The organism is Pseudomonas sp. B21_DOA, from assembly GCA_030544685.1.
Lineage (GTDB): Bacteria > Pseudomonadota > Gammaproteobacteria > Pseudomonadales > Pseudomonadaceae > Aquipseudomonas > Aquipseudomonas fluorescens_AO.
Window position 1 is genome coordinate 1 of sequence record CP086683.1, and the last position, 57671, is coordinate 57671.

The window sequence follows — 57671 nt, forward strand, 5'->3', positions numbered from 1 at the left end:
AAACAAAACCCCAACTGCTTTCGCAATTGGGGTTTCGGAATTTAATCTTGACGATGACCTACTCTCACATGGGGAAACCCCACACTACCATCGGCGATGCATCGTTTCACTGCTGAGTTCGGGATGGGATCAGGTGGTTCCAACGCTCTATGGTCGTCAAGAAATTCGGGTACTGACTCGTGACCAGATGGCCTCGTTTCAGCAAATTGGGTATGTGACAGCTAGGTGTTTGTGCGCTTCGAACTTTCGGTTCGTTTCGTCTTCACACACCGCAATCTGGTGCCTTCTCAGGTCAGCAAATTGCTTGGGTGTTATATGGTCAAGCCTCACGGGCAATTAGTATTGGTTAGCTCAACGCCTCACAGCGCTTACACACCCAACCTATCAACGTCGTAGTCTTCGACGGCCCTTCAGGGAACTCAAGGTTCCAGTGAGATCTCATCTTGAGGCAAGTTTCCCGCTTAGATGCTTTCAGCGGTTATCTTTCCCGAACATAGCTACCCGGCAATGCCACTGGCGTGACAACCGGAACACCAGAGGTTCGTCCACTCCGGTCCTCTCGTACTAGGAGCAGCCCCTCTCAAATCTCAAACGTCCACGGCAGATAGGGACCGAACTGTCTCACGACGTTCTAAACCCAGCTCGCGTACCACTTTAAATGGCGAACAGCCATACCCTTGGGACCGGCTTCAGCCCCAGGATGTGATGAGCCGACATCGAGGTGCCAAACACCGCCGTCGATATGAACTCTTGGGCGGTATCAGCCTGTTATCCCCGGAGTACCTTTTATCCGTTGAGCGATGGCCCTTCCATACAGAACCACCGGATCACTAAGACCTACTTTCGTACCTGCTCGACGTGTCTGTCTCGCAGTCAAGCGCGCTTTTGCCTTTATACTCTACGACCGATTTCCGACCGGTCTGAGCGCACCTTCGTACTCCTCCGTTACTCTTTAGGAGGAGACCGCCCCAGTCAAACTACCCACCATACACTGTCCTCGATCCGGATAACGGACCTGAGTTAGAACCTCAAAGTTGCCAGGGTGGTATTTCAAGGATGGCTCCACGCGAACTGGCGTCCACGCTTCAAAGCCTCCCACCTATCCTACACAAGCAAATTCAAAGTCCAGTGCAAAGCTATAGTAAAGGTTCACGGGGTCTTTCCGTCTAGCCGCGGATACACTGCATCTTCACAGCGATTTCAATTTCACTGAGTCTCGGGTGGAGACAGCGCCGCCATCGTTACGCCATTCGTGCAGGTCGGAACTTACCCGACAAGGAATTTCGCTACCTTAGGACCGTTATAGTTACGGCCGCCGTTTACCGGGGCTTCGATCAAGAGCTTCGCGTTAGCTAACCCCATCAATTAACCTTCCGGCACCGGGCAGGCGTCACACCCTATACGTCCACTTTCGTGTTTGCAGAGTGCTGTGTTTTTAATAAACAGTCGCAGCGGCCTGGTATCTTCGACCGGCATGAGCTTACGGAGCAAGTCCTTCACCCTCACCGGCGCACCTTCTCCCGAAGTTACGGTGCCATTTTGCCTAGTTCCTTCACCCGAGTTCTCTCAAGCGCCTTGGTATTCTCTACCCAACCACCTGTGTCGGTTTGGGGTACGGTTCCTGGTTACCTGAAGCTTAGAAGCTTTTCTTGGAAGCATGGCATCAACCACTTCGTCACCCAAAGGGTAACTCGTCATCAGCTCTCGGCCTTAAGATCCCGGATTTACCTAAGATCTCAGCCTACCACCTTAAACTTGGACAACCAACGCCAAGCTGGCCTAGCCTTCTCCGTCCCTCCATCGCAATAACCAGAAGTACAGGAATATTAACCTGTTTTCCATCGACTACGCTTTTCAGCCTCGCCTTAGGGACCGACTAACCCTGCGTCGATTAACGTTGCGCAGGAAACCTTGGTCTTTCGGCGTGGGTGTTTTTCACACCCATTGTCGTTACTCATGTCAGCATTCGCACTTCTGATACCTCCAGCAAGCTTCTCAACTCACCTTCACAGGCTTACAGAACGCTCCTCTACCGCATCATCCGAAGATGATACCCGTAGCTTCGGTGTATGGTTTGAGCCCCGTTACATCTTCCGCGCAGGCCGACTCGACTAGTGAGCTATTACGCTTTCTTTAAAGGGTGGCTGCTTCTAAGCCAACCTCCTAGCTGTCTAAGCCTTCCCACATCGTTTCCCACTTAACCATAACTTTGGGACCTTAGCTGACGGTCTGGGTTGTTTCCCTTTTCACGACGGACGTTAGCACCCGCCGTGTGTCTCCCATGCTCGGCACTTGTAGGTATTCGGAGTTTGCATCGGTTTGGTAAGTCGGGATGACCCCTAGCCGAAACAGTGCTCTACCCCTACAGTGATACATGAGGCGCTACCTAAATAGCTTTCGAGGAGAACCAGCTATCTCCGAGCTTGATTAGCCTTTCACTCCGATCCACAGGTCATCCGCTAACTTTTCAACGGTAGTCGGTTCGGTCCTCCAGTCAGTGTTACCTAACCTTCAACCTGCCCATGGATAGATCGCCCGGTTTCGGGTCTATTCCCAGCGACTAGACGCCCTATTAAGACTCGCTTTCGCTACGCCTCCCCTATTCGGTTAAGCTCGCCACTGAAAATAAGTCGCTGACCCATTATACAAAAGGTACGCAGTCACAGAACAAAGTCTGCTCCCACTGCTTGTACGCATACGGTTTCAGGATCTATTTCACTCCCCTCTCCGGGGTTCTTTTCGCCTTTCCCTCACGGTACTAGTTCACTATCGGTCAGTCAGTAGTATTTAGCCTTGGAGGATGGTCCCCCCATATTCAGACAAAGTTTCTCGTGCTCCGTCCTACTCGATTTCATGACTAAGAGATTTTCGCGTACAGGGCTATCACCCACTATGGCCGCACTTTCCAGAGCGTTCCGCTAATCTCAAAGCCACTTAAGGGCTAGTCCCCGTTCGCTCGCCACTACTAAGGGAATCTCGGTTGATTTCTTTTCCTCAGGGTACTTAGATGTTTCAGTTCCCCTGGTTCGCCTCTTGCACCTATGTATTCAGTACAAGATAACCATCTTATGATGGCTGGGTTCCCCCATTCAGACATCTCCGGATCAAAGTCTGTTTGCCGACTCCCCGAAGCTTTTCGCAGGCTACCACGTCTTTCATCGCCTCTGACTGCCAAGGCATCCACCGTATGCGCTTCTTCACTTGACCATATAACCCCAAGCAATCTGGTTATACTGTGAAGACGACATTCGCCGAAAATTCGAATTTCTCAACTAAGAGAACTCACAAATTTTACCTTAGCCTGATCCGTTACCAGTGAAAGTAACGTTCAGTCTATCTTTCTATCACATACCCAAATTTTTAAAGAACGATCTAGTCAAAGACTAGAAATCAACATTCATCACCGAACCGGTGGAATGCTCATTTCTAAGCTTTCAAACTTCAGAAGCAGTAGTGGTGGAGCCAAGCGGGATCGAACCGCTGACCTCCTGCGTGCAAGGCAGGCGCTCTCCCAGCTGAGCTATGGCCCCGTATTTCTACAGGCGTTTCCCACACAAAATTGGTGGGTCTGGGCAGATTCGAACTGCCGACCTCACCCTTATCAGGGGTGCGCTCTAACCAACTGAGCTACAGACCCAATTTCGGGCTGCTTCTATCGTCTTCTTCAATGAATCAAGCAATTCGTGTGGGAGCTCATGCAGCAGCTGATGTCGTCGATTAAGGAGGTGATCCAGCCGCAGGTTCCCCTACGGCTACCTTGTTACGACTTCACCCCAGTCATGAATCACACCGTGGTAACCGTCCTCCCGAAGGTTAGACTAGCTACTTCTGGTGCAACCCACTCCCATGGTGTGACGGGCGGTGTGTACAAGGCCCGGGAACGTATTCACCGCGACATTCTGATTCGCGATTACTAGCGATTCCGACTTCACGCAGTCGAGTTGCAGACTGCGATCCGGACTACGATCGGTTTTATGGGATTAGCTCCACCTCGCGGCTTGGCAACCCTTTGTACCGACCATTGTAGCACGTGTGTAGCCCAGGCCGTAAGGGCCATGATGACTTGACGTCATCCCCACCTTCCTCCGGTTTGTCACCGGCAGTCTCCTTAGAGTGCCCACCATTACGTGCTGGTAACTAAGGACAAGGGTTGCGCTCGTTACGGGACTTAACCCAACATCTCACGACACGAGCTGACGACAGCCATGCAGCACCTGTCTCAATGTTCCCGAAGGCACCAATCCATCTCTGGAAAGTTCATTGGATGTCAAGGCCTGGTAAGGTTCTTCGCGTTGCTTCGAATTAAACCACATGCTCCACCGCTTGTGCGGGCCCCGTCAATTCATTTGAGTTTTAACCTTGCGGCCGTACTCCCCAGGCGGTCAACTTAATGCGTTAGCTGCGCCACTAAGAGCTCAAGGCTCCCAACGGCTAGTTGACATCGTTTACGGCGTGGACTACCAGGGTATCTAATCCTGTTTGCTCCCCACGCTTTCGCACCTCAGTGTCAGTATCAGTCCAGGTGGTCGCCTTCGCCACTGGTGTTCCTTCCTATATCTACGCATTTCACCGCTACACAGGAAATTCCACCACCCTCTACCATACTCTAGCTTGCCAGTTTTGGATGCAGTTCCCAGGTTGAGCCCGGGGATTTCACATCCAACTTAACAAACCACCTACGCGCGCTTTACGCCCAGTAATTCCGATTAACGCTTGCACCCTCTGTATTACCGCGGCTGCTGGCACAGAGTTAGCCGGTGCTTATTCTGTCGGTAACGTCAAAATTGCAGAGTATTAATCTACAACCCTTCCTCCCAACTTAAAGTGCTTTACAATCCGAAGACCTTCTTCACACACGCGGCATGGCTGGATCAGGCTTTCGCCCATTGTCCAATATTCCCCACTGCTGCCTCCCGTAGGAGTCTGGACCGTGTCTCAGTTCCAGTGTGACTGATCATCCTCTCAGACCAGTTACGGATCGTCGCCTTGGTGAGCCATTACCTCACCAACTAGCTAATCCGACCTAGGCTCATCTGATAGCGCAAGGCCCGAAGGTCCCCTGCTTTCTCCCGTAGGACGTATGCGGTATTAGCGTTCCTTTCGAAACGTTGTCCCCCACTACCAGGCAGATTCCTAGGCATTACTCACCCGTCCGCCGCTGAATCCAGGAGCAAGCTCCTTTCATCCGCTCGACTTGCATGTGTTAGGCCTGCCGCCAGCGTTCAATCTGAGCCATGATCAAACTCTTCAGTTCAAACATCTTTGGGTTTTTAAGAAACCCTAAACTTGGCTCAGCAATCGTTGGTTACATCTTTGATTTCTCGCAGAGTAACTTGTGATGCTGATAATCTTGTTGACTATCAGTCTGACTGCACAAGCACCCACACGAATTGCTTGATTCAGTTGTTAAAGAGCGGTTGGTTAAGATCTTTCGTCTCAACCGAGGCGCGCATTCTACAGCAGCCTCATTTGCTGTCAAGTGATTATTTTCAGAAGCTTTCGAAGAATTCTTCAACAACTTCAACCACTTGCGCTTCCGATCTCTCGTTAGCGGGAGGCGAATTCTACAGCGTTAATCGCTGCTGTCAACACCTCTTTTTCTCCGCTTTCGACCGAGAAGATCGAACCGTTAAAAGAGCTACACATCACTGCTCTATCAACTCCTTCCAGGCTTCGATGATCTGAAGCAAGCCACTGTCGAAAACTGCGTAACTCTTTGAATCTCAAGGAGTTTTCCGTTTCGACTGCGCCGGAAGTGGGGCGAATTATAGACCTCTGGAATCTGCCGTCAACCGTTAATTTCGCTTTTCTTGCAGATTCTGCTTTTTACCCAGTAACCGCGGGATTCGCCTCGTCACTGGCGGCAGACGAAGCAGCAAAAGCACAGCGCTTATAAAGGCATAAATCGTCCACTCTTCCAAATCAGCCCGCACGATCCACAGCATATGCAGCAGACCCAGTCCGAGAATCACGTAAACCAGACGATGCAACTTCTTCCAGCGAACACCCAAACGACGCTGACTGTAACGATTGGACGTCACCGCCAATATCAGCAAGCCGAGAAAGCCCAGCGCACCGACAATGATGTAGGGCCGCTTACGCAGCTCCACGCCCAGCTGAGACCAGTCGAATCCGAGGATAAATGCCATGTAGCTGAACAGATGCAGCGTCACATAGGCAAAACACCAAAGCCCCAACTGCCGACGGACCGCAATCCACCCGGCCCAGCCGCTCAGCTTTTGCAGCGGCGTCATGCTCAGCGTGATCAACAGCAACACCAGCGTCCCCAGCCCGAGACGATCAACCAATACCTTGCCCGGATCAGGCCCAAGCAAATCAGCGAACGCCTGATAGAACCACAGCAATGGCCAGATCGCTGCCGCAATGAACACGCCCACTCGCCAGAACGGATAGCGCATCAGTAGTTCTTCCGCAGATCGAGCCCTGCATATAAAGAAGCGACTTCATCCGAGTAGCCGTTGAACATCTGCGTATCGCGCACATTCGGCTTGAACAGACTGTTCGGCAGACGTCGCTCGCGCGCCTGCGTCCAGCGCGGGTGATCAACCGTCGGGTTCACATTCGCGTAGAAGCCATACTCATCGGCAGCAATGCTTTGCCAGGTGGTCTTCGGCTGCTCGCTCACCAGACTGATGCGCACAATGGATTTCACGCTTTTGAAGCCGTACTTCCACGGCACCACCAGACGCAAAGGCGCGCCGTTCTGGTTCGGCAGTTCGCGGCCATACATGCCCACCGCCAGGATCGCCAAAGGATTCATCGCCTCATCGAGACGCAAGCCTTCGACATACGGCCAGTCGATCAAGGCAAAACCGGAACGCTGGCCGGGCATGCTCTTGGGATCCTGCAGGGTTTCGAAGCGGATGTACTTGGCTTTGGAGGTCGGCTCGACCTGTTTGAGCAAGGCCGAGATCGGGAAACCGATCCAGGGAATGACCATCGACCACGCCTCGACGCAGCGCAGACGATAGATACGTTCCTCCAGTTGATACGGCTTCATGAAGTCCTCCAGTGCATAACGCCCCGGTTTACCCACCTCCCCGTCTATCACTACGCTCCAGGGTTCGGTTTTGAGGTCGCCAGCATTCGAAGCCGGATCGCCCTTACCGGTACCGAACTCATAAAAGTTGTTGTAGTGCGTGGCGTCTTTATAAGGCGTGATCGCCTCGTCCTTGACGTTGACCGCCCCCATTGAGTAGAAGGAGCTTTTCGGCAAACCAGGCCGGCGCCTTGCCGGATTCGACATCAGAGTAGCGCGGGGCATCGGCGGCACTGGCCCAGCGTGGCAAGCTGCTCATGGCAATACCGGCAGCGGTGGCACCGAGCAATTGGCGGCGGGAGAGATAAATGGCTTCAGGCGTGACATCCGACTCATGGCAGTCGGATGCTTTGGGGATCTTGATCAACATGACAACTCCGCAGCTTTGGAGGACAGGTGCACCCATAGACTGCGGAGTATGCGCGAAATTACATCACTCGGCGTTTTTGTGACGACGAAGACGCAACAGATACTGCACCGGACCGGACGCGGCATAGGCGAGGAATACCAGCAGCAGAATGCGCGGCGGATCACTGAACACGACAGCGAATACCAACACCACCGCGAGGATCGCCACGAACGGCACGCGCCCTTTGAGATCCAGCTCCTTGAAGCTGTTGTACTTGATGTTGCTGACCATCAGCATGCCAGCCGCCGCCACCATCAAGGCCACCAGGAAGGACATCTTCGAACCCTGAATGCCGTAATCGCTGAACGCCCAGACAATACCGGCCACCACACCTGCCGCCGCCGGGCTGGCCAGACCAATGAAGTAGCGTTTGTCCGCCGTACCGACCTGGGTGTTGAAGCGCGCCAGACGCAACGCCGCACCCGCGACATAAATGAAGGCGACCATCCAGCCGACCTTGCCCATGTCGCCCAGCGCCCAGCCGAAGGCCAGCAATGCAGGCGCGACGCCGAAAGCGACCATGTCCGACAGAGAGTCGTACTCGGCGCCGAAGGCACTTTGCGTATTGGTCATGCGCGCCACGCGGCCATCGAGGCCGTCGAGGACCATCGCGACGAAGATCGCGATCGCAGCGAACGCGAAATACTTGCTCGCATTAACCGAGTCGCCGGCGCTCAAGGCGGCCTGCGCGCTCATCGAGTTGATGATGGAATAGAAGCCTGCGAACAGGTTGGCAGTGGTGAACAGGTTCGGCAGCAGATAGATACCACGATGCCGGACTTTACGACCTTCAGCGTCGTGCCCTTCTTCGATGTGCTCATCGATGGGCAGCAGGCTTTCGGCGTCGGAAGCCTTGTTCGGCTCTTCGGGACGTTCGCTCATGGACATTACCTTGCAACGGTTTGGAAAAAATTCGACAGAGGCTTGAGGACGACAGTTCGGCCACAAACGATGCAGCTTTATACCAGAAGCACCGGCCCAAACGAAAAAACGCGGCCGAGGCCGCGTTTTTCGTACAAGGGACGACGACTCAGTTCTTGGCTTTGTCGACGATCTTGTTGGCACCGATCCACGGCATCATGGAGCGCAGTTGCTCGCCGATGATTTCGATACCGTGAGCGGCGTTGTTACGACGCTTGGCGGTCATCGAAGGGTAGCCGGTTGCGCCTTCGCTGATGAACATTTTGGCGTATTCGCCGTCCTGAATACGTTTCAGGGCGTTGCGCATGGCCTGACGGGACTCGGCGTTGATGACTTCCGGGCCGGTCACGTACTCGCCGTATTCGGCGTTGTTGGAGATCGAGTAGTTCATGTTGGCGATACCGCCTTCGTACATGAGATCAACGATCAGTTTCAGTTCGTGCAGGCACTCGAAGTAGGCCATTTCCGGCGCGTAGCCAGCTTCAACCAGGGTTTCGAAACCGGCTTTCACCAGTTCAACGGTACCGCCGCACAGAACGGCTTGTTCGCCGAACAGGTCGGTTTCGGTCTCGTCCTTGAAGGTAGTTTCGATGATGCCGGTACGACCGCCACCAACGCCGGCGGCGTAGGACAGTGCAACGTTTTTGGCGTTGCCCGAGGCGTCCTGGTAGATCGCGATCAGGTCAGGGATACCGCCACCTTTGACGAATTCGGAACGTACGGTGTGGCCCGGGGCTTTCGGCGCGATCATGATCACGTCGAGGTCGGCACGCGGAACAACCTGGTTGTAGTGAATCGCGAAGCCGTGGGAGAAGGCCAGGGTGGCGCCTTTCTTGATGTTCGGCTCGATTTCGTTCTTGTACAGCGAGGACTGGAACTCGTCCGGGGTCAGGATCATGACCAGATCGGCAGCGGCAACGGCGGAGGCCACGTCGGTCACTTTCAGGCCGTGAGCTTCGGCTTTGGCAACGGTGGCCGAACCTTTACGCAGACCGACAGTTACGTCGACACCGGAATCTTTCAGGTTGCACGCTTGAGCGTGGCCCTGGGAGCCGTAACCGATGATGGCAACTTTCTTGCCCTGGATGATCGACAGGTCGCAGTCTTTATCGTAGAAAACTTTCATGAATTTCCCCTTATATCCGGCCATTCAGGCCATGCGCTAATTTGGTTTAGATGCTGAGTACTTTGTCGCCGCGAGCAATGCCGGTCACGCCGCTGCGGACGGTCTCCAGAATCGATGCGGTGCCGATGGACTGAATGAAGCTGTCGAGCTTGTCGCTGGTACCGGTCAATTGAACGGTATACACGCTGGCGCTGACATCGACGATCTGTCCACGGTAGATATCGGTGGTGCGTTTGATCTCGGCGCGCTGGGCGCCAGTGGCCTTGACCTTGACCAGCATCAGTTCACGCTCGATGTGAGCGCTTTCCGACAGGTCCACCAGCTTGACCACTTCGATCAGCTTGTTCAGGTTTTTGGTGATCTGCTCGATGACTTCATCGTGACCCACGGTGGTCAGCGTCAGACGCGACAGGGTCGGGTCTTCGGTCGGGGCCACGGTCAGGCTTTCGATGTTGTAGTTGCGCTGCGAGAACAGGCCGACTACGCGAGACAGAGCGCCGGGTTCGTTTTCCAGAAGCAGGGAAATAATGTGCCGCATGATTAAGTACGCTCCGTCTTGCTCAGCCACATATCGCGCATGGAGCCGTCTTTGATCTGCATCGGGTAGACGTGCTCGCTGGTGTCGACCGCAACGTCGATGATCACCAGGCGATCCTTCATGGCGAACGCTTCTGCCATCTTCGACTTCAAATCTTTCGATTCGGTGATGCGTACGCCAACGTGGCCGTAGGCTTCAGCCAGCTTGATGAAGTCGGGCAGCGATTCCATGTAGGAGTGCGAGTGACGGCTGCCGTAGCTCATGTCCTGCCACTGGCGAACCATGCCCAGCACACCGTTGTTGAGGATGACGATCTTCACCGGCAAGCCGTATTGCAGGCAGGTCGACAGCTCCTGGATGTTCATCTGGATACTGCCTTCGCCGGTGACGCAGGCAACGTCGTCGTCCGGGAAGCTCAGTTTGATGCCCATCGCTGCTGGCAGACCGAAGCCCATCGTGCCCAGACCACCGGAGTTGATCCAGCGGTTCGGCTTGTTGAACGTGTAGTACTGCGCGGCGAACATCTGGTGCTGACCAACGTCGGAGGTCACAAAGGCGTCGCCCTTGGTCACTTCGCAGAGGGTTTCGATCACGGTCTGCGGCTTGATCTTGCTGCCGTCGCCCTTTTCATAAGGGAACAGGCCGCGATCACCACGCCATTCATCGACCTGTTTCCACCAACTGGCCACAGACTCCTTGTTTGGGGTCTCGCCGATTTCCTTGAGAATCGCGACCATTTCGGTCAGCACGCTCTCGACCGGACCCACGATTGGCACGTCGGCCTTGATGGTCTTGGAGATCGATGCCGGGTCGATGTCGATGTGGATGATCTTGGCGTTCGGGCAGAACTTCGCCGGGCCATTGATCACCCGATCGTCGAAGCGTGCGCCCACTGCGAGGATCACGTCGGCATGGTGCATCGCCAGGTTCGCGGTGTAGCTACCGTGCATGCCGAGCATGCCGATGAACTGACGGTCAGTGCCTGGGAAAGCGCCCAGACCCATCAAGGTGTTGGTCACCGGCAGGTTGAGCATTTTCGCCAGTTCGGTCAGCTGTGCAGAACCGTTGCCGAGGATGACGCCGCCGCCGGAGTACAGCACTGGTCGCTTGGCTGCCAACAGCATTTCCGCTGCTTTGCGGATCTGCCCGGAGTGACCGCGAACGGCCGGGCTGTAGGAGCGCAGCTTGGCTTTTTCGGGAAAACGTATTCGAACTTCTCGGCCGGATTGGTCATGTCTTTCGGGATATCGACCACGACCGGGCCCGGACGACCGGATTGCGCGAGGTAGAAAGCCTTCTTCATGACTTCCGGGATTTCCGAAGCGTGCTTGATCATGAAGCTGTGCTTCACGATCGGCCGGGAGATACCGATCATGTCGGTTTCCTGGAACGCGTCGGTGCCGACCATGGTGCTTGGCACCTGACCGGAAATGATCACCATCGGAATCGAGTCCATATAGGCGGTGGCGATACCGGTGATGGCGTTTGTGGCGCCTGGACCGGAAGTCACCAATACCACGCCGGCTTTACCGGTTGCACGGGCGTAGCCGTCAGCCATATGGGTCGCCGCTTGTTCGTGACGAACCAGGATGTGGGTCACTTCCGGCTCTTTGAACAGGGCATCGTAAACATGCAGGAGAGCACCACCCGGGTACCCGTAGATATATTTGACGCCTTCGTCACGCAAAAAGCGGACGAGCATCTCACCGCCAGATAAAAGCTCCACGTTGTTCACCTCTAAAACGCCAGAATACCGTCCACAAAAAAGGGGCGGGTCTTAATAGGTTTACTTCTCGGCAGAGCATGAGCGACGGTGGTCGCCGACTACGTCAGCACTGACTGAGCAAGTATTGGGATCGTCCCAAGTGTTGCGGGCCTTTCCCACCCAGCGCGAGGTAACGCGTTGCGGGTGTAACAGGTCGGCGCGGATGTGCGCCTCATGATCTACCGAGTGGGTCTGCTTCTGGCAGTCCCTCTACAGCGGACTTTGGATTCTTCTGTTTCGCCCTCTGCAAGTCAAGTCGTCTGTGAGGTTAATTGTGGGTAAGCACATGAGAACGCAAGAAAAAACCTGAAAAGCGCTACTCTGTTAGCGTCAATTGCGCATTTTTGCCAAGGAATCAGCATGCGAACGCTCCTCCTCACTCTGCTGATCGGCCTCAGCCCATGGTGCTCGGCCGCTCAAATCTACAAATGGGTCGATGCCCAAGGCGTCACGCATTTCGATGCGCAGCCTCCGCAGGGCCAACCGTCGACGACCGTACAGACGCCCTCCTCACCCGCGCCGAAAGCTGCGCCGATGCCGGGCGGCGGCGTACTGGGCGATCAGAAAGCCATTGATGCCAAGGTGAAGAAACAGGTCGCCGAGCAGCAGGCGCAGCTCAAGGCATTTTGCGAGCAGGCTCGCACGAACCTGGCGCAACTGCAGAACAATCCGCGTTTGCGTGAGGAGGTCGAGGGGATTTGCGCAGGCTCAATGATGCGCAGCGTCAGGAACGCATCGTCGAAGCGAAGAAGCAGATTGCCGAGAATTGCTCGTAATCGCAGCGTAGGAACTCTGGGTGTAGGAGCTGACGAGTGTAACGAGGCTGCGATCTTTTGATCTTGCTTTTAAAACAAGATCAAAAGATCGCAGCCTTCGGCAGCTCCTACAGTCCCTGTATTCAGCGCGAGGCAGTGATCAGCAAGTCAAACTCTTTGAGCAGCACCTGCAACTGCCGATCCTTGCCGCCCAGATTACGCTGGGCGAAGACCATTTCCGCCATTTCCTGAATCCCCGAGGCGTTCGGCAGCGGCAGATCCTGTTCGAGGATCATCTTCATGCGCGGCAGGAAGATCCATTGCAGCCATTGTTCGAAGTCCAGCGTGTCGACGGAAAACGGCTCGACACTGCTCAGCGCTTCGGCCGACGGCTCAACCTCGTCCCACCAGCCCTGGGTGCGCAGCTCTCGCTCGATCAGCAACAGCTGATCGGCGATTTTCGGGAAGCGCGCATCCATCACAGGGAAACCTTGGCCTTCTGACGGGCCTGAGCGGCGCCGGCGGAGTCGCCTTGTTTCTCGCGGGCCTGAGCGATGATTTCCCACAAACTGGCTTGCAGATCCGGACGACCGTTGGCCATGGTCAACGCGCGACGGGCAAATTGCTCGGCTTGCGGCGCATCGCCCTGGGCCATGCGCACTTGGGCCAAACGGTAAAGCACTTGTGGCTCGCGCGGTGCGACACGTTGCGCCCGCTCCAGGCTGGAAGAAGCACCGTTGAGGTCGCCACCGGCCTGTTGCTGTTGCGCGGTGGTCAGCAAGGCGAGTACCGGACCGTCCAGTTGCTCATCCGCCGAAAGGCCACCGCCACTGCTGGCCGAAGGGATGCCACTGGGTGTCGACGGCATGCTGTAGCTGCCGGCGTTGACCGGCGCCGACTCAACCGCCGATGGGTTGTACGGCCCCGATGTGATGCCGCCGGACGCCGGACCCGGAACGATCGGAGAAGAGCTGATCGGCGTTGACACCGCAGCACCGCCGCCCGGCACCATCACCACTACGCCGGTATCGCCTTGCGGAATCGCCTGAGTCTGGCCAGCCGCCGGGCGCTTGACCGTGGTCTGGCGGAAACCGCCATTGGCGCCGATGCGTTCGCTGTTGGACACGGCCGTACCCGAATCCACTACCGGAATCGAACCACGCTGTACGGTGGAGCAGCCGCTGAGCAAAGCCACGGCGGTCACCGCTGGAATCAACCACTTGTTCACTTGAAACCCTCTTTGCTTAATTCATCCAGCCCTTGACCCAGTCCATCACCGACTCCGGCGAGGCAGGTGTTTCGCTTGCACACGCGGCGCCGGGTGGCGGTTCGCTGCCGCGAATATACGGCATCTGCACAGCGCCGGGGCAGTTGGCATCGGAACCCTGTCCGGTGCGTGAATCGACCCAGGCCTGCACGACGTTGTCCGGCTGCGGCATGTCCAGCGGCAGCGGATCGGCCTTGCGCATGAAACTGGTCCAGACCTGCAGCGCACCGGTGGCCCCGGTGAACGGCGTCTTGCCATTGTCGTCGCGGCCGAGCCAGACCACTGCCAGCAGATCCTGGCTGAAGCCGGCAAACCAACTGTCGCGCGAATCGTTACTGGTACCGGTCTTGCCCGCCAGCGTCAGGGTCTTGGGCAGCACGTTATAAACCGAACTGCCGGTACCTTCACGCATCACCCGCTGCATGGCGTTCTGGATCAGGTAAATCGAGGCCGGGTCGAAACGCTGCTCGATCTGGAACGGATAACGCTTGAGCGGCTCGCCCTCGGCGGTCAGTACGCTGCGAATACCGCGCATCGGCGTATTGAAACCACCGTTGGCCAGCGTCTGGTACATGGTCGCCACTTCGATCGGCGTCATGCCACCGGCGCCCAGCAGCATTGACGGGAACGCCGGGAATTCACGGGTAACGCCCAGGCGACCGAGAGTCTTGAGCACGTTCGGCACGCCGACTTCCAGGCCCAGACGCGAGGTCGACAGGTTGTAGGAATGCGCCAGGCCCTGATAGAGGAACACCGTACCGTGGGAGCGGCGGTCGTAGTTCTGCGGCTTCCACACCTGACCGTTGGCGCCCTTGACCGACAATGGATCGTCCGACAGCCAACTGGTCAACGTGTATTGGCTCGGTTTCTCCAGCGCGGTCAGGTACACCGCCGGTTTGATCAGTGAGCCGATCGGGCGCACCGCATCCAGTGCACGGTTGAACCCGGCGTAACTGGCCTGACGGCTGCCGATCATTGCCTGGACTTCGCCGGTTTCCGGGTTGGTCACGACCATCGCCGCTTCCACATCGTCGGAACCCTTGCGCCCGGCCAGACGCTTGAACGTGTCGTTGACCGAAGCTTCGGCTTTCATCTGCAGGATCGGATCGAAACTGGTGAAGATGCGCAGGCCTTCTTCGGTCAAGTCTTCGTCGCGATAGTCTTCGCGCAACTGGCGTTTGACCAGGTCGATAAAGCCTGGGAACGAGCTGTCGGCGAGCTTGCCGCGAGTCGTCACACCGAGCGGCATTTTCTTCGCCGCTTCGACCTGTTCGGCGGTGGCCACGCCTTGCTGCGCCAGCACGTCGAGGACCAGATTACGCCGCTCCAGCGCGCGCTCCGGGTTGCGACGCGGGTTGTAGTAGGACGGCCCCTTGACCATGCCGACCAGCAACGCGACCTGATGCAGCTTCAACTCGGACAATGGTTGGCCGAAGAAGAACTGGCTTGCCAGACCGAAACCGTGCACAGCACGCTGACCGTCCTGGCCGACGAAGACTTCGTTGAGGTAGGCCTCAAGGATTTCCTTCTTGTCGTAATGCAGTTCGAGCAGCAACGCCATCATCGCTTCGGTGAGCTTGCGGGTCAGGCTGCGTTCGCTGGTCAGGTAGAAGTTCTTCACCAACTGCTGGGTCAGCGTACTGCCGCCCTGGGTCATCTTGCCGCCGGAGGTGTTGATCCACACCGCGCGGGCGATCGATTTCGGCGACACGCCCCAGTGGCTGTAGAAGTCGCGGTCTTCAACGGCGATCAGGGTTTCGAGCAGGTATGGCGGCACCTGATCGAGTTTGATCAGGATGCGGTCTTCGAGATTTTTCGGGTAAATGCCGCCGATCATCAGCGGCTCGAGGCGCACAACCGACAGTTTCGAACCGTTGGTCGAGGACAGCTCAGCAACATAATCACCGGAGAAACGCACACGCACTGGCTGCGGTTTTTCCAGGCCTTCATAGAACTGGAAGCCGCGAGTGTTCAGGTCGACCGTGTTGCCGCTAACCGCTGCGGCGCCCGGGCCGTTGCTCACGGCTTCGCGGCGATAGCCGAGGGCATCGAGTTCGGTGAGGAAATCGTCCTTGCTGAGCTTCTGCCCGACGAACAGCTCAAGCGGGCGCGCGTAGACCTTGGCCGGGATGGTCCAACGCTTGCCGGAGAATTTCTCCTGCACCACGGCATCGAGGTAAACGGCGAAGCCAGCCAGCACTACAAGGCCGACCAGGCTGAGTTTAATGGCCCAGCTCAACCACGGACTAAGGCCCTTGGCTGGTGGTTTTTTCTTGGTACGGGGGATCGGGATCGAGTCATGGCGGCGGATTATACGCACTTTATCGATCCTCAACAGGCACGCGCAGAGGTTTGCGTCAGGCGGGCAAGCAGCCATAATGGCCGCCTCGAATTCCCCCGTCTCTGAAGGATCGCCCGTGAGCCAGTCCCTGATCGCTGCCCTGCAAAACCCGGCCCTCTACCCGCATCCCGTCGAAGGGTTTCAGGTCATCGAAACCCACATCTCGTGGGTGATTCTCACCGGGCCCTTTGCCTATAAAGTGAAGAAGCCGGTGAATTTCGGCTTTCTCGACTTCACCAGCCTCGACGCACGTGCGCATTTCTGCGCCGAAGAGCTGCGCCTCAACCAGCGTCTGACCGCTGATTTGTATCTGGACGTGTTGCCAATCACCGGCAGCGTCGAGGCACCGCAATTGGGCGGCGACGGCCCGGCTATCGAATACGTGCTGAAAATGCGCCAGTTCCCGCAGAGCGGCTTGCTCAGCACCCTGCAAGCCAATGGCGAACTGACCACGCAGCACATCGATGCGTTGGCCGAGCAGATCGCCCATTTCCACCTCAACGCCCCGAAAGTCCCGGCCGAACACGACGCCGGCACGCCGGACAGCGTGATGGCGCCGGTCGCGCAGAATTTCGAGCAGATCCTGCCGTTCCTCAGCGACAAGAACGATTGGCTGCAACTCGAGGCCCTGAAAGCCTGGGCCGAAAGCAGCTTCGAACGTCTCAAGCCGCTGTTCGCCCAGCGCAAGGCGCAAGGTTTCACCCGTGAATGCCACGGCGACATCCACTTGGGCAACGCCACTGTGATCGATGGCAACGTGGTGATCTTCGACTGCATCGAGTTCAACGAGCCATTCCGTTTCACTGACGTCTGGGCCGACACCGGTTTCCTCGCCATGGACCTGGAAGATCGTGGCCTGAAATCGCTGGCGCGTCGCCTCATCAGCCAATACCTGGAACTGACCGGCGACTATCAGGGCCTGGAAGTGCTGAACTTCTATAAAGCCTACCGCGCGCTGGTACGGGCCAAAGTGGCGCTGTTCAGCATGCCGGCGGACGCGACTGCGGTGCAGCGCGCCACCACCCTGCGTCAGTATCGCAACTACGCCAACCTGGCGGAAAGCTACAGCACCATTCCTTCGCGTTTCATGGCCATCACCCACGGCGTTTCCGCTGTCGGCAAGAGTCATGTGGCCATGCGTCTGGTCGAGGCGCTGGGCGCGATTCGCCTGCGTTCCGATGTCGAACGCAAGCGCCTGTTCGGTGAGCAGACCGTTGCCAACGATGTGCAAGCGGGCATTTACAGCGCCGACGCCAGTACCGCGACCTACGCGCGTCTGCATGAAATCGCCGAGGTGATCCTGCACGCCGGCTTCCCGGTGGTGATCGACGCGACTTACCTCAAGCGTGAGCAGCGCGACGACGCGGCGAAGATCGCCGAAGCCACCGGCACGCCGTTCCTGATCCTTGACTGCAATGCCCCGCAAGCAGTGATCGAGAGCTGGCTGGCGATCCGTCAGGCCGATCAGAAGGATCCGTCCGACGCCACCCTTGCGGTGATCGAAGCGCAACACGCCAATCGCGAAGCGCTGACGCCGGAAGAAATCCTGCGCAGCAAACGCGTGCAGACCAATGAATCCGGCACGCTGGACACCGTGGTCGCGCAGATCCGTCAGCGCCTGCCGGGTCTGTAAAAACTATTTCGGCCGTGAAGCCCTCGCTCGCTTCACGGCCGTCAAATAGTGGCACTATACTGGCGTCATAAAACCAACAGGTGATCTGACATGAGCCAGCCAAAACTGCTCGACACTCCGCTTTACGCCCTGCTGCACAAAGACGACGTTGCAGGCTTCAACAAGGAACGCCCACAGGATGGCCCGATCGACATGGTCGGCGGCGATTTCCGTGGCCTCGACCTGCGCGAACTGAACGCCGACGGCGTGGATTTCCGCGATGCGTACTTCCGCTCCGCCGACCTGCGTGGCATCGACTTCCGCAAGGCCTCGCTCGAAGGCGCCAGCCTGGCCCATGCGCAGATTTCCGGGGCGTACTTTCCGCCGGAGCTGAGTGCTGACGAGATTCTGATGTCGATGAATTTCGGCACGCGGTTGCGCTATCGCACCCGTTGAGAATCATCGTCAGCCCCTGACACCACCCTCCCTTGTAGGAGTGAGCCTGCTCGCGATAGCTGACTGACATTCAAAATGGATGTCGGCTGTTATACCGCTATCGCGAGCAGGCTCACTCCAATTGTATGCGCTACGCCCTCCTCTCTGCGTTCGCAGGTCTTTCACTCCCTCTCTTAGAAGCTTTTGCGTCGAATCCGACCAAACAACCACGCTTTTCCTACTGATGGCTACACTGCTGAGAAGCTCGCCCACGCACCATTCGGCCGTCGCAAGGAGGCTTGATGAATGATGAACTGCAACACCTGAAAAATCTTGGCAAGACGTCGGCGCAGTGGCTGCATGCCGTGGGCATCCACAGCGCCTCGGACTTGCGTCGCCTCGGTGCGGTGGATGCCTACCGGGCCGTGCGTACTCGGGGTTTCGCGCATCGAAGGTGTTGTTGTATGCGATCGAGGGCGCGTTGATGGACGTGCACTGGAACGACATCCCCGCCGAACGCAAGGACGCCTTGAACAAACAGCTCGAAGCCATTTCCACGCGCCACAAGAACTGAACAGGCGCTGACGCCATGTATTTATTGGGGGAACAATCGGCGCACGCCGACGCGTTGATCAATCGCTTGCAGAATCTTCCCGGGCAGTGGCTGGAGGATTTGTCGCCATGCGCGCCGGTCATCGAGCTGGACGCGTCCGATGATCTGTTTGCGCAAGTGCCGAGCGACCAGTTGTTCTTACTGGCCGAGGGCGTGGTGCATGGCTGCATCGCTGGCCGTGCATTGTTCTGCTGGCAGGCGGGTGATCTGCTCGGCCTGCAACGTGGCGAGCAATGGAATGACTGCCGCTTGCGCAGCGAGGGCACTGTGCGACTAGTGCCCTACGGACGCGCGGAGGTTGTGCAGCACGTGTACGCCGATCCTGATCGAGCGGAACAGTTGCTGAGCTATCTGCTTGGGCAAATGGCGCTGCTCGCCCACGCCGTGGCCGAGTTGAAACCCCGGGAGTTTCGCAGCACTAACGGCTTCAAACGCGTTGAAGCCGGCGCCGTGCTGATTCAACAGGGCGATGCGGCGGATCATGTGTTCGTGATTATCGACGGGCACGCCGAGGCATTCGTCGACGGGCACAAGGTCGGCGACGTGCCGAGGGACGAGATTTTCGGCGCCATGGCGTTGTTTACCGGCGAGCCGCGCAACGCCACGGTAGTGACGTCAGAGCCGAGCACGGTGATGTTGATTCCCGGTGATCAATTTTTGAGCATGACCCGCAGCAATCCGAAGATCGCCCACAGCCTGATTGAGGGCATGGCTCGCCGCATTGGCCAGTTGAATCGACAGATCACGCAATTGACGGCGCATCGCAGCTAGCGCAAAGCCCTTTATTCACGGGGCCTCACGACCGTTCGCAAAACTAAATTACAGATTTGCAAAATCAGCGGTTGACGCGGTAATGAGAATCGCTATGATTATCACAACTGGTCGCGAGATCAGTCGATATTCTGAAAAGCCCTTGGTTCGGACTCTCAGATTATCTCCTCATCAGGCTAATCACGGTTATTTGACCCGGTTTTTACCGGGTCTTTTTTTGCCTGTGGAAAAGTCATTTGGCGAATTGCTGGCGCATCTGTTCGCAGTAATCCGGCTTCGGCGTGGCCGGCGTGTACCAGACGTAATCGGCCATCGCCGCCGTGACCGCATCGCCCTGCTCGGCCAGCATCAAAACGGTCGGTGCCTCCGCTGCACCGAGATCCAGCAGATGCAGCGGCACGCCAACATCCTTGCGCGCATGCCAGGCACCGGCCAGCAGAATCGAAGGCACCGGCGCCGCCAGCATGCGTTCGGCCATGCGTCGATCACGCTGTTGCTGAATCGCCAGCATCGCCGGCATCTGTGATTCGGGCAGCAGGCCGCAGTGGGATTCACTGATTTGCCCAAGCAAGGTTTTTTAACCGAAAGCGCATTACTGCGCGGACCGTTCAGAGCCGGTGGATTGCGATAGAACGCGCGGATTTCGCTGTCATCAAGATTGGCCGCCAGCAGCGGATAGGGCTGCGTCAGGGCGAAGCGCACGATCGGCCCGTAAAGATTCCAGTCCCAGCCCTCTTGCCAGGCCAATGCCGCAGGCAGATCTGCCGGAGCGTATTTCGCCTGGCGCGCCGCATCGACTTTCGCTTGTTGATTCGGCGTGAGCATTTCCAGCAGCAGACTGCCTTGCGTTCGCTGCTCGCCGAGCGCCTGCAACAGCCACAATTGCGTCGCGTGATGGTCGGGATTGTCGTGCTGCTCACCCATGATCAGGCGCTCAGGATCAGCGAGACGCGCCAGCAGTTGCTGCGCGGTGAGCGTCTCGCCGCTGCGCAGATCGCGGATTTCACCGCCCACTGGCGGAACCGCCACGTGCTGACACCCCGCGAGCAACACCAGCGCCAACAACCACAATCCACGCATGCGACACCTCGATGATTGATCAGCGGGCGATGATCAGCGGATGCCCACGCTCCGGGTGCGGTTGCACCAAAACCTCCAGGCCGAACACCGCTTTGAGCGTATCCGGACGCAGCACTTGCTGCGGAGTATCCAGCGCGACAGGGCGCCCCTGCTCCAGCAACAGCACGCGATCACAATAGCGCGCCGCCAGATTCAGATCATGCAGGATCACCAGCACCGCCGCGCCACGATTGGCGAACTCGCGAACCGCCTGCAAGGTGGTGTGCTGATGCAGCGGATCGAGCATCGATGTCGGTTCGTCGAGCAACAAGGTTTGCCCGGCCTGGCCCGGCCAGAGTTGCGCCAGCACCCGCGCCAGATGCACGCGCTGACGCTCGCCACCGGACAACGCCAGATAGCTGCGCCCACTCAGGTGCCCGGCGTCGGCGGCGGCCAGCGCCGCCGCGACAATCTCGTCGTCGCGCACGCGCCCGGTCTGGTACGGCAAACGGCCCATGCCGACGACCTCTTCCACGGCGAAGGCAAAATCCAGCGTCGACACCTGCGGTAGCACCGCCAGTCGTTGTGCCCGCTGCGTTCCGCTCCAATGACTCAACGCCTGACCATCGAGCGAGACATTGCCGTCACTGGCGAGTAACTCTCCACACAAGGCGCCGAGCAAGGTGCTTTTGCCGGCGCCGTTCGGTCCCAGCACGCCAAGCACTTCACCGGGTTCGAGCCCGAGCGTGACCCCGCTGAGCACAGTCTTGCGGCCACGGCGGACATGCAGATCGCGTGCAGACAACATCAGGCACGCCCTCGCAGCAGCAGATAAAGGAAGAACGGCGCACCGATGAACGCGGTGACAATGCCGATCGGCAACTCCGCCGGCGCCAGCGCCAGGCGCGCCACCAGATCGGCGAGTAATAATAGGCTTGCACCGGCCAGCACCGAGGCTGGCAGCAGAACTTTGTGATCCGGGCCGGCCAGCAGGCGCACCAGATGCGGCACCACCAGCCCGACAAAACCGATCATGCCCGCCGCCGCCACCGCCGCGCCGACACCCAGCGCGGTGCAGAACACCAGTTCGCGCTTGAGTCGTTCGACATCGATGCCCAGATGACCGGCCTCGGATTCACCGAGCAACAAGGCATTCAATGCCTTGGCCCGACGCGGCAGCCACAGCGCCACGCCGATGGTGATGATCAGCAAGGGCCACAGTCGCGCGTAACTGGCGCCGTTGAGGCTGCCCAGGTTCCAGAATGTCAGGGTGCGCAGCGTGGCGTCATCGGCCAGATATGTGAACAGACCGACCGCCGAACTGGCCAGCGCCGTCAGCGCGATACCGGCCAACAACATGGTCGCCACATGGGTCTGACCGTTGCGCCGGCCCAGCCGATAGACCAGCGCCGTCACCCCGAGCCCGCCAAGAAACGCACACACCGACAACAGATACGGCCCAAACCACTCCGGCAGGCCGCCAAAGAACGAACCGCCGACAATCGCAATCGCCGCGCCAAGTGCCGCGCCACTGGACACGCCGACCAGTCCCGGATCGGCCAGCGGATTACGAAACAGTCCTTGCATCGCCACCCCGGACAGCGCCAGTACGCCGCCGACCGCCAAGCCGAGCAAGGTTCGCGGCAGGCGGATCTGGCCGAGAATCAGCTCAGCCTGCTCCAACCCTTGCGGCGCCAACGGCACGCCGATCAGACGCAGCGCCGCGCGCAAGGTATCGAACAGCGGCAGACTCACCGGCCCCAGCGCCAGCGACAGCCAGATCGCCAGCAGACACAGCAATGTCAGGCCGATAAACAAGCCACGGGGTTTGACCAATGCAGTCATTGGCCACCCTTGGCCGGGTAGAAGCCGTCAGTCAGGGTTTGCAAAGCAGCCGGCAGACGCGGCCCGAGACCGCCAACCAGCAGCGTTGGATCCAGCTCCATCACCCGACCGCTCTTGGCCGCGCGGCTGGAATTGAGGATGGGGTTTTCCTTGAACAATGCCGCTTTTGCCGCTTCGCCGGTCAGCGCACGGTCAGCGAACACCAGCACTTCGGGATCGAGGCTGGCGAGAGATTCCATGGAAAACGGCTTGTAGCCGGTATGCGTTGCGAGGTTATGGCCGCCGGCCTGTTGCAGCAGCCAATCGGCGGCAGTGTCCTTGCCGGCGATCAACGGCTTGCCGCCCGCATGCCCGAGCAACAGCAACACTCCGGGGGCTTTGTGCGTGGTCTGCACTTGGGCAACGCGCGCTTTCTGCGCCTGGAGTTGCTGTTGATAAATCTGCAGCAACTGCGCCGCCTGGCTTTGCGCGCCGAGCAACTGGCCCAGATGAGTGACATTTTTTTCCAGTGTCGGCAGATCAGGCTGGGCTGAAAACAACTCGACCTTGACCTTGGCCGCTTTGACTTGCGCCAGAACCGGCGGCGGGCCCATTTCTTCGGTGCCGATCAGAATGTCCGGACGCAGGCTCAAGATGCCTTCCGCCGACAGGCTGCGCTGATAGCCAATACTCGGCAGCGCCTGCAACGATTCGGGATGCTGGCTGGTGGTATCGACCCCCACCAGCTTCGACTCGCCGCCCAGTGCGCTGACCCATTCCGACAGCGCGCCGCCGGCGCTGACCCAGCGTTGCGGTAAATCCGCTGCGGCCGCCTGATGGCAGAGCAAAAGGCCGGCGCACAGCACGACAACGCGGGTTTTCAGGCGCATACACAGCTTCCTTGAACAAGGTTTCCCGGGCATCGGCGCAGCGAGCCAAGTATCCTCGGCAAACGGCCAGACTCCCTGTGGGAGAAGGTCGCCATTTGATAATTGTTTGCATTTGAACGTCAAGCTCGGACATATCCCGACACGAGCGGACATTAGAGGATAGCCATGAAGTTTCTCTGCGCCGGCGGCGATCTGTCCGAAGCCGGCAGTCGCGGTTTCGAAATCGAAGGCAAAAAGCTGTTTGCCGTACGTCGGGGTGGCCAAGTCTTTGTCTATTTCAATCGCTGCCCGCACCGGGGTGTCGGGCTGGAATGGCAGCCTGACCAGTTTCTCGACCCGAGCAACAGCCTGATCCAGTGCGCCACCCATGGCGCACTGTTTCTGATCGAGAACGGCGAATGCGTTGCCGGCCCCTGCGCCGGGCAGTCGCTGACGGCGATTGAATGCCGGGAAGACACACAAGGCGTGTGGGTCAATGTTTAACCGTTTAGCCGCACGTCGAGTCGGCGGTCGATGACCATCTCTTCATGGTCCAGGCGCACGCCGTACGCCAACACCTCGACACCGCAAGCAACCGCTTCACGCAGCGCCTCGGCGTAAGCCCAATCGATTTCCTCGGCCGGGCGCACCGCATCGATGCCGGTGAGGTTCACACAGTACAACTGCACTGCCCTGATACCGTCGCGCGCCAGATGCGCAAGCTCACGCAGGTGCTTGGCGCCGCGCTGGGTCACCGCATCGGGAAACGCCGCCACCGCCGTACCGTCGAAGCCCAACGTGACGCTTTTCACTTCGACATACGCCGGGCCACTGGGGTATTCGAGGCGGAAGTCGATGCGGCTTTCTCCTGCCCGTACGCGACTTCACGTTTTAACGCGGTAAACCCAGCCAGCTCGGTGATTACGCCGGCCTGCAGCGCTTCTTCGACCAAGCCATTGGCGCGCCCGGTGTTGACGCAAAACAGCCGGCCCTGCGGGGTTTCGCCAATTTCCCAAGTGCCGGGCAATTTGCGTTTCGGGTCATTGGAGCGACTGAACCAGACCTGCCCGCCCTCGACCTGGCAATTGAGCATAGAACCGGTGTTCGGACAGTGAATGGTCAGCAATTCGCCGCCAACGGTCTCGATATCGGCGAGAAAACGCTTGTACCGGCGAATCAGCCGCGCTTCTTCCAGAGCAGGATAAAAGCGCATCAGCCTTGCCAGCTCTTCAAACCGCGGGCAATACGCTCCACCGCTTCCTGCAAACGTGCGAGGTTTTGTGTGTAAGCGAAGCGCACGTGATGGCCGGCCTGATAACGACCGAAATCCAGTCCCGGCGTGAAGGCGACGTGCTCGGTTTCGAGGAAATGCCGGCAGAACGCGAAGGCATCCCCTCCGAATTGGCTGATATCGGCGTAGAGATAAAATGCGCCCTCCGGTTCAACGGCGATGTTGAAGCCGAGTTCACGCAGCGCTGGCAGGAGGAAGTCACGACGGCGGGCGAACTCGGCGCGGCGCCCTTCGAGAATCGCGATGGTGGCCGGCTCGAAACAGGCCAGCGCCGCGTACTGCGCCATGCTCGGCGCGCTGATGTAGAGGTTCTGCGCGAGTTTTTCCAGTTCGCTGACCGCTGCGTCTGGCGCCACCAGCCAACCCAGGCGCCAACCGGTCATGCCGAAATACTTGGAGAAACTGTTGAGGACAAAAGCGCTGTCATCGACTTCCAGCACACTGGCGGCATCAGTGCCGTAGGTCAGGCCGTGGTAGATCTCATCCACCACCAAGTGTCCGTGCCTGGCCTTGATCGCTGTGGATAACCCGGCCAGTTCATCGCGCGTCAGCAAAGTGCCTGTCGGGTTGGCCGGCGAAGCGACAAGGGCGCCGACACTGTCGTGATCCCAATGCCGCTCGACCAGATCCGGGGTCAGTTGATAACGCACCTCCGGCCCGACCGGCACCAATTGCGCCGCGCCTTCGACCAGGCGCAGAAAGTGCCGATTGCACGGGTAGCCCGGGTCGGCGAGCAGCCAGTGTTTACCCGGATCGACCAACAGGGCACTGGCCAGCAACAGCGCGCCGGAGCCCCCGGCGTGATCAGAATCCGCCGTGGGTCGATATTCAGGCCGTAACGCGAATGGTAGAAACCGGCGATCGCCTCGCGCAGCTCGGGAATGCCACGGGCGGCGGTGTAACGGGTCTTGCCGGCAGTCAACGCAGCTTGTCCGGCGCGAATGATCGGCTCGGCGGTGGTGAAGTCCGGCTCGCCGATTTCCAGATGGATCACGTCGTGGCCTTCGGCCTGCAATTCATTGGCCCGCGCCAGCAGCGCCATCACATGGAACGGTTCGATCGCACGACTGCGCGCACTGTAGGGGCCCATTGGAATGCCTTCGACGGAAAAAGAGACGATTCTACCTGTCTGCCGGAACGAGCGAGAACCCGTGGAGGTCACAGCCTCAAGAACGCTGGACTGTAACGATCTGAACGTACGCTCCAGGATTGACTAAAATCAGTGATTGAACAGGTCTCCTTCCCACAGACACGGCTTGTCAGACATCTGCAAGCGCCATCCGCCGGGGGCTCGACATCCGGGAGTAGCGCAGGCTGATTTGATCTGGTAAGTTCGCCCGCTTGCAGCCGCAGGGCCGGCAGGTGTCGGTGATGGAGCAATCCTGCGCAATGGATTACAAGAGTAGAGGCGGTCTATTTCATGTCCACCCAAGCAAAGCAACAGCAGAAAGACACGATCAGCGGCTTCGAACCTTACGTTTCGAAGGCGGGTGAAGAGTACATGGGCGCTCCAATGCGCGCGCACTTCACCAAGATCCTGAACAAGTGGAAACTGGACTTGATGCAGGAAGTCGACCGCACGGTTGATCACATGAAAGACGAAGCGGCCAATTTCCCTGACCCGGCCGACCGTGCCAGCCAGGAAGAAGAGTTCGCCCTCGAACTGCGCGCCCGCGACCGCGAGCGCAAGCTGATCAAGAAAATCGACAAGACCCTGCAACTGATCGAAGACGAAGAGTACGGCTGGTGCGAGTCCTGCGGCATCGAGATCGGCGTCAAGCGCCTCGAAGCCCGCCCGACAGCGGATCTGTGCATCGACTGCAAGACCCTGGCGGAAATCAAGGAAAAGCAGGTCGGCAAGTAATCTCGACCTGAACGAAAAACGGAGCGTGCGAACGCTCCGTTTTTGTTTCTGTGTTTTGCCCACGGAACCTGTGGGAGCGAGCCTGCTCGCGAAAGCGTCCCTTCAGACAGCTCATTATTGACTGACACAGCGCTTTCGCGAGCAGGCTCGCTCCCACAGAGGTAACCTGCTCAAATTCTGAATAGCCTTTATCGCCTCCATGACTGCCAAATCCCCGCCTACATCGGCCGCTTCGCCCCCACGCCCAGTGGTCACCTGCACTTCGGTTCGCTGGTCGCTGCGTTGGCGTCTTACCTCGACGCCCGCTCCGTCGGTGGGCGCTGGCTGGTGCGCATGGAAGATCTCGACCCGCCGCGCGAGGAGCCCGGTGCGCAAGCGGCGATTCTCAAGGCGCTGGAAAGCTACGGCTTCGAATGGGACGGCGAAATGGTCCGCCAGAGCGATCGACATGCGGCTTATGCCGAAGTGCTCGATAGCCTGTTCAACCATGGTCTGGCCTACGCCTGCACCTGCTCGCGCAAACAACTGGAGCCCTATCACGGGATTTATCCGGGGTTTTGCCGCAATGCCGGGCATGATCAGCACGACGCCGCGATCCGCCTGCGCGTGCCGGAGCTGGAATACCACTTTATTGATCGCGTGCAGGGCGAATACCGCCAGCACCTGGGCCGCGATGTCGGCGACTTCGTCATCCGTCGGCGCGATGGTCTCTACGCCTATCAACTCGCGGTGGTGCTCGATGACGCCTGGCAAGGCATCACCGACATTGTGCGTGGCGCCGATCTGCTCGATTCGACGCCGCGTCAGCTGTACCTGCAAGAACTGCTCGGCCTGAAACAGCCGCGCTATCTGCACCTGCCGCTGATCACCCAGCCGGACGGCAACAAACTCGGCAAGTCCTACCGCTCGCCGCCGCTTGAAGCCGATCAGGCCACGCCATTGCTGCTGCGGGCCTTGCGCGCACTGGGGCAGAACCCCGGCACCGAACTGGCTCACGCTTCGCCGCGTGAACTGCTGGCCTGGGGCTGTGCGAACTGGGATGCCGACAGGATCCCGCGCACACTGACCTTGCCCGAAGCGCAACTGCAATGACGACACTTGCAGTCGCGCACCCATCCGTTACCATCGCCGCACGTTTTCGGGCACGCGCATAAAAAGAGAGGCCGGGATGTACATCTATCGCTTGGTCCTGCTTCTGGTCGTCGGGATCTACCTGTTCTCCCCCGCCATCATGGATTGGTGGATCGACGCGACGGGCGCCTGGTATCGCCCTTATCTGCTCTGGCTGATCCTGATTGTCGTGACCTTCATCCTGCAGAGCCAAAAAGATGCCGATGAGCTTTAGCCTGACCCAGATGATCCTGATCAGCGCCGCGTACCTGGCGGCGCTGTTCGGCGTTGCCTGGGTCAGCGAACGGGGCATGATCCCGCGCGCGATCATTCGCCACCCGTTGACCTACACCCTGTCGCTGGGGGTTTACGCCAGTGCCTGGGCGTTCTACGGCACGGTGGGCCTGGCCTATCAGTACGGTTACGGCTTTCTGTCGAGTTATCTGGGCGTATCCGGCGCGTTTCTGCTGGCGCCGGTGCTGCTTTATCCGATCCTGAAGATCACCCGCACCTATCAACTGTCGTCGCTGGCCGACCTGTTTGCCTTCCGCTTTCGCAGTACCTGGGCCGGCGCGCTGACCACGATTTTCATGCTGATCGGCGTGCTGCCGTTGCTGGCCCTGCAGATTCAGGCCGTGGCCGACTCGATCGGTATCCTCACCGGCGAACGTGTCCAGAGTCGCGTGGCGCTGGCGTTCTGCGCGCTGATCATCCTGTTCACGATTTTCTTCGGTTCCCGGCACATCGCCACGCGCGAGAAACATGAAGGGCTGGTGTTCGCGATTGCCTTTGAATCGATCATCAAACTGATCGCTCTCGGCGGCGTTGGCCTGTACGCGCTGTATGGCGTATTCGACGGCCCGCAACAGCTCGAACTGTGGTTGCTGCAAAACCAGACCGCCCTCGCCGCCCTGCACACGCCACTACAGGAAGGCCCGTGGCGCACGCTGCTGCTGGTGTTCTTTGCCTCGGCGATCGTGATGCCGCACATGTATCACATGACCTTTACCGAAAACCTCAATCCGCGCTCGCTGGTCAGCGCCAGTTGGGGCCTGCCGCTGTTTCTGCTGCTGATGAGTCTCGCCGTACCGCTGATTCTCTGGGCCGGTCTGAAACTCGGCGCCACCACCGACCCGGAATATTTCACCCTTGGCATCGGCATTGCCGCCAACAGCAAACCGCTGGCCTTGCTCGCCTACGTCGGTGGCCTGTCGGCCGCCAGTGGCCTGATCATCGTTACAACCCTGGCCTTGTCGGGCATGGCGCTGAACCATCTGGTGCTGCCGCTCTATCAGCCGCCGGCCGAGGGCAATATCTACCGCTGGCTGAAATGGACCCGTCGGGCACTGATCGTAGCGATCATCATGGCCGGCTTCGGCTTCTACCTGATGCTCGGCGTCGAGCAGGATCTGGCCAACCTCGGCATCGTCGCGTTCGTTGCGACCCTGCAATTTCTGCCCGGGGTGTTGTCGGTGCTGTACTGGCCGACCGCCAACCGGCGCGGTTTTATTGCCGGTCTGCTGGCGGGGATCACGGTCTGGGTGGTGACCATGCTGCTGCCGCTGGTCGGCAATCTGCAGGGTTTCTATATCCCGCTGCTGAACATGATCTACGTGCTCGACGACACCAGTTGGCACATGGCAGCTATCGCCTCGCTGGCGGCCAACGTCCTGATGTTCACTTTGATTTCGCTGTTTACCAACGCCAGCCCGGAAGAAGCCAGCGCCGCCGAAGCCTGTGCGGTGGATAACGTGCGCCGCCCGCAACGCCGCGAACTGCACGCCGCCTCGCCGCAGGAGTTCGCCACGCAGTTGGCCAAGCCGCTGGGTGCCAAGGCTGCGCAGAAAGAAGTCGAGCAAGCGCTGCGCGACTTGTATCTGCCCTTCGATGAACGTCGGCCGTATGCCTTGCGCCGGTTGCGCGACCGCATTGAGGCCAACCTGTCCGGCCTGATGGGCCCGAGCGTTGCGCAGGATATGGTGGAAACCTTCCTGCCCTATAAGGCTGGCGGCGAAAACTACGTCACCGAAGACATTCACTTCATTGAAAGCCGTCTCGAGGATTACCACTCGCGCCTCACCGGCCTGGCCGCCGAGCTCGACGCCCTGCGCCGCTACCACCGCCAGACCTTGCAGGAACTGCCGATGGGCGTCTGCTCGCTGGCCAAGGATCAGGAGATCCTGATGTGGAACAAGGCCATGGAAGAGCTGACCGGCATCGCCGCGCAACGGGTGGTCGGTTCGCGCCTGAGCACCATCGCCAATCCGTGGAAAGAATTGCTGCAAGGTTTTATCAATCTGCCCGACGAGCATTTGCACAAACAGCACCTGGCGCTGGATGGTCAGACTCGCTGGCTGAACCTGCATAAAGCGGCAATCGACGAGCCGTTGGCCCCGGGTAACAGTGGCCTGGTGTTACTGGTCGAGGATCTGACCGAAACGCAGATGCTCGAAGATAAACTGGTGCATTCCGAACGGCTGGCCAGCATCGGCCGACTCGCAGCAGGTGTGGCCCACGAAATCGGCAACCCGATCACCGGCATCGCCTGCCTGGCGCAGAACCTGCGCGAAGAGCGTGAAGACGACGGCGAGCTGACGGAAATCAGCGGGCAGATTCTCGAGCAGACCAAACGCGTTTCGCGCATCGTCCAGTCGCTGATGAGCTTCGCCCATGCCGGCAGCCATCAGCACAGCGACGAACCAGTGTGTCTGGCCGAAGTCGCGCAGGACGCCATCGGCCTGCTGGCGCTGAACCGGCGCAATTTCGAAGTGCAGTTCTACAACCTGTGCGATCCCGACCATTGGGTCGAAGGCGATCCGCAACGGCTTGCCCAGGTGCTGATCAATCTGCTCTCCAACGCCCGCGACGCCTCGCCTCCGCACAGTGCGGTACGGGTCAAGAGCGAAGCCGGCGAACACACGGTCGATCTGATCGTCGAAGACGAAGGCAGCGGGATTCCGTCGAGCATCATGGACCGATTGTTCGAACCTTTCTTCACCACCAAGGACCCGGGTGAAGGCACCGGTCTGGGCCTTGCACTGGTCTATTCCATCGTTGAAGAGCATTATGGACAAATCACCATCGACAGCCCGGCTGATGTACAAAGCCAACGCGGCACCCGTATTCGGGTGACCTTACCGCGTCATGTCGAAGCGACGTCCGCTGTGAACTGAGACCGTCGAGAGTATCGAATCAATGCCGCACATTTTGATCGTCGAAGACGAAACCATTATCCGCTCCGCCTTGCGCCGCCTGCTGGAACGCAACCAGTACCAGGTCAGCGAAGCCGGATCAGTGCAGGAAGCACAAGAACGCTTCACCATTCCTACGTTCGATCTGATCGTCAGCGACCTGCGCCTGCCAGGCGCTCCGGGCACCGAGCTGATCAAGCTCGGGCAAGGCACACCGGTGCTGATCATGACCAGTTACGCCAGCCTGCGCTCGGCGGTCGACTCGATGAAAATGGGCGCGGTCGATTACATCGCCAAGCCGTTCGACCACGATGAAATGCTCCAGGCGGTTGCGCGGATCCTGCGCGATCGCCAGTCGGCGCCGGCTGCCGGCGAAGCCACGGCGAGCAAGCCTGCCGCTGGCAATGGCAAAGCCGCTGTGGATAACAGCAATGGTGAAATTGGCATCATCGGTTCGTGCCCACCGATGCAGGACCTGTACAGCAAGATCCGCAAGGTCGCGCCAACCGACTCCAACGTGTTGATTCAGGGTGAGTCCGGTACCGGTAAAGAACTGGTGGCCCGCGCCCTGCACAATCTATCGAAACGCGCCAAGGCGCCGATGATCTCGGTGAACTGCGCGGCGATTCCGGAAAGCCTCATTGAGTCGGAACTGTTCGGCCACGAGAAAGGCGCGTTCACCGGCGCCAGCGCCGGGCGTGCCGGTCTGGTCGAAGCGGCGGACGGCGGCACCTTGTTCCTCGATGAAATCGGCGAACTGCCCCTCGAAGCCCAGGCTCGCTTGCTGCGGGTCTTGCAGGAGGGCGAGATTCGCCGCGTAGGTTCTGTGCAATCGCAGAAAGTCGATGTGCGCCTGATCGCTGCAACTCACCGCGATCTGAAGAGCCTGGCGAAAATTGGCCAGTTCCGTGAAGACCTTTATTACCGTCTGCACGTGATTGCCCTGAAGCTGCCGCCGCTGCGCGAGCGTGGCGCCGACGTCAACGAAATCGCCAATGCCTTCCTCGCTCGCCAGAGCGCGCGGATCAATCGCACCGACCTGAAATTCGCCGCCGATGCCGAACAGGCGATCCGGCACTATTCCTGGCCTGGTAACGTCCGTGAACTGGAGAACGCGGTTGAGCGCGCGGTGATTCTCAGCGAAAGCCCGGAGATTTCGGCCGACCTGCTGGGCATCGACATCGAGCTGAGCGATCTGGAAGACGACGAGTTCATCGGTCTGCCGCCGCAAACCGGCGGTAACGCCAGCAACAGCAGCCATGAGCCGACCGAGGATCTGTCGCTGGAAGACTATTTCCAGCATTTCGTCCTCGAGCATCAGGACCACATGACCGAGACCGAACTGGCACGCAAACTCGGCGTCAGCCGCAAATGCCTGTGGGAACGCCGCCAGCGTCTGGGCATTCCACGGCGCAAGACCGGGGTTGCCAGCGAGAGCTGAGCGTTACCCACCGCGTGCGCGGGTAACGCATGACAATGTGAAAAAACTGTTACCGCAGTCGATTCACGTAACAGAAGCCGGGGTTATCGGTAACGAAACCCCGGCTTTTTTCGCCCCTGCAAAACGGCTATATCGACCTAACCCCTTGTTTTGCTGGGCCTGGCAAAAGTTGGCACGCACCCTGCTATATGTTTGGTACAAGAACAATAACAAGCAATGCACAAGACAATAAAAATAAGACGAATCGACTCACGCACAATAAAAACAAGACGGCGAGAGGCGCAGCTAACTGATTCTTTTGGAGAGGCGTTGTATTTGGGGCTTGCCCCACGACCAGGCCGAGAACAACAAAAACTGTCCTAAGACAGAGCCTGTACTGGTTGGATCGAGAGATCACTGCAATTCAGCGACCAAAGCAATCCGTTTGCTCTTGGCTCCCGATTGGGAGGGTCACGAAGGAAACACTTCGTGGCGAGGGCACTCAACAAAAACAAGAAGCCCGAATCAATAATAAAAAGAGCACGCAACTACTTCTTGGGGAGCTTCGGCTCCCTTGTAGTTTCTCCCTTCCGTGAAATCCCCCGTTTTCCTCGCTCGACCCTTGTAGCTTGGGGCTTGCAGCTCATATCTGCCGCGTCCTACACCATCCCCCGACTAAATGCTAGAATCTGCGCCCATCATGCGGTCATTCTTTTGGTATGGCCGAACATTCCTTCAAACAGTGCATCCCATGCTGAAGAAGCTGTTCCAGTCATTCCGAACTCCCGTGCGTCGTACGCAACACATCCGCAGCACCCCTGAAGTGCTCAACAGCGGCCAACATTCGCTGCAGAAAACGCAGTTCAGCCGCTATGCGGTGAATATTGTCGAACGCCTGCAAGGTGCCGGTTACCAGGCTTATCTGGTCGGCGGTTGCGTGCGTGACATGCTGCTGGGCATCACGCCCAAGGACTTCGACGTCGCCACCAGTGCCACCCCGAGCAGGTGCGTGCCGAATTCCGCAATGCGCGAATCATCGGCCGCCGCTTCAAGCTGGTGCACATCCATTTCGGTCGCGAAATCATTGAAGTCGCGACCTTCCGCGCCAATCACCCGGTCAACGAAGACGAGGAAGACAGCAACCAGTCTTCGCGCAACGAGAGCGGGCGCATTCTGCGCGACAACGTCTACGGCACTCTGGAAGAAGACGCGCAACGTCGCGACTTCACCATCAACGCCCTGTATTACGATCCGGTCAGTGAGCGCATTCTCGATTACGCCAACGGCGTGCACGACATCCGCAATCACCTGATCCGCCTGATCGGCGACCCGAAGCAGCGTTACCAGGAAGACCCGGTGCGCATGCTGCGGGCCGTGCGTTTCGCCGCCAAGCTCAACTTCGGCATCGAGAAGCACACCGTGCAGCCGATCCGTGAGCTGGCACCGATGCTGCGCGAGATTCCGTCGGCGCGGCTGTTCGAAGAAGTGCTCAAGCTGTTCCTCTCCGGCCACGGCGCGATCACCTTTGAAATGCTGGTTGATCTGCAACTGTTCGCCCCGCTGTTCCCGGCCAGTGCCGAGGCGCTGGAATACAACCCGGAATACACCCATACGCTGATCAGCGAAGCACTGACCAACACCGACCTGCGCATCAAGCAGAACAAACCGGTGACCCCGGCGTTCCTCTTTGCCGCCCTGCTCTGGCCTGCGCTGCCGGCGCGAGTGTTGCGTCTGCAGGAACGTGGCATGCCGCCGATTCCGGCGATGCAGGAAGCCGCTCACGAGCTGATCGCCGAACAGTGCCAGCGCATCGCGATTCCGAAGCGCTTCACCATGCCGATCCGCGAAATCTGGGACATGCAGGAACGCCTGCCACGGCGCAGCGGCAAACGCGCCGATCTGTTGCTGGACAACCCGCGCTTCCGTGCCGGTTACGATTTCCTGCTGCTGCGCGAAAGCGCCGGTGAGGAGACCGATGGTCTCGGCGAATGGTGGACCGATTATCAGGACGCCAACGACAGCGAGCGCCGCGACATGATCCGCGACCTCAGCGGCAAGGGTGACGATGCCAGCGGCGCGCCACGCAAACGTCGCCGCAGCGGCGGCTCCAAGCGCAAGCGCGCCGGCGCTTCGAGCGCGACGGGCGAGTAAGTCATGGAGCGCATCTACATCGGTCTGGGCAGCAACCTCGCTGACCCGGCCGGGCAATTGCGCAGCGCCGTTGCGGCGCTGGGGCAATTGCCGCAGACCACCCTTTCCGGCGTCTCAGCCTTTTATCAAAGCGATTCGCTGTTGCCGGGCCAGCCGCGTTACACCAACGCCGTCGTCGCCCTCGACAGCGCGCTCGCACCGTTAGAGCTGCTCGACGCCTTGCAGGCAATCGAGAATGAGCAGGGCCGCGAGCGTCTGGAGCGCTGGGGGCCACGCACGCTGGATCTGGATATTCTGCTGTTCGGCGATCGCCTGATCGATGAGCCACGGCTGAAAGTCCCGCATTATCAGATTCAGGAGCGGGCCTTTGTGCTCTACCCCTCGCTGAACTGGCGCCGCAAGACCTGCGGCTGACCGATGGCCGCGCCCTCTCCGACCTTCTGGCCGCTTGCCCGTTCGTCGGTCTTGAGCGCCTCTCCCAGCCCTGACAAAAATCTTCTGTGAAATGTGGTTGTGTGGCGAGGGATTTATCCCCGTTGGACTGCGAAGCAGGCCCAAATCTGACCAAGCTGTATACAACATGGGGCCGCTCCGCGACCCAACGGGGATAAATCCCCTCGCCACAGGTCACCTGCCAATCTCCAGTTTTTGTCAGACAAAAATCCCCCGAATCAGGCCCGCAGCGCCGCTGAATCGCATCAGTAACGCCGGTAACACCGCCCGCGTAACAATGCGGTAACACACGCAATTGACTTCCGGTTGGCTCATCACGACTATAGGCGTCCCGCTGCCGCCAACCCGGCATGAACGGGCGCAATCCAGGCTTTTCAAAGCACGACACAAGACCGTGCGCCTGAGTAGATGAAGAATCACGCGCGTGACTCGCAGCAGTTTCCAGAGCGCCTGAACGAGGATTTTTACATGCCAGCCATCACCCTGACCACGCTCCAGAGCCTCAAGCAGAAAGGTGAAAAGATCACCATGCTGACCTGCTATGACGCGACCTTCGCTCACGCCTGCAACGAGGCCGGTGTCGAAGTGCTGCTGGTCGGCGACTCCCTCGGTATGGTTCTGCAGGGTCATGACAGCACCCTGCCAGTGACCACGGCGGAAATGGCCTACCACGTCGCCAGCGTCAAGCGTGGCAATGGTGATGCCCTGATCCTCGCCGACCTGCCGTTCATGGCCAATGCCACCCTTGAACAGACCATGACCAACAGCGCCATGCTGATGCAGGCCGGTGCGCACATGGTCAAGGTCGAAGGTCAACTGTGGCTGGCGGAGTCGATCCGCTTGCTCGCCGAGCGCGGTGTGCCGGTGTGTGCGCACATGGGCCTGACCCCGCAAGCAGTGAACATTCTCGGCGGCTATAAAGTGCAGGGCCGCAACGAGAACCAGGCGCGGCAGATGCGTGCCGATGCGATCGCGCTGGAGCAGGCCGGTGCGGCCATGCTGTTGCTCGAGTGCGTACCGAGCGAACTGGCGGCGGAAATCAGCCAGGCCGTGGGCATTCCGGTGATCGGCATCGGCGCCGGCAACGCCACCGACGGTCAGGTGTTGGTATTGCACGACATGCTCGGCCTGTCGATCACCGGCCGCGTCCCCAAATTCGTCAAGAACTTCATGCAGGGTCAGGACAGCATCCAGTCCGCGCTGAAGGCTTACGTCAGCGAAGTCAAAGCCACCACGTTCCCCGGCATCGAACACGGATTCTCTGCATGAACACCGTCAAAACCGTACGCGAACTACGCGCCGCCGTCGCCCGCGCGCGCAGTGAAGGCAAGCGCATCGGCTTCGTGCCGACCATGGGCAACCTGCACAGCGGCCACGTCGCATTGATCACCAAAGCTACCCAGCGAGTCGATTTCGTCGTCGCGAGTATTTTCGTCAACCCGCTGCAATTCGGCGTCGGCGAAGACCTCGACAAATACCCGCGCACCCTCGCCGCCGATCAGGAAAAGCTCCTCGAGGCCGGTTGCGACCTGCTGTTCGCGCCGACGGTCGATGAGATGTACCCGGACGGCATGGCCGGACAAACCCGGGTCAGCGTGCCGCAATTATCCGAAGGCCTGTGTGGTGCCAGCCGTCCGGGGCACTTCGAAGGTGTGGCGACGGTGGTCAGCAAGCTGTTCAACATGGTCCAGCCGGATCTGGCGATCTTCGGCCAGAAGGATTACCAGCAACTGGCGGTGATCCGCGCACTGGTGCACGACCTGAACATGCCGATCCAGATCATCGGCGAGCCGACCGTGCGTGCAGCGGACGGTCTGGCGCTGTCGTCGCGCAACGGTTTCCTCAATGAAGACCAGCGCGCCGTGGCGCCGGTGGTGTATCGCGTGCTGAGCAGCATTGCCGAAGCGATCAAGCAAGGTGAGCGTGATTACCCGGCGCTGATCGCTGCACAGTTGCAGGTGCTGGAAGCGGCGGGTCTGCGTCCGGATTATCTGGAAATCCGTCATGGCCTGACCTTGCGTCCGGCGACGGCGGAAGACCGCGACCTGGTGATTCTGGCGGCGGCGTTCCTCGGCACTACGCGGCTGATCGACAACCTGCACCTGAATCTCGATAGCCCGATTTAAGCAGCAACGAATGTCCCTGTGGGAGCGAGCCTGCTCGCGAAGACGGTGTATCAGCGACTTATAAGTTGCCTGACACCACGGCTTCGCGAGCAGGCTCGCTCCCACAAGTGTTTTCGGTGCATGCCGGTTGGGCGAAACTCTTCCGGGCACCTCCGTTTGTCGGGCAAATCCCCGTTCGGATGTTAAAAAAGTACAGGGATCTGGTCAGACAAAGTCAAGACAGAACGCAGCGCGAGGTTTACTGTATTCGCCCTGTGTCCAGATATCGTGTCGACGCAGTTGATCCCATGCGCTAAAAGGGCATGGCTGATCTGCACCGTGTTCAAAAGGCCGTTCAAGTAAAAGGAAAACCGCAGCGATGGCGTACTACCGCACTCCTCACGACGTTACCGCTCTGCCCGCCTGGCAAGCGTTGAAAGATCACCGCCAAGCCATGCAGGATTTCAGCATGCGCGAAGCCTTCAACGCCGATCCGCAGCGTTTCAATCAGTTCACCCTCAGCAGCTGCGGCCTGTTTCTCGATTATTCGAAGAATTTGATCAACGCCGAGACCCGCAATCTACTGGTGGGTCTGGCCAATGAAGTCGATCTGAAGGGCGCGATCAAAGCGCTGTTCGACGGCGAAATCGTCAACGCCTCCGAAGGCCGCCCGGCACTGCACACCGCCCTGCGCCGCCCGGTCGGCGACAAGCTGTCGGTCAACGGCGTCAACGTGATGCCGGAAGTGCACAAGGTCTTGAACCAGATCACCGATCTGGTCGGCCGCATTCACGACGGACTGTGGCGTGGTTACACCGAGAAGCCGATCACCGACGTGGTCAACATCGGCATCGGTGGTTCGTTCCTCGGCCCGGAGCTGGTGTCCGAAGCGCTGCTGTCCTATGCGCAAAAAGGCGTGCGTTGCCATTACCTGGCGAACATTGACGGCAGTGAATTCCACGAGCTGACGCAGAAACTGCGCGCCGAGACCACGCTGTTCATCGTTTCGTCGAAGTCGTTCAACACCCTCGAAACCCTGAAGAATGCTCAGGCCGCACGCGCCTGGTACCTGGCGCAGGGCGGTTCGGAAGCCGAGCTGTATCGCCACTTCATCGCGGTATCGAGCAACAACGCCGCTGCGGTGGCCTTCGGTATCCGTGAAGAAAACATCTTCCCGATGTGGGATTGGGTCGGCGGCCGTTATTCGCTGTGGTCGGCGATCGGTTTGCCGATCGCCCTGGCCATCGGCATGTCCAACTTCAAGGAACTGCTGTCTGGTGCCTACACCATGGACCAGCATTTCCAGACCGCGCCGTTCGAACAGAACATGCCAGTGCTGCTGGCTCTGCTCGGCGTGTGGTACGGCAATTTCTGGGGCGCGCAAAGCCACGCGATCCTGCCGTACGACCACTACCTGCGCAACATCACCAAGCACTTGCAACAACTGGACATGGAATCCAACGGCAAGAGCGTGCGTCAGGACGGCACCTCGGTGTCGACCGATACCGGCCCGGTGATCTGGGGCGGCGTCGGCTGCAACGGTCAGCACGCTTACCACCAGTTGCTGCACCAGGGCACCCAGCTGATTCCGGCTGACTTCATCGTGCCGATCGTCAGCTTCAACCCGGTCTCCGACCACCACCAGTGGCTGTACGCCAACTGCCTGTCGCAGAGCCAGGCGCTGATGCTCGGCAAGACCCTGCCGGAAGCCGAAGCCGAACTGCGCGACAAAGGCATGGGCGAAGACGACGTGCGCAAACTGGCGCCGCACAAGGTGATCCCGGGCAATCGTCCGAGCAACACTCTGGTAGTCGAACGCATCAGCCCGCGTCGCCTCGGCGCGCTGGTTGCCATGTATGAGCACAAAGTGTTCGTGCAAAGCGTGGTCTGGGGCATCAACGCCTTCGACCAGTGGGGTGTGGAACTGGGCAAGGAATTGGGCAAAGGCGTCTACAACCGCCTGGTCGGCAGCGACGAGACCGTGGCTGACGATGCCTCGACTCAGGGCCTGATCAACTATTTCCGCGGGCGTCATCGCGGCTGATCCAAGCCTCCGGGCACAACGCTGTTTCCTGTGGGAGCGAGCCTGCTCGCGAAAGCGGTTCTTCATTCAACACCTTCGTTGACTGAGACACCGTATTCGCGAGCAGGCTCGCTCCCACAGTTGTTTTGGCACATGACTTGAACCTGTGCAGCGCTCGGCGCATCTTTATTCGTGTCGCACCACAAGAATAAGGAACCGTCATGTTCGATATCAGCACGTTCCCCAAAGCCGATGCCGTGCGCCAGGCCGCTCAGTTGAGCCAGGACGAGTATCGGCGCCTGTACCGCGAATCGATTGAACACCCCAGCGCCTTCTGGGCCGAGCAGGCAACGCGCTTCCTCGATTGGAGCACGCCGTGGCAGACCGTGCAGCGCTATGACCTGAAAACCGGTGAAGCGGTCTGGTTTGCCGGCGGCAAGCTCAACGTCAGCTACAACTGCATCGACCGCCACCTTGAACAACGCGGCGAACAGACCGCCCTGCTCTGGGAGGGCGACGACCCAGCCGAATCGGCGCAGATCACTTATAACAAACTCCATCACCACGTCTGCCGTCTGGCCAACGTGCTGAAAAGCCGTGGCGTGAAGAAAGGCGACCGGGTGTGCATCTACATGCCGATGATCCCCGAAGCCGCCTACGCCATGCTCGCCTGCGCGCGAATCGGCGCGATTCACTCGGTAGTGTTCGGCGGATTTTCCCCGGATTCCCTGCGTGATCGAATTCTCGACGCCGACTGCCGTACCGTGATAACCGCCGATGAAGGCGTGCGCGGCGGCCGCTTCGTGTCACTGAAAAACAACGTCGACAAAGCCCTGCAAAGTTGCCCGAACGTCAGCACCGTGGTGGTGGTCGAGCGTACGCAGGGCCAGGTCGACTGGGTCGAAGGCCGCGACCTCTGGTATCACCAGGCCGTACGCGAAGTCGACGACGATTGCCCGCCGGAACCGATGGACGCCGAAGATCCGCTGTTCATCCTCTACACCTCCGGCAGCACCGGCAAACCCAAAGGCGTGCTGCACACCACCGGCGGCTACCTGCTGCAAGCAGCAATGACCTTCAAGTACGTGCTCGACTACCGCGACGGCGAAGTGTTCTGGTGCACCGCCGACGTCGGCTGGGTCACCGGCCACAGTTACATCGTCTACGGGCCGCTGGCCAACGGTGCGACCACACTGATGTTCGAAGGCGTGCCGAGCTACCCGAGCAGTTCGCGCTTCTGGCAGGTTATCGACAAGCACAAGGTCAACATTTTCTACACCGCCCCCACCGCCCTGCGCGCGTTGATGCGCGAAGGCGCCGAACCATTGAAGGAAACGTCGCGCGCCAGCCTCAGATTGCTCGGCAGCGTCGGTGAGCCGATCAACCCGGAAGCGTGGGAATGGTATTTCAATGCCGTCGGTGAACAGCGCTGCCCGATCGTCGACACCTGGTGGCAGACCGAAACCGGCGGCATCATGCTCAGCCCGCTGGTCAGCGCACAACGGATCAAACCGGGCTGCGCGACGCAACCGATGTTTGGCGTGCAACCGGTGTTGCTCGACGAAGTCGGCAAGGAAATCAAAGGCGTCGGCAGCGGCGTGCTGGCGATCAAATCAAGCTGGCCGGCGCAGATCCGCAGCGTCTACGGCGATCCGCAGCGGATGATCGACACCTACTTCAAACCCTACCCCGGCTATTACTTCACCGGCGACGGCGCCCGCCGCGACGAGGACGGCGATTACTGGATCACCGGACGCATCGACGACGTGATCAACGTCTCCGGCCACCGCATCGGCACCGCCGAAGTGGAAAGCGCGCTGGTGCTGCATGACAGCATCGCCGAGGCCGCCGTGGTCGGTTATCCGCACGACGTCAAAGGCCAGGGCATCTACGCATTCGTCACGCCAATGAACGGCACCGAGGCCAACGAAGAGCTGAAGAAAGACCTGCTGGCACATGTCAGCAAGGAGATCGGCAGCTTCGCCAAACCGGACCTGATCCAGTGGGCGCCGGCGTTGCCAAAGACCCGTTCGGGCAAGATCATGCGGCGGATATTGCGCAAGATTGCCTGCAATGAGCTCGACAGTCTGGGCGATACTTCGACGCTGGCTGATCCGAGCGTCGTACAAGACCTCGTTGATAAACGGCTCAATACTTGAGAGCTGCAAGTTTCTAGCTACAAGCTACAAGCTGCAAGCTAAAGCGGTCCGCGTGGCTTTTCGCTTTTAGCTTGCAGCTAGAAACTTGCCGCTTGTAGCTCCCCGACTGCTAAGCTTCGCGTTTTTTCAGCAAGGCGCCCGCATGTCTTCCTTGAATCAGGCGCTGCGCGCCGCCCTCGATCAACGCCAGGACCTGCTCGCTGCGCTGCACAGCCAGGGCACCGATTGCTATCGGCTGTTCCATGGCAGCCAGGAAGGTGCCGGCGGCCTGACCATCGACCGCTACGGCCCGCAATTGCTGGTGCAGAGTTTTCACCAGACACTCGAACGTGACGACCTGCTGCAACTGCACGCCATGGTCAACCAGACGCTGGGCTTCGACAGCCTGCTGGTCTACAACGACCGCTCCCGTGGCAACTCGCGGATCGATCGTGAGGACAGCGTCTACAAGGCCAATGACGCTGCTTTGGCGGATCTGGTCGGGCATGAATGGGGCCTGAACTATCGCGTGCGCGGGCGCCATGCCGGGCAGGATCCGCTGCTGTTCCTCGACCTGCGCAACACGCGCGGCTGGGTCAAGGACCACACGCAAGGCAAAAGCGTGCTCAACCTGTTCGCTTACACCTGTGGTGTTGGCCTCAGTGCAGCGGCGGGCGGTGCGCGCGAGGTGTGCAACCTCGATTTTGCCGAGGGCAATCTCGCGGTCGGTCGCGAGAATGGTTTGCTCAACCCGCAGCTGCCGCCGATGCAATTCATTCAGTCCGATTACTTTCCGGCGATCCGTCAGCTCGCTGGCCTGCCCATCAGCCAGCGGCGCGGGCAGAAGCTGCCAAGCTATCAGCGCCTCGAACAGCGCCAATACGATCTGGTCCTGCTCGATCCGCCGGCTTGGGCCAAAAGCGCATTCGGCACCGTCGATCTGCTGCGCGATTATCAGAGCCTGCTCAAACCCGCGCTGCTGACCACCGCCGATGACGGCGTGCTGATCTGCTGCAACAACCTGGCGAAAGTCAGCATGGACGACTGGCGCGAACAAGTGCTGCGCTGCGCCGAAAAAGCCGGCCGCCCGGTACGCGAATGGAGCGTGATGCCCCCGGGCGCCGACTTCCTTCGCTGGACCAGCAGCCACCCTTGAAGACGCTCATTCTGCAGCTGTAATTCCCAATTCTCGGATAGCCACACTCCACTGTGGGAGCGAGCTTGCTCGCGAAAGCGGTGCATCAGTCACCAAAAAGGCTGCCCGATACGACCCCTTCGCGAGCAAGCTCGCTCCCACATGGGATTTTGTTCGTACAGATAAAACTGAACAATCCTGTCCCACATCAAGCACTTCGGAACCAGAATCGCGTGCCATACTCCAAGGCACTCCGATTCAGACAGATGAAGCCGCACATGCCCAAAGGATTGATTCGCGCGATTGGCGCACTGCTGACAGCCCTGGCCCTCTACAGCCTGCTGGGGTTTCTGATCCTGCCGGGCATTGCCTTGCGCGTGGCCAACCAGCAACTGGCCAACTACGCGACGGTGCCGGCGCATCTGCAGCGCATCGAACTGAACCCCTTCAGCCTTGAGGTCACCCTGTGGGGCCTGGTCATCGGCGAGCCGGGCAAGGAGCAGGTCGGCTTCGATCGCCTCTATGCCAACTTGCAAATCGACAGCCTGTGGACCAAAGCGCTGCATCTGTCCGACATCGAACTGGACAAACCCAAAAGCGAAATCCTCTTCGCCAAGGACGGCAAGCTCAACCTGCTTGGCCTGTTCAACGTGCCGCCGAGCGAGCCGACACCCGCCGATCCCGACGCCAAGCCATTCCCGCTGCGCATCGACAACATCAAACTGGCTGGCGGCGTGGTGCATTTCGAGGATGTACGCCCTAGCGAGCCAATCGAATTTCTTTACGACGATCTCAGTTTCGAGCTGAAAAACCTCAGCACCCTGCCCGAGGACAGCGCCGACATGACCCTTGTCGCGATCGGCCCCGCTGGCGGGCGGATCGACTGGACCGGCAATTTCAGTCTGATTCCTTTTACCTCCGAAGGCACCCTGAAAGTCACCGATGGCCAGATGAAATCCTTCTGGCCTTACGTGCGCGACGCAGTGCCGCTGGTGCTGGAAAACGGCGTTGTCAGCCTCAGCACCGACTACAAACTCAACCTGTCGAAACAGACCGAACTGTTGCTCAACAACGTCGCGGTGAGCATTGCGCCGTTCGCCATCAAGGCTCCAGACGGACGTCCGCTGGCCAGGCTCGAACGCCTCGACGTCAGCGACACCTCGCTGGACCTGGCCAAGCAGCAAGTGGTGGTCGGCAAGGTCCGCAGCAACAAGCTGGAAACCTGGGCGGCGCTGGAAGCCGACGGCCAGTTGGACTGGCAGAAACTGTTCGCCAGCCAACCGTCGAAACCAGCGGCCAAAGCCGCTGCCGAACCGGTCGATGCACCGGCTGCCGCCGACTCGCCGAAACCAGAGCCAACCGCACCGAGCAAGCCATGGCAGGTGCTGGTCAAAGATGTGCAGCTGCGCAACTACACGGTCCATCTCGCCGACCGCTCGGCGCAACCGGCGGTGGCGCTGGATATCACTCCGCTGAACGTCGATCTGCAGGATTTCGACAGCCTCAACGGCTCGCCTTTCAAGCTCAAGCTCGACAGCGGCCTGGGCAAGCAAGGCAAGATCAGCGCCGACGGTACGGTCAACCTGGCCCCGGTCAACGCACAGCTCAACGTCAAAACCCAGGACATCGACCTGCGTGTCGCGCAGTCCTACATCAACCCGTTCATTCGTCTGGAACTGCGCAGCGGCATGCTCGGCAGCGACCTCAAGGTCAACCTGAAGAGCACTGAGCCACTGGCGCTCAGCGTCACCGGCCGCGCGCAGATCGATCAACTGCACACCCTCGATACGCTGAAGACCCGCGACTTCCTCAAATGGCAGCAAGTCGTGATCGACGGCATCAACTATCAGCACGGCGACAGCCTGTCGATCGACAAGGTCAACCTGTTGCAGCCGTATGTGCGCTTCATGATCAACGACGATCGCACTACCAACGTCGACGACCTGCTGATCCCGCAACCGGCCGACAGCGGTGCAAAAAGCACCGCAGCCAAACCGGCGGGCAAGGACAAACCGCTGGGCATTCACATCGGCGCGATTGCGATCAACGATGGTTCCGCGAACTTCGCCGACTTCAGTCTGACACCCAACTTCGCCACCGCCGTGCAACAGCTCAACGGCCAGATCGGCACCATCGACAGTCGTCAGGCGAAGCCGGCCAGCGTCGATATCAAAGGCAAAGTCGACCGTTATGCGCCGGTGACCATCAAAGGCGCGGTCAATCCGTTCGACCCGATGGCCAGCCTCGACATCGCCACCAGTTTCAAACGCGTCGAACTGACGACCCTGACGCCCTACTCCGGCAAATTCGCCGGATACCGCATCCGCAAGGGCCGGCTCAACCTTGACCTGCACTACCTGATCATCAAAGGACAATTGAAAGCCGAGAACAAAGTCGTCGTCGAGCAACTGCAACTGGGCGAGAAAGTCGACAGCCCCGATGCAGTCAGCCTGCCGCTAAAGCTGGCGATCGCCCTGCTCAAGGATGTCGACGGCAAGATCTCCATCGAATTGCCGGTCACCGGCGACTTGAACAATCCGCAGTTCAGCGTGATGCCGATCGTTTGGCAAACCCTGCGCAACCTGATCGTCAAAGCTGCCGCCGCGCCATTCAAAATGATCGGCGGGCTGGTCAGTGGCGGTGGCTCCGAAGACCTTGGCACGGTGTCCTTCGCGCCGGGTTCCAGCGACTTGAACAAAGACGCCGAAGCGGCGCTGGTAAAACTCTCGCAAGCGCTCAAGGAACGTCCGGCGCTGCGCCTGGAAATCGAAGGCACTGCCGCGAAGAGCAGCGATGGACCACTGCTGGCCGAGCAACGTCTGGAACGCGAATATCAGTACAACTACTACAAGATGCTCCAGCGCCGTGGCGATAAAGTCCCGGCCCAGGCCTCGCTGCTGCAAGTGCCCGAGAGCGAGAAAGGCGCGTTGCTCGAAGGCATCTACCGCACTCGCCTGAAGACCCAGCCACCGGCAGAATGGAAAGATCTGGGCAAGGAAGAACGCACGGCGAAAATGCGCCAGGGCGTGATCGCGTTCTGGAGCGGCAGCGATGTGCTGTTGCGCCAGTTGGGCCAGGATCGCGCCAGCACCATCAAGGATTATCTGGTCGACAAGGGCAAGCTTGAGGATGACCGGGTGTACTTCATCGATGCCAACCTTGGCGAGGCCGAAAGCGATGGCCGCGTGGTCACGCAAATGCACCTGGATGCCGAATGACCGTGCGTAACTGGCTGGCCGTGCTCGCGCTGACGTGCGCTGCTGGCCACGCGTCGGCCTCGGATACCTTGCGCTGCGGCAGCCAGTTAATCAGCCTTGGCGACCGCGCAAGCGAGGTGCTGCAAAAATGTGGCGAGCCGGTGAGCCGTGACGTGCTTGGCTACAAGCGCAGTGCCAATCGCCGCGAGGAGTTTCAGGTCGAGGAATGGACCTACGGCCCGAACAATGGCATGTACCAATATCTGCGCTTCGAAGGCAATCGCCTGCGGCAGATCAATAGCAAACGCGGTAACTGATCAACATATCGTCCCTCTGTAGGAGTGAGCCTGCTCGCGATGGCGGTCTGTCAGTCAACAATGAATCAACTGACACACCGCCATCGCGAGCAGGCTCACTCCTACACTTGTTTTGTGTGATCCCTGAAATAGAACAGGCCCCGACACAAGTGCCGGGGCCTGTAATGGTCACATCCGTGTGACCGTTCGCATGAACTCTAAAGTTGCGACAGACGTATTACTCGGCCCGTCTGTCGCGTCTTCTCCCGGTTCAGGCGAGAAGTCTTGCCTTACTCGGCTTTCAGGCCGTCAGCGGATACCGCTTTAACGCCTTTGATTTTCTTGGTGATGTTCACAGCGGTGGTTTTCTGAGCTTCGGTAACAGCTACGTCAGAAGACAGTGAAACTACACCTTTGTTGGTTTCGACTTTGATGTCGGTGCCTGGAATACCTTTTTCGGTAACCAGATCGCTTTTCACTTTGGTGGTGATCCAGGTGTCGGAAGTAGCTTCTTTAGCCTTGGTAACTTCACCAGCAGCCAGAACCATTGGCGCTTGGGTAGCCTGAGCGGACTGGGCGAAAGCGCCACCAGCCATGGTCAGGGTCAGAGCGGTAGCAGCGGCAGTGATAGCGAACTTCTTCATACGAGTAACTCCTGTTTTTACTGGAAGTCTGCTGTAACGCTTGTCAGCAGGGTTACCAGAGATATTGCGAACGCTGTGCCAACTTTTTCGTCCGCATAAAACCGTTTAAAAACAACATGTTATGAAAAACGCTAATTTTCATTTTCATGCAAAATGCATGACTCAACGCAATTTCGCATGCAAGTTGCGGTTTTTTGGAAAGTTCATAAGCTGCTGAAATTATTGGAGCTTTTGTGAAGCGATCGCAGATACAAAAATACCCCGCAATGCGGGGCATTCTGGTTATTCCACCTTTGTGATTACGTACCGCTGGCCGTGCAACCGCGCGGAGAATAATCAGCGTTGACCGTCGTCGCACACGTCCAAACACCGGAGGTATTCCCCGTAGCCGCCCCGGAACGAGAAAGCGTAATGGTTTTACCTAACACCGGACCTGGTGCATTGAGCAGGGTGCAGGTAAGCGTGCCTTCGCCAGTCGCGGCTGTACCGGTAACTGCCAACGTACAGTTGGAAGTAGTAGTCGCACCATTAGCAACGTTGGCCAGAGTTGGAGCTGTGCCTTGATTGATCGTGTCCTCGAACGGCACTTTCAATGCACTAATCTCCGCCAGCCCCGCCGTCACCTTCGACCGCGCTTGATACTTCGAATACTGAGGCAAGGCGATAGTCGCCAGAATGCCGATGATCGCCACGACGATCAGCAGCTCGATCAATGTGAAACCTTGTTGTTTTTTCATAGACACGCTCCATGCATGAGTCGAAATCTCATGATCTGAACAAGGCTCAGCACAGCCCATGCCAACGCCTTTCAGACCCCGCCTGCTGGGCGCGCGCAATTTCCTGCGCCGTTTCCTACAACCCGCAACCGCACTATCTGACACTTTTTGTCACCTGCACCGGCCGTGTTTGGCGCTGTCACTTGACTAGGCTATAAGTCATGAACGGCAAGCGTGCGGAATCCCCATGAATGACATCGCTCTGAGCGGTCTGGCCAAGCAATTGGTCCAGGCCGAGTTGCTAACGGAAACAAGCGCCCGGCAATCCTGGGCGCAGGCCCAGCGCAATCGCGTGTCGCTGGTGAATTATCTGGTGCACAACAAACTGGTCAACAGTCGACAGATCGCCGAGATCGCTTCGGAACACTTCGGCATGGCCCTGCTCGATCTCAACTGCCTCGACAAGGAGACCCAGCCCAAGGGGCTGGTCAGCGAAAAACTGGTTCGCCAGCATTGCGCCCTGCCCCTGTGGCGGCGCGGCAACAAACTGTTCGTAGGCCTATCCGACCCGAGCAATCAGCAGGCGATCAGCGACATCCAGTTCAGCACCGGCCTGAGCACCGAAGCGATTCTGGTCGAGGACGACAAGCTCAGCGACGCCATCGACAAGTTCTTCGACAGCCACGCCTCGGGTCTGGAAGACATGGCCGATGTCGATCTCGACGGCCTCGACGTCGAGTCCATCGATGACAGCAAACAGGACGTGATCGGCGGCCTCGATGCCGACGACGCCCCGGTCGTGCGTTTCGTGCACAAGATGCTGCTCGATGCGATCAAGAGCGGCTCCTCCGACCTGCATTTCGAACCCTACGAAAAAACTATCGGGTGCGCATGCGCACCGACGGCATGCTGCGCGAGGTGGCCAAGCCGCCGATCCAGTTGGCCGGGCGCATTGCCGCTCGCCTGAAGGTGATGGCTAGTCTGGATATTTCCGAACGGCGCAAACCGCAGGACGGGCGGATCAAGATGCGCCTGTCGAAAAGCAAATCCATCGATTTCCGCGTCAACACCCTGCCGACCCTGTGGGGCGAAAAAGTGGTGATCCGGATTCTCGACCCGTCCAGTGCGCAAATGGGCATCGACGCCTTGGGTTACGAGGCAGAACAAAAGGCCTTGTACCTCGCCGCGCTGAAACAGCCGCAAGGGATGATTCTGGTCACCGGGCCCACCGGCTCCGGTAAAACCGTGTCGCTGTACACCGGGCTGAACATCCTCAACACCGTCGACATCAATATTTCCACCGCCGAAGACCCGGTGGAGATCAACATGGAAGGCATCAACCAGGTCAACGTCAATCCTCGACAAGGGCTGGACTTTGCCCAGGCGCTGCGTTCGTTTCTGCGTCAGGACCCGGACGTGATCATGGTTGGCGAGATCCGCGACCTGGAAACCGCCGAGATTGCGATCAAGGCCGCGCAGACCGGCCACCTGGTGCTGTCGACCCTGCACACCAACAGCGCGGCGGAAACCCTCACGCGCCTGCACAACATGGGCATTCCCGGTTTCAACATCGCCACCTCGGTCAGCCTGATCATCGCCCAGCGCCTGGCGCGCAAGTTGTGCGCGCATTGCAAGCGGCCGCTGGAAATCCCGCACGAAACCTTGCTCAAGGAAGGCTTTCCCGAGGAACGCATCGGTCATTTCACGATCTACGAGCCGGTCGGTTGCGATCACTGCAACGGCGGTTACAAAGGACGCGTAGGGATTTATGAAGTGGTAAAGAACACACCGGACCTGCAACGGCTGATCATGGCCGAAGGCAATTCGCTGGAAATCGACATCCAGATGCGTCGCGACGGCTTCGCCGATCTGCGCACTTCCGGGCTGCACAAGGCCATGCAAGGCATCACCAGCCTTGAGGAAATCAACCGGGTCACCAAGGATTGAACATGGCGGTCAAGGCAGCGAAAGTCAGCGTTTACGCCTGGGAAGGCACGGACCGCAAAGGCAGCAAGGTCACGGGCGAGTTGAGCGGGCAGAACCCCGCACTGATCAAGGCGCAGCTGCGCAAACAAGGGATCAACCCGGGCAAGGTGCGCAAGAAATCCGCTTCCCTGCTGAGCTTGGGCAAACGCATCAAACCGCAGGACATCGCCCTGTTCACCCGGCAGATGGCAACGATGATGAAGGCCGGTGTACCGCTGTTGCAGTCCTTCGACATCATCGGCGAAGGCTTCGAAAACCCGGCCATGCGCAAACTGGTCGATGAGGTCAAACAGGAAGTTGCCGCCGGTAACAGCTTCGCCACCGCCCTGCGCAAGAAACCGCAATACTTCGACGAGTTGTACTGCAATCTGGTCGACGCCGGCGAACAGTCCGGCGCCCTCGACACCTTGCTCGAACGGGTCGCGACTTATAAGGAAAAAGCGAAGCGCTCAAGGCCAAGATCAAAAAGCCATGACTTACCCCACCGCCGTGGTGCTGGTGGCGGCGGTGGTGACCGGCATTCTGCTGGTCAAAGTGGTGCCGCAGTTCCAGTCGGTGTTTTCCGGCTTCGGCGCCGAATTACCGGGCTTCACCCTGATGATCATCAGCCTGTCGGAGTTCATGCAGCAGTGGTGGTGGGCGATTCTTTTTGCGCTGGTGGCAGCCTTTTTCGGCCTTCGCCACGCATTGAAAACTTCACAGGCGCTGCGCGACCGTCGCGATGCCTGGCTGCTGAAGCTGCCGCTGGTGGGCACCTTGATGTACAAGTCCGCCGTCGCGCGATTCGCCCGCACCCTGTCGACCACTTTCGCGGCGGGGGTGCCGTTGGTGGAGGCGCTGGATTCGGTCGCCGGTGCCACCGGCAACGTGGTGTTCAAGCGCGCGGTGCTGCGCGTGCGGCAAGACGTCTCGACCGGCATGCAGCTCAATTTCTCGATGCGCAGCACCGGTGTGTTTCCGAACATGGCGGTGCAGATGACCGCCATCGGCGAGGAATCGGGCGCGCTGGATGACATGCTTGACAAGGTCGCCGGTTTTTATGAAGCGGAAGTCGATAACATGGTCGACAACCTCACCAGCCTGATGGAGCCGTTCATCATGGTGGTGCTGGGGTCATCGTCGGTGGACTGGTGGTGGCCATGTACCTGCCGATCTTCCAACTCGGCTCAGCGATCTGACATGCCTATAGAAGAACTGTTTGCCGTGTATCCGTTGGCCTTTGTGGTCAGCGCGCTGCTGCTCGGGCTGGTGGTCGGCAGCTTCCTCAATGTTGTGGTCTGGCGCTTGCCGAAAATGCTCGAGCGCGACTGGCGCCAGCAGGCCCATGATGTGCTCGGCCTGCCCACTGAAACGCCCGTGCCGACCTACAACCTGATGCTGCCGCACTCCGCGTGCCCGCATTGCGGACATCGGATCCGCCCGTGGGAAAACATTCCGCTGCTCAGTTATCTGTACCTGCGCGGGCGCTGCTCGGCCTGTGCGGTGCCGATCAGCAAACGTTACCCGCTGACCGAACTGGCCTGCGGCCTGCTCTCGGCATTCATCGCCTGGCATCTAGGCTTCGGCTGGCCGGCGGGCTTGCTGATTTTGCTGACGTGGGGCTTGCTGGCGATGAGTCTGATCGACTGCGAACATCAACTGCTGCCCGATGTACTGGTGCTGCCGCTGCTGTGGCTGGGGCTGATCGTCAACAGCTTCGGTGTGTTCGTGGCGTTGCCCGATGCGTTGTGGGGCGCGGTGGCGGGTTATTTGGCGCTGTGGTCGGTGTTCTGGCTGTTCAAATTGCTCACCGGCAAGGACGGCATTGGTCATGGCGATTTCAAACTGCTGGCCTTGCTCGGCGCGTGGGGTGGCTGGCAGATTCTGCCGTTGACGATTCTGTTGTCATCGTTGGTTGGGGCGATTTTGGGCGTCGTCATGCTGCGTCTGCGCGCCCAGGCAACCTCGACGCCGATCCCCTTCGGACCCTTTCTGGCAATTGCCGGCTGGATTGCCTTGCTCTGGGGTGGTCAAATAACCGACTTCTATTGGCAGTCTGTCGGTTTGAAATGAATACCCCTGTGGAAAAACCCTGGATCCTCGGCCTGACCGGCGGCATCGGCAGCGGCAAGAGTGCAGCGGCGCAGCACTTCATCGATCTCGGTGTGCATGTGGTGGATGCCGATCATGCGGCGCGCTGGGTAGTCGAACCGGGGCGTCCGGCGCTGGCGAAAATCGCCGAGCACTTCGGTTCTGGCGTGTTGCAGGCCGATGGCACGCTGAACCGTGCCGCCCTGCGCAAACTGATTTTTGAAGACCCGGAACAGCGACGTTGGCTCGAAGCGCTGTTGCATCCGTTGATCGGCGAGGAAATCGCTCATCACCTGGCGCAGGCAAAATCGCCTTACGCGATTCTGGTTTCACCGCTGCTGATCGAGTCCGGGCAATACGCGATGACTCAGCGCATTCTGGTCATCGATGCGCCGCAACAACTGCAGATCGAACGCACCTTGCAGCGTGACCAGACCAGCGAACAACAAGTGCAGGCGATCCTCAAGGCGCAATCGAGCCGTGAAGACCGCGTGAGCCGCGCCGACGACGTGATCGTCAACGACCGCGACCTTGCCTGGCTGCACAGCGAGGTCGAACGTCTGCATCACTTTTATCTGACTTTATCCGGAGGCCAAGCATGAGCCAGATTCCAACCGTTGAATGCCCGACCTGCGGCGCCCCTGTCGAATTCACCCCGGCAAACAAATTCCGTCCGTTCTGCTCCGACCGCTGCAAACTGATCGACCTCGGCGCCTGGGCGTCGGAGGAGCACAAGATTCCGGTCGCACCGGATGCCGAAGACGAATTGTTTTCCGGCGATTTCGATCCGCGTCATTGATCGCCGATCAGGTTGCATAAAACCCGAGAGGATGGCGGTTCGGAGTGGATCAAGACTTCGGATCGTCGTCCTTCCACGGCGCCGAAAGGTAACGGGTGCGGTTGAAGGTCTCCAGCCATTCCGGGCAGAACACCACCAACGCACTGACAACCATGCCGTTGATAAAGGCCTCTGGAAACAACAGCAACCACAGGTAGCCGACGAAATCTTCCAGCCATTCCGGCATGGCGAAGAGGCCGTCGTACCACAGCAGCGTCAGGCTGAGGATCAGGCACAACAGGCCGGACAACGCAGCGGCGAAGAAACCGGAACAGAAAATATAAACGAACGGATTTCGTGGCTGCGCACGCTCGACCAGAATCGCCACGCATTCGGTGATCAGCACTGGCAGCAGAATCAGCAACGCGCCATTGACGCCCACCGCAGCCAGGTCCTGACGCCCCAGCAGCACCAGCCCCATCTGCGCAACCAGCCCGCCGACGATCGCCAGCGGCCAATCGAGCAGCAGCGTCACGGCCGTCATGCCGATGAAGTGATAAGACACGCCGGTGTCGAAATCCCTGCGCACCAGCCACAGCAGAAACAGCGCGAACACCGTGCCGAACAGCAAGTGCTGCCGGCGACTGTCGCTGAACAGCTCGACCCATGGCGCACGCATGATCGCCCAGAACAGCACCGGCAGATAAATCAGCCAGCCGAGCGTCAGGCTTGCCGAGGACAGCAGTTCGGCACCGATCATGATTCCCTCACCTTCTCCATGGACTTACCGCTTTGTCGCAGTCTACACCGCCGATGTATGTGCACCAGCCGATGCAAAGCTATCTGCTTGTCGCATTTGGACGCTAAGCTTGGGCTTATGGATGATTCAGATTATTTACGCCTGCTGACCATCGCGGCCGAGCAAGCCAATGCGTTCCTGTCCAATGCCCGCAAATGGGAGCGTGAGCGTTGGGTCTGCCAGCGCCTGCTGCAAGGCTTGAACATCCCCTACCGCGCCGATGAGTTCGCCCCTGCGGGTGAACCGCCGGACGTGTTGTTCCGCGATGCCAATTTCGAAGTTTTTTCGTCCTCGATGAAGGCCGCCGTCTCAATGACGAGTGGCGCGACGAATTGCAGCGTCGGCGCAGCGCGTTTTCCTGAGCCAATTGGTGCGCCGCGAAGCCAAGCCCAAACGCATCCCGGCCAATGAATTTCTCCTGCGTCTGGCGCCGACCCTGCGCAAGAAGGCGCACAACTACAAGGAGCGCGGCATGGATCTGGGTGAGCTGGATATCATCGCCTTCGCCAGCCTCAAGCGCGAAGTGCTGGATCTCAACAGTCATTTCCCGCCACCGACCGAATATCTGCGTCAGGGCTGGCGCTCGCTGTCGCTGGTCGGCCCGACGTTCGCCCGCGTGCTGTTCGCCCATCCCGACGCACCGGACTTTCTGCGCAGCAACCTCGGCCGCAGCATTGTGTTCGACGTGGGCATCAGCCTGTGACGCCGCTGCAGCAACTGATCGCCGAGGTTCCGCAAACCGGTCGTGTGCGCTGGATCGGCGTGCGTCCAGAATCCCGTGGGCCGATGCTTGAGCTCGACGCGGTCGAGGCGCGGCTGGAAGCCGGGCTCACCGGCGACCACGCCCGCCCGGGCATTCGCAATGCGCGACAGGTGACGCTGATTCAGTGGGAGCACCTGGCGGTAATCAACGCATTGATGGGCCGTCCCGATGACCAGCCGATCCGGCCTGAAGATCTGCGGCGCAATCTCGTTATAAGCGGAATCAATTTGTTTAGCCTGAAGGGGCGGCGCTTTCGCATCGGGCAAGCGATACTCGAAACCACTGGCTGGTGTCAGCCCTGCGCACGCTTGCAGAACAATCTTGGCCCGGGCACTTTCCAGACCGTGCGCGGGCATGGCGGGATCACCGCCCGGGTGTTACAAAGCGGCATCATTCGCCTCGACGATAGCGTGTGCGTCGAACCGGTTCCGGACAGCGGCTACGCTGCCTTCAACCCGGGCTGAAAACCCCTGTAGCCTGTGCTCATTCAGTAACGTCTACCTGACGAGGCAAATATGACCAGCCGCCTGAACCCCGAAGACCAAAAGCATGTCGAAGAGTACCTGCAACTGTCCCAACACCGTGTCGAGCGCCGGCCTTTCCGGCCGTGGATGCTCCTGGTGCTGGTGCTGGCAGTGACCATTGGTCTGGGCCTGTTGAGCCGATTTATCAGTTACCTGACGCTATGAGCTGCATCGCGCTCGCTTGGGTGACCACAAAGATTTCCTTTAAAAACCTTGCGAGTTATCCCTATGTCCCATCGTATTGTCATTGTCGGCGGCGGCGCCGGCGGTCTGGAGTTGGCTACCCGTCTGGGTAAGACTCTGGGCAAGCGCGGCACGGCCAGCGTGATGCTGGTCGACGCGAACCTGACCCACATCTGGAAACCGCTGCTGCACGAAGTGGCCGCCGGTTCCCTGAACTCTTCTGAAGACGAACTCAACTATGTTGCCCAGGCGAAATGGAACCACTTCGAGTTCCAGCTCGGGCGCATGAGCGGACTTGATCGCGCGCAGAAGAAAATCCAGTTGGCCGCAACATACGACGAAAACGGCGTCGAGCTGGTGCCGGCGCGTGAAGTGGCTTATGACTCGCTGGTGATCAGCGTCGGCAGCACCACCAACGATTTCGGCACCCAGGGCGCGGCGCAGCATTGCCTGTTCCTCGATACGCGCAAACAGGCCGAGCGCTTCCATCAGCAATTGCTCAATCATTATCTGCGCGCCCACGCCGGTCAGACCGATGTGGTCGAGCAGATCAGCGTGGCCATCGTCGGCGCTGGCGCTACAGGCGTTGAGTTGGCGGCAGAATTGCACAACGCGGCGCATGAACTGGCGGCTTATGGCCTGGACCGGATCAAACCGGAAAACATGCACATCACGCTGATCGAAGCCGGCCCACGGGTGCTGCCTGCCCTGCCGGAGCGCATCAGCGGGCCGGTGCACAAGACCCTGGAGAAGCTCGGGGTCAATGTGATGACCAACGCAGCAGTCAGCGAAGTGACTGCGGACAGCCTGATCACCGCCGATGGCAACGAGATCAAGGCCAGCCTGAAGGTCTGGGCTGCCGGCATTCGCGCACCGGGTTTCCTCAAGGACATCGACGGTCTGGAAACCAACCGCATCAATCAGCTGCAAGTGCTGCCGACTCTGCAAACCACGCGCGACGAAAACATCTTTGCCTTCGGTGACTGCGCGGCCTGTCCGCAACCGGGCACTGATCGCAACGTGCCGCCACGGGCACAAGCGGCACATCAACAAGCCTCGTTGCTGGCCAAGTCGCTGAAACTGCGCATCGAAGGCAAGACCCTGCCGGAGTACAAGTACACCGACTACGGCTCGCTGATCTCGCTGTCGCGCTTTTCGGCTGTGGGTAACTTGATGGGTAACCTGACCGGCAGCGTGATGCTCGAAGGCTGGCTGGCGCGGATGTTCTATGTGTCGCTGTACCGCATGCACCAGATGGCGCTGTATGGGCCGTTTCGCACGGCGATGCTGATGTTGGGCAGCAAGATTGGCCGCGGCACCGAACCGCGTCTGAAACTGCACTAAGGCCAACATCTGTGGGAGCTGGCTTGCCAGCGATGGCGCCGGGTCAGTTGATATTTCTGTTGCCTGACCCACCGCTATCGCGGGCAAGCCCGGCTCCCACAGGTTTTCGTGCTGCTCGAAGATCCGGCGCATTCGCGAGCAGGCTCGCTCCCACCTCTGATCTTATTCCAAGCCCCGCATCGCGCGGGGCTTTTTATTGGCTGTCGATCACAGCTGGAAGCGTCGCACCATACCCTGCAGGGCATTGGCCAGCTGCGACAGTTCATGGCTCGATGCGCTGGTCTGATCGGCCCCGGCAGCGGAACGCACCGACAGGTCGCGAATGTTCACCAGATTGCGATCCACTTCCCGCGCCACTTGCGCCTGCTCCTCGGCAGCGCTGGCGATCACCAGGTTGCGCTCGTGAATCTCGTGCACCGACGCCGTAATCGTCACCAGCGCCTCGCCCGCCCGCTCGGCCAGAACCAAAGTGCTCGCCGCACGAGATGCGCTGGCCTGCATTGACTCCAGCGCCTGGCTCGAACCGCTGCGCATGCCTTGCACCATCTGCTCGATTTCCTGCGTCGATTGCTGGGTGCGATACGCCAGCGCGCGTACCTCATCGGCCACTACCGCAAAACCGCGACCGCTTTCACCCGCACGTGCCGCTTCAATGGCAGCATTGAGCGCCAGCAGATTGGTCTGCTCGGCGATGGCGCGAATCACGTCCAGAACCTTGCCGATGTCCTGCGACTGATTGGCCAGCGACTGCACCAGTTCACCGGTGTTCTGCACATCGCTGGCCAGCGCATTGATCGCGCTGGCGGTTTCGCTGACGCGCTCCTGGCCCAATTGCGCCGACTGACTGGACTGGCGCGTGGCATCGGAGGTCGACACCGCGTTGCGCGCGACCTCCTCCACCGCAGCGGTCATCTGGTTGACCGCAGTGGCGGCTTGCTCGATTTCGTTGTTCTGCTCTTGCAGGCCGTGGGTGCTGTCGACGGTGACGGCGCTCAGTTCGTCAGCGGCAGTGGCCAGTTGTGTGGCTGAGCCGCTGATACCTTGCAGGGTCTCGCGCAGGTTCTGTTGCATCGTCGCCAAGGCCTTGAGCAAGCGGCTGACTTCGTCATTGCCATGGGTTTCGATCGGTCGGGTCAGATCGCCCTTGGCGACACTTTCAGCGGCCTCCACAGCGCTGCTCAGGGGCGCACGATACTGCGCGTGAGCAACATCGCCAGCGCCACCGTAGCCAGCGCTGCCAAGGCAATGAAAAGAGTAACGATGGTGCGCGAGGTTTCATAATGCGCGGCGGACTTCTCGCTTTCGGCAGCGACCTGGCGGGCGAACAGATCGGCGAGATCGTTGAGTTGCTTGCCGGAGCCGTCGACCACAGTCTTCATATCGACCAACAGCAATTTGGTCAGCTCGTCACGCTTGCCCTGCTCGGCGAGGGTGAATGACTGGGCAATGCCAGTGCGGTACGCAGCGAAGGTTTTCTTGAACTGGTCGTACAGTCGCTGGCCTTCGGCAGTGTCGACCAGTTTGTCGTAGGCGGCGATCTTCTCGCTCAGCTCCTTGTCGCGGGTGTCCATCTGGCCGCGATAGGTGGCGATGTTGGCCGGATCCTGATCGAGCGCCATGCGCAGGGAGATAGTGCGGATGCGCAGCATCAGTTCACGGATCTCGTCGCCGCCACGGATGCTCGGCAACCAGCGGTTCTCCACCGCCACCTCACTGTCGCGGATGCTCGACATCTGCCCTAGCGCAAACACGCCGAGCAAGGCCACCAACACCGCGATCAGGGCAAATCCCAGGGCAGCCCGGGGAGCAATATTCAACTGACGAAGCAACATGACGAACGCCCTTATTCTTGTAATGGCCAGATCAAGGGGCGAAGCGTTGGCAGTCCCCTCGTGTTAGCGGGCTATCGGCAGGTTGTATGACGACTTGAAGGGATTCGCCTTTCGGCAGGCAAAAAAATCCCCGTATCTTTCGATACGAGGATTTTCAATATGGTCGGGGTAAGGGGATTCGAACTCCTGACATCCTGCTCCCAAAGCAGGCGCGCTACCGGACTGCGCTATACCCCGGTAAAAAAAGGCGACCTTTCAAAGATCGCCTTCTTCGATCAGCGCTTTTGGCCTCT

At 59.3% G+C, this 57671-nt stretch carries 34 protein-coding genes, 3 tRNA genes, 3 rRNA genes and 14 pseudogenes; 29 read left to right on the forward strand and 25 right to left on the reverse strand.

From position 1 onward, the window contains the following. Positions 1 to 45 precede the first annotated feature (45 nt). The 11 genes and pseudogenes from rrf to LJU32_00055 form a co-directional block, all read right to left on the reverse strand. Positions 46 to 161 (reverse strand): 5S ribosomal RNA (gene rrf / locus LJU32_00005). 154 nt (positions 162 to 315) lie between these two features. Then, positions 316 to 3207: ribosomal RNA gene (locus LJU32_00010) — 23S ribosomal RNA — on the reverse strand. Positions 3208 to 3454: 247 nt separating this feature from the next. After that, a tRNA-Ala gene (locus LJU32_00015) sits at positions 3455 to 3530 on the reverse strand. 30 nt (positions 3531 to 3560) lie between these two features. Continuing rightward, positions 3561 to 3637: transfer RNA gene (locus tag LJU32_00020), tRNA-Ile, on the reverse strand. A gap of 81 nt (positions 3638 to 3718) precedes the next feature. Further along, positions 3719 to 5254, reverse strand: a 16S ribosomal RNA gene (locus tag LJU32_00025). Together the 16S, 23S and 5S rRNA genes with 2 tRNA genes alongside form the textbook arrangement of a ribosomal RNA operon. Positions 5255 to 5795: 541 nt before the next feature. After that, positions 5796 to 6419 carry a protein-methionine-sulfoxide reductase heme-binding subunit MsrQ gene (gene msrQ, locus LJU32_00030; GenBank protein ID WKV88981.1) on the reverse strand — a complete coding sequence of 208 codons (624 nt, stop codon included), beginning with the start codon at positions 6417 to 6419 and terminating at the stop codon, positions 5796 to 5798. Then, positions 6419 to 7430: pseudogene (gene msrP / locus LJU32_00035) on the reverse strand (protein-methionine-sulfoxide reductase catalytic subunit MsrP). Before msrP ends, msrQ begins: the two are co-directional and overlap by 1 nt. Positions 7431 to 7493: 63 nt before the next feature. Beyond that, on the reverse strand, positions 7494 to 8351 hold the full coding sequence (gene pssA / locus LJU32_00040; protein WKV88982.1) for a CDP-diacylglycerol--serine O-phosphatidyltransferase: 858 nt from the start codon (positions 8349 to 8351) through the stop codon (positions 7494 to 7496). A gap of 148 nt (positions 8352 to 8499) precedes the next feature. After that, positions 8500 to 9516, reverse strand: a complete 1017-nt coding sequence (gene ilvC, locus LJU32_00045; GenBank protein WKV88983.1) for a ketol-acid reductoisomerase — start codon at positions 9514 to 9516, stop codon at positions 8500 to 8502. A gap of 46 nt (positions 9517 to 9562) precedes the next feature. Next, complete coding sequence (gene ilvN / locus LJU32_00050) at positions 9563 to 10054, reverse strand: acetolactate synthase small subunit (protein WKV88984.1); 492 nt, start codon at positions 10052 to 10054, stop codon at positions 9563 to 9565. Between the two features lie 2 nt (positions 10055 to 10056). Continuing rightward, positions 10057 to 11780: pseudogene (locus tag LJU32_00055) on the reverse strand (acetolactate synthase 3 large subunit). A gap of 399 nt (positions 11781 to 12179) precedes the next feature. On the opposite strand from LJU32_00055, the pseudogene LJU32_00060 reads away from it, so the two are divergent. Then, positions 12180 to 12595: pseudogene (locus LJU32_00060) on the forward strand (DUF4124 domain-containing protein). A 122-nt stretch (positions 12596 to 12717) separates the two neighbouring features. Here LJU32_00060 and LJU32_00065 read toward each other — a convergent pair. From LJU32_00065 to mrcB, 3 genes are read right to left on the reverse strand one after another with little or no spacing between them, the layout of a single operon-like run. After that, complete coding sequence (locus LJU32_00065) at positions 12718 to 13053, reverse strand: YqcC family protein (protein ID WKV88985.1); 336 nt, start codon at positions 13051 to 13053, stop codon at positions 12718 to 12720. After that, on the reverse strand, positions 13053 to 13802 hold the full coding sequence (locus LJU32_00070; protein ID WKV88986.1) for a hypothetical protein: 750 nt from the start codon (positions 13800 to 13802) through the stop codon (positions 13053 to 13055). Before LJU32_00070 ends, LJU32_00065 begins: the two co-directional genes overlap by 1 nt. Positions 13803 to 13818: 16 nt before the next feature. After that, positions 13819 to 16134 carry a penicillin-binding protein 1B gene (gene mrcB, locus LJU32_00075; GenBank protein WKV91007.1) on the reverse strand — a complete coding sequence of 772 codons (2316 nt, stop codon included), beginning with the start codon at positions 16132 to 16134 and terminating at the stop codon, positions 13819 to 13821. A 124-nt stretch (positions 16135 to 16258) separates the two neighbouring features. On the opposite strand from mrcB, the gene LJU32_00080 reads away from it, so the two are divergent. The 4 genes and pseudogenes from LJU32_00080 (at position 16259) to LJU32_00095 (ending at position 19613) form a co-directional block, all read left to right on the forward strand. After that, complete coding sequence (locus LJU32_00080) at positions 16259 to 17815, forward strand: AAA family ATPase (protein ID WKV88987.1); 1557 nt, start codon at positions 16259 to 16261, stop codon at positions 17813 to 17815. Between the two features lie 90 nt (positions 17816 to 17905). Beyond that, positions 17906 to 18250 carry a pentapeptide repeat-containing protein gene (locus LJU32_00085; protein WKV88988.1) on the forward strand — a complete coding sequence of 115 codons (345 nt, stop codon included), beginning with the start codon at positions 17906 to 17908 and terminating at the stop codon, positions 18248 to 18250. Positions 18251 to 18531: 281 nt separating this feature from the next. Then, positions 18532 to 18803 (forward strand): annotated as a pseudogene (locus tag LJU32_00090) (TfoX/Sxy family protein). A 15-nt stretch (positions 18804 to 18818) separates the two neighbouring features. Further along, a complete protein-coding gene (locus tag LJU32_00095; GenBank protein WKV88989.1) occupies positions 18819 to 19613 on the forward strand; it encodes a Crp/Fnr family transcriptional regulator in 795 nt (264 codons plus the stop codon). A gap of 232 nt (positions 19614 to 19845) precedes the next feature. Here LJU32_00095 and LJU32_00100 read toward each other — a convergent pair. The 4 genes and pseudogenes from LJU32_00100 to LJU32_00115 all read right to left on the reverse strand — a co-directional run bounded on the left by LJU32_00100 (position 19846) and on the right by LJU32_00115 (position 23386). Then, a pseudogene (locus LJU32_00100) lies at positions 19846 to 20693 on the reverse strand (ChaN family lipoprotein). A gap of 19 nt (positions 20694 to 20712) precedes the next feature. Then, positions 20713 to 21480 (reverse strand): heme ABC transporter ATP-binding protein, encoded by a 768-nt coding sequence (locus LJU32_00105; GenBank protein ID WKV88990.1) that lies wholly within the window; start codon positions 21478 to 21480, stop codon positions 20713 to 20715. Continuing rightward, the gene (locus LJU32_00110; protein ID WKV91008.1) at positions 21480 to 22463 is read right to left on the reverse strand and encodes an iron ABC transporter permease; all 984 of its coding nucleotides are present in this window, start codon (positions 22461 to 22463) and stop codon (positions 21480 to 21482) included. Before LJU32_00110 ends, LJU32_00105 begins: the two co-directional genes overlap by 1 nt. Positions 22464 to 22513: 50 nt before the next feature. Next, positions 22514 to 23386, reverse strand: a complete 873-nt coding sequence (locus tag LJU32_00115; protein ID WKV88991.1) for an ABC transporter substrate-binding protein — start codon at positions 23384 to 23386, stop codon at positions 22514 to 22516. A gap of 165 nt (positions 23387 to 23551) precedes the next feature. Here LJU32_00115 and LJU32_00120 point away from each other — a divergent pair, with 165 nt between their 5' ends. Then, entirely contained in the window at positions 23552 to 23869 is a 318-nt protein-coding gene (locus tag LJU32_00120; protein ID WKV88992.1) for a Rieske (2Fe-2S) protein, read from the forward strand. On the opposite strand, the pseudogene sfsA reads toward LJU32_00120, so the two are convergent. Together sfsA and LJU32_00130 are read right to left on the reverse strand one after the other, a co-directional pair. Beyond that, a pseudogene (gene sfsA, locus LJU32_00125) lies at positions 23866 to 24578 on the reverse strand (DNA/RNA nuclease SfsA). The gene LJU32_00120 and the pseudogene sfsA overlap by 4 nt on opposite strands. Further along, a pseudogene (locus LJU32_00130) lies at positions 24578 to 25746 on the reverse strand (pyridoxal phosphate-dependent aminotransferase). Before LJU32_00130 ends, sfsA begins: the two co-directional pseudogenes overlap by 1 nt. 330 nt (positions 25747 to 26076) lie before the next feature. Between LJU32_00130 and dksA the strand changes: the two are divergent. From dksA to LJU32_00200, 14 genes and pseudogenes are all read left to right on the forward strand, one after another. Next, entirely contained in the window at positions 26077 to 26520 is a 444-nt protein-coding gene (gene dksA / locus LJU32_00135) for an RNA polymerase-binding protein DksA (protein WKV88993.1), read from the forward strand. A 210-nt stretch (positions 26521 to 26730) separates the two neighbouring features. Further along, complete coding sequence (gene gluQRS, locus LJU32_00140) at positions 26731 to 27612, forward strand: tRNA glutamyl-Q(34) synthetase GluQRS (protein ID WKV91009.1); 882 nt, start codon at positions 26731 to 26733, stop codon at positions 27610 to 27612. A 76-nt stretch (positions 27613 to 27688) separates the two neighbouring features. Further along, a complete protein-coding gene (locus tag LJU32_00145; protein ID WKV88994.1) occupies positions 27689 to 27865 on the forward strand; it encodes a hypothetical protein in 177 nt (58 codons plus the stop codon). Further along, complete coding sequence (locus LJU32_00150) at positions 27849 to 30803, forward strand: PAS domain S-box protein (GenBank protein ID WKV88995.1); 2955 nt, start codon at positions 27849 to 27851, stop codon at positions 30801 to 30803. The genes LJU32_00145 and LJU32_00150 overlap by 17 nt, the downstream gene beginning before the upstream one ends. Before the next feature lie 22 nt (positions 30804 to 30825). After that, on the forward strand, positions 30826 to 32262 hold the full coding sequence (locus tag LJU32_00155; protein WKV88996.1) for a sigma-54 dependent transcriptional regulator: 1437 nt from the start codon (positions 30826 to 30828) through the stop codon (positions 32260 to 32262). 730 nt (positions 32263 to 32992) lie between these two features. Then, positions 32993 to 34392: pseudogene (locus tag LJU32_00160) on the forward strand (polynucleotide adenylyltransferase PcnB). A gap of 3 nt (positions 34393 to 34395) precedes the next feature. Further along, positions 34396 to 34880: pseudogene (folK, locus tag LJU32_00165) on the forward strand (2-amino-4-hydroxy-6-hydroxymethyldihydropteridine diphosphokinase). A 433-nt stretch (positions 34881 to 35313) separates the two neighbouring features. Next, the gene (gene panB, locus LJU32_00170) at positions 35314 to 36114 is read left to right on the forward strand and encodes a 3-methyl-2-oxobutanoate hydroxymethyltransferase (protein ID WKV88997.1); all 801 of its coding nucleotides are present in this window, start codon (positions 35314 to 35316) and stop codon (positions 36112 to 36114) included. Then, positions 36111 to 36971 (forward strand): pantoate--beta-alanine ligase, encoded by an 861-nt coding sequence (gene panC / locus LJU32_00175; protein WKV88998.1) that lies wholly within the window; start codon positions 36111 to 36113, stop codon positions 36969 to 36971. Before panB ends, panC begins: the two co-directional genes overlap by 4 nt. Positions 36972 to 37329: 358 nt before the next feature. Continuing rightward, positions 37330 to 38994 (forward strand): glucose-6-phosphate isomerase, encoded by a 1665-nt coding sequence (gene pgi / locus LJU32_00180; protein WKV88999.1) that lies wholly within the window; start codon positions 37330 to 37332, stop codon positions 38992 to 38994. 200 nt (positions 38995 to 39194) lie between these two features. After that, entirely contained in the window at positions 39195 to 41132 is a 1938-nt protein-coding gene (acs, locus tag LJU32_00185) for an acetate--CoA ligase (GenBank protein WKV89000.1), read from the forward strand. A 142-nt stretch (positions 41133 to 41274) separates the two neighbouring features. Then, a pseudogene (locus LJU32_00190) lies at positions 41275 to 42290 on the forward strand (class I SAM-dependent methyltransferase). 222 nt (positions 42291 to 42512) lie between these two features. After that, positions 42513 to 45464, forward strand: coding sequence for a DUF748 domain-containing protein (locus tag LJU32_00195; protein ID WKV89001.1), 2952 nt, complete (start codon positions 42513 to 42515; stop codon positions 45462 to 45464). Further along, complete coding sequence (locus LJU32_00200) at positions 45461 to 45760, forward strand: DUF2845 domain-containing protein (GenBank protein WKV89002.1); 300 nt, start codon at positions 45461 to 45463, stop codon at positions 45758 to 45760. Before LJU32_00195 ends, LJU32_00200 begins: the two co-directional genes overlap by 4 nt. Positions 45761 to 46029: 269 nt before the next feature. Here LJU32_00200 and LJU32_00205 read toward each other — a convergent pair whose 3' ends face one another. Then, entirely contained in the window at positions 46030 to 46383 is a 354-nt protein-coding gene (locus LJU32_00205; protein ID WKV89003.1) for a BON domain-containing protein, read from the reverse strand. Positions 46384 to 46682: 299 nt separating this feature from the next. Next, positions 46683 to 47120 (reverse strand): pilin, encoded by a 438-nt coding sequence (locus LJU32_00210; GenBank protein WKV89004.1) that lies wholly within the window; start codon positions 47118 to 47120, stop codon positions 46683 to 46685. Positions 47121 to 47346: 226 nt separating this feature from the next. On the opposite strand from LJU32_00210, the pseudogene pilB reads away from it, so the two are divergent. The 5 genes and pseudogenes from pilB to yacG all read left to right on the forward strand — a co-directional run bounded on the left by pilB (position 47347) and on the right by yacG (position 51954). Then, a pseudogene (pilB, locus tag LJU32_00215) lies at positions 47347 to 49046 on the forward strand (type IV-A pilus assembly ATPase PilB). A 2-nt stretch (positions 49047 to 49048) separates the two neighbouring features. Then, positions 49049 to 50263, forward strand: a pseudogene (locus LJU32_00220) (type II secretion system F family protein). 1 nt (position 50264) lies between these two features. Next, a complete protein-coding gene (locus LJU32_00225; protein ID WKV89005.1) occupies positions 50265 to 51137 on the forward strand; it encodes an A24 family peptidase in 873 nt (290 codons plus the stop codon). Continuing rightward, positions 51134 to 51757, forward strand: coding sequence for a dephospho-CoA kinase (coaE, locus tag LJU32_00230; protein ID WKV89006.1), 624 nt, complete (start codon positions 51134 to 51136; stop codon positions 51755 to 51757). The genes LJU32_00225 and coaE overlap by 4 nt, the downstream gene beginning before the upstream one ends. After that, complete coding sequence (gene yacG, locus LJU32_00235; protein WKV89007.1) at positions 51754 to 51954, forward strand: DNA gyrase inhibitor YacG; 201 nt, start codon at positions 51754 to 51756, stop codon at positions 51952 to 51954. The genes coaE and yacG overlap by 4 nt, the downstream gene beginning before the upstream one ends. 49 nt (positions 51955 to 52003) lie before the next feature. Here yacG and LJU32_00240 read toward each other — a convergent pair whose 3' ends face one another. Then, positions 52004 to 52693, reverse strand: coding sequence for an energy-coupling factor ABC transporter permease (locus LJU32_00240; protein WKV89008.1), 690 nt, complete (start codon positions 52691 to 52693; stop codon positions 52004 to 52006). A gap of 117 nt (positions 52694 to 52810) precedes the next feature. Here LJU32_00240 and LJU32_00245 point away from each other — a divergent pair. From LJU32_00245 to LJU32_00260, 4 genes and pseudogenes are all read left to right on the forward strand, one after another. Further along, a pseudogene (locus tag LJU32_00245) lies at positions 52811 to 53435 on the forward strand (DUF1780 domain-containing protein). Further along, positions 53432 to 53959, forward strand: coding sequence for an MOSC domain-containing protein (locus LJU32_00250; GenBank protein ID WKV89009.1), 528 nt, complete (start codon positions 53432 to 53434; stop codon positions 53957 to 53959). The pseudogene LJU32_00245 and the gene LJU32_00250 overlap by 4 nt, the downstream one beginning before the upstream one ends. 51 nt (positions 53960 to 54010) lie before the next feature. Continuing rightward, a complete protein-coding gene (locus LJU32_00255) occupies positions 54011 to 54184 on the forward strand; it encodes a DUF3094 domain-containing protein (GenBank protein WKV89010.1) in 174 nt (57 codons plus the stop codon). A gap of 63 nt (positions 54185 to 54247) precedes the next feature. Continuing rightward, positions 54248 to 55546: an NAD(P)/FAD-dependent oxidoreductase gene (locus LJU32_00260; GenBank protein WKV89011.1), complete on the forward strand. Its 1299-nt coding sequence runs from the start codon at positions 54248 to 54250 to the stop codon at positions 55544 to 55546. Between the two features lie 207 nt (positions 55547 to 55753). On the opposite strand, the pseudogene LJU32_00265 reads toward LJU32_00260, so the two are convergent. Both LJU32_00265 and LJU32_00270 read right to left on the reverse strand, forming a co-directional pair. Continuing rightward, positions 55754 to 57378, reverse strand: a pseudogene (locus LJU32_00265) (methyl-accepting chemotaxis protein). A gap of 160 nt (positions 57379 to 57538) precedes the next feature. Further along, positions 57539 to 57615: transfer RNA gene (locus tag LJU32_00270), tRNA-Pro, on the reverse strand. Between the last annotated feature and the right edge of the window lie 56 nt (positions 57616 to 57671).

Bases quoted from the DNA above. Each gene is read 5' to 3' on its own strand.
- LJU32_00150 (WKV88995.1), top strand. From the start codon at position 27,849: ATGCCGATGAGCTTTAGCCTGACCCAGATGATCCTGATCAGCGCCGCG.
- LJU32_00260 (WKV89011.1), top strand. From the start codon at position 54,248: ATGTCCCATCGTATTGTCATTGTCGGCGGCGGCGCCGGCGGTCTGGAG.
- LJU32_00155 (WKV88996.1), top strand. From the start codon at position 30,826: ATGCCGCACATTTTGATCGTCGAAGACGAAACCATTATCCGCTCCGCC.
- LJU32_00210 (WKV89004.1), bottom strand. From the start codon at position 47,120: ATGAAAAAACAACAAGGTTTCACATTGATCGAGCTGCTGATCGTCGTG.
- LJU32_00065 (WKV88985.1), bottom strand. From the start codon at position 13,053: ATGGATGCGCGCTTCCCGAAAATCGCCGATCAGCTGTTGCTGATCGAG.
- acs (WKV89000.1), top strand. From the start codon at position 39,195: ATGTTCGATATCAGCACGTTCCCCAAAGCCGATGCCGTGCGCCAGGCC.
- LJU32_00200 (WKV89002.1), top strand. From the start codon at position 45,461: ATGACCGTGCGTAACTGGCTGGCCGTGCTCGCGCTGACGTGCGCTGCT.
- LJU32_00120 (WKV88992.1), top strand. From the start codon at position 23,552: ATGAAGTTTCTCTGCGCCGGCGGCGATCTGTCCGAAGCCGGCAGTCGC.
- LJU32_00115 (WKV88991.1), bottom strand. From the start codon at position 23,386: ATGCGCCTGAAAACCCGCGTTGTCGTGCTGTGCGCCGGCCTTTTGCTC.
- LJU32_00105 (WKV88990.1), bottom strand. From the start codon at position 21,480: ATGTTGTCTGCACGCGATCTGCATGTCCGCCGTGGCCGCAAGACTGTG.
- panB (WKV88997.1), top strand. From the start codon at position 35,314: ATGCCAGCCATCACCCTGACCACGCTCCAGAGCCTCAAGCAGAAAGGT.
- dksA (WKV88993.1), top strand. From the start codon at position 26,077: ATGTCCACCCAAGCAAAGCAACAGCAGAAAGACACGATCAGCGGCTTC.
- yacG (WKV89007.1), top strand. From the start codon at position 51,754: ATGAGCCAGATTCCAACCGTTGAATGCCCGACCTGCGGCGCCCCTGTC.
- LJU32_00145 (WKV88994.1), top strand. From the start codon at position 27,689: ATGTACATCTATCGCTTGGTCCTGCTTCTGGTCGTCGGGATCTACCTG.
- pgi (WKV88999.1), top strand. From the start codon at position 37,330: ATGGCGTACTACCGCACTCCTCACGACGTTACCGCTCTGCCCGCCTGG.
- msrQ (WKV88981.1), bottom strand. From the start codon at position 6,419: ATGCGCTATCCGTTCTGGCGAGTGGGCGTGTTCATTGCGGCAGCGATC.
- LJU32_00225 (WKV89005.1), top strand. From the start codon at position 50,265: ATGCCTATAGAAGAACTGTTTGCCGTGTATCCGTTGGCCTTTGTGGTC.
- LJU32_00255 (WKV89010.1), top strand. From the start codon at position 54,011: ATGACCAGCCGCCTGAACCCCGAAGACCAAAAGCATGTCGAAGAGTAC.
- LJU32_00095 (WKV88989.1), top strand. From the start codon at position 18,819: ATGTATTTATTGGGGGAACAATCGGCGCACGCCGACGCGTTGATCAAT.
- LJU32_00085 (WKV88988.1), top strand. From the start codon at position 17,906: ATGAGCCAGCCAAAACTGCTCGACACTCCGCTTTACGCCCTGCTGCAC.
- LJU32_00205 (WKV89003.1), bottom strand. From the start codon at position 46,383: ATGAAGAAGTTCGCTATCACTGCCGCTGCTACCGCTCTGACCCTGACC.
- panC (WKV88998.1), top strand. From the start codon at position 36,111: ATGAACACCGTCAAAACCGTACGCGAACTACGCGCCGCCGTCGCCCGC.
- LJU32_00195 (WKV89001.1), top strand. From the start codon at position 42,513: ATGAAGCCGCACATGCCCAAAGGATTGATTCGCGCGATTGGCGCACTG.
- ilvC (WKV88983.1), bottom strand. From the start codon at position 9,516: ATGAAAGTTTTCTACGATAAAGACTGCGACCTGTCGATCATCCAGGGC.
- LJU32_00240 (WKV89008.1), bottom strand. From the start codon at position 52,693: ATGATCGGTGCCGAACTGCTGTCCTCGGCAAGCCTGACGCTCGGCTGG.
- pssA (WKV88982.1), bottom strand. From the start codon at position 8,351: ATGAGCGAACGTCCCGAAGAGCCGAACAAGGCTTCCGACGCCGAAAGC.
- ilvN (WKV88984.1), bottom strand. From the start codon at position 10,054: ATGCGGCACATTATTTCCCTGCTTCTGGAAAACGAACCCGGCGCTCTG.
- coaE (WKV89006.1), top strand. From the start codon at position 51,134: ATGAATACCCCTGTGGAAAAACCCTGGATCCTCGGCCTGACCGGCGGC.